At 37.4% G+C, this 41,499-nt stretch carries 37 protein-coding genes and 1 pseudogene; 20 read left to right on the forward strand and 18 right to left on the reverse strand.

What is annotated here, in order from left to right:
* The first annotated feature begins 178 nt into the window (after positions 1 to 178).
* Positions 179 to 313 carry an HAD family hydrolase gene (locus FFR48_RS29990; RefSeq protein ID WP_255427055.1) on the forward strand — a complete coding sequence of 45 codons (135 nt, stop codon included), beginning with the start codon at positions 179 to 181 and terminating at the stop codon, positions 311 to 313.
* Between the two features lie 58 nt (positions 314 to 371).
* On the opposite strand, the gene FFR48_RS04435 is transcribed toward FFR48_RS29990, so the two are convergent.
* The 10 genes from FFR48_RS04435 to FFR48_RS04480 form a co-directional block, all read right to left on the reverse strand.
* Positions 372 to 2,645 carry an FAD/NAD(P)-binding protein gene (locus FFR48_RS04435; protein ID WP_137666493.1) on the reverse strand — a complete coding sequence of 758 codons (2,274 nt, stop codon included), beginning with the start codon at positions 2,643 to 2,645 and terminating at the stop codon, positions 372 to 374.
* 94 nt (positions 2,646 to 2,739) lie between these two features.
* On the reverse strand, positions 2,740 to 3,306 hold the full coding sequence (gene ssuE, locus FFR48_RS04440) for an NADPH-dependent FMN reductase (protein WP_096572493.1): 567 nt from the start codon (positions 3,304 to 3,306) through the stop codon (positions 2,740 to 2,742).
* Between the two features lie 34 nt (positions 3,307 to 3,340).
* On the reverse strand, positions 3,341 to 4,510 hold the full coding sequence (gene ssuD / locus FFR48_RS04445) for an FMNH2-dependent alkanesulfonate monooxygenase (RefSeq protein WP_137666494.1): 1,170 nt from the start codon (positions 4,508 to 4,510) through the stop codon (positions 3,341 to 3,343).
* A gap of 165 nt (positions 4,511 to 4,675) precedes the next feature.
* Positions 4,676 to 5,515, reverse strand: a complete 840-nt coding sequence (ssuC, locus tag FFR48_RS04450; RefSeq protein WP_096572905.1) for an aliphatic sulfonate ABC transporter permease SsuC — start codon at positions 5,513 to 5,515, stop codon at positions 4,676 to 4,678.
* Positions 5,516 to 5,664: 149 nt separating this feature from the next.
* Positions 5,665 to 6,708 carry a sulfonate ABC transporter substrate-binding protein gene (locus tag FFR48_RS04455; RefSeq protein WP_137666495.1) on the reverse strand — a complete coding sequence of 348 codons (1,044 nt, stop codon included), beginning with the start codon at positions 6,706 to 6,708 and terminating at the stop codon, positions 5,665 to 5,667.
* A 61-nt stretch (positions 6,709 to 6,769) separates the two neighbouring features.
* On the reverse strand, positions 6,770 to 7,633 hold the full coding sequence (locus FFR48_RS04460) for a TauD/TfdA dioxygenase family protein (RefSeq protein WP_137666496.1): 864 nt from the start codon (positions 7,631 to 7,633) through the stop codon (positions 6,770 to 6,772).
* Between the two features lie 34 nt (positions 7,634 to 7,667).
* Complete coding sequence (locus FFR48_RS04465; RefSeq protein WP_096572489.1) at positions 7,668 to 8,789, reverse strand: aliphatic sulfonate ABC transporter substrate-binding protein; 1,122 nt, start codon at positions 8,787 to 8,789, stop codon at positions 7,668 to 7,670.
* A gap of 213 nt (positions 8,790 to 9,002) precedes the next feature.
* Positions 9,003 to 9,800, reverse strand: a complete 798-nt coding sequence (locus FFR48_RS04470) for an ATP-binding cassette domain-containing protein (protein WP_096572488.1) — start codon at positions 9,798 to 9,800, stop codon at positions 9,003 to 9,005.
* Positions 9,801 to 10,316: 516 nt separating this feature from the next.
* Entirely contained in the window at positions 10,317 to 11,138 is an 822-nt protein-coding gene (locus FFR48_RS04475; protein ID WP_137666497.1) for an NADPH-dependent oxidoreductase, read from the reverse strand.
* 178 nt (positions 11,139 to 11,316) lie between these two features.
* Positions 11,317 to 13,062 (reverse strand): iron uptake porin, encoded by a 1,746-nt coding sequence (locus FFR48_RS04480; RefSeq protein ID WP_137666498.1) that lies wholly within the window; start codon positions 13,060 to 13,062, stop codon positions 11,317 to 11,319.
* A gap of 457 nt (positions 13,063 to 13,519) precedes the next feature.
* On the opposite strand from FFR48_RS04480, the gene FFR48_RS04485 reads away from it, so the two are divergent.
* From FFR48_RS04485 to FFR48_RS04530, 10 genes are all read left to right on the forward strand, one after another.
* Positions 13,520 to 14,560, forward strand: coding sequence for an NADP(H)-dependent aldo-keto reductase (locus FFR48_RS04485; RefSeq protein WP_137666499.1), 1,041 nt, complete (start codon positions 13,520 to 13,522; stop codon positions 14,558 to 14,560).
* 82 nt (positions 14,561 to 14,642) lie between these two features.
* Positions 14,643 to 15,614, forward strand: coding sequence for a threo-3-hydroxy-L-aspartate ammonia-lyase (locus FFR48_RS04490; RefSeq protein WP_137666500.1), 972 nt, complete (start codon positions 14,643 to 14,645; stop codon positions 15,612 to 15,614).
* A gap of 183 nt (positions 15,615 to 15,797) precedes the next feature.
* Positions 15,798 to 16,454: a class I SAM-dependent methyltransferase family protein gene (locus tag FFR48_RS04495; RefSeq protein ID WP_096572483.1), complete on the forward strand. Its 657-nt coding sequence runs from the start codon at positions 15,798 to 15,800 to the stop codon at positions 16,452 to 16,454.
* Positions 16,455 to 16,457: 3 nt separating this feature from the next.
* The gene (locus tag FFR48_RS04500; RefSeq protein ID WP_137666501.1) at positions 16,458 to 17,669 is read left to right on the forward strand and encodes a glutathione S-transferase family protein; all 1,212 of its coding nucleotides are present in this window, start codon (positions 16,458 to 16,460) and stop codon (positions 17,667 to 17,669) included.
* A gap of 22 nt (positions 17,670 to 17,691) precedes the next feature.
* Entirely contained in the window at positions 17,692 to 18,132 is a 441-nt protein-coding gene (locus tag FFR48_RS04505) for a protein tyrosine phosphatase family protein (RefSeq protein ID WP_137666502.1), read from the forward strand.
* Positions 18,133 to 18,266: 134 nt separating this feature from the next.
* Positions 18,267 to 19,067: an SDR family oxidoreductase gene (locus tag FFR48_RS04510; protein ID WP_137666503.1), complete on the forward strand. Its 801-nt coding sequence runs from the start codon at positions 18,267 to 18,269 to the stop codon at positions 19,065 to 19,067.
* A 170-nt stretch (positions 19,068 to 19,237) separates the two neighbouring features.
* Positions 19,238 to 20,830, forward strand: coding sequence for an FAD-dependent oxidoreductase (locus tag FFR48_RS04515; RefSeq protein WP_137666504.1), 1,593 nt, complete (start codon positions 19,238 to 19,240; stop codon positions 20,828 to 20,830).
* Between the two features lie 254 nt (positions 20,831 to 21,084).
* Positions 21,085 to 21,414: a 4Fe-4S binding protein gene (locus tag FFR48_RS04520; protein ID WP_096572479.1), complete on the forward strand. Its 330-nt coding sequence runs from the start codon at positions 21,085 to 21,087 to the stop codon at positions 21,412 to 21,414.
* Positions 21,415 to 21,612: 198 nt separating this feature from the next.
* Positions 21,613 to 22,560 carry a D-2-hydroxyacid dehydrogenase gene (locus FFR48_RS04525; RefSeq protein ID WP_137666505.1) on the forward strand — a complete coding sequence of 316 codons (948 nt, stop codon included), beginning with the start codon at positions 21,613 to 21,615 and terminating at the stop codon, positions 22,558 to 22,560.
* Between the two features lie 345 nt (positions 22,561 to 22,905).
* Positions 22,906 to 23,682, forward strand: coding sequence for a phosphate/phosphite/phosphonate ABC transporter substrate-binding protein (locus tag FFR48_RS04530; protein WP_137666506.1), 777 nt, complete (start codon positions 22,906 to 22,908; stop codon positions 23,680 to 23,682).
* Between the two features lie 105 nt (positions 23,683 to 23,787).
* Here the strand turns inward: FFR48_RS04530 and FFR48_RS04535 are convergent, their stop codons facing one another.
* Entirely contained in the window at positions 23,788 to 25,038 is a 1,251-nt protein-coding gene (locus tag FFR48_RS04535) for a tetratricopeptide repeat protein (protein ID WP_096572475.1), read from the reverse strand.
* Positions 25,039 to 25,316: 278 nt separating this feature from the next.
* On the opposite strand from FFR48_RS04535, the pseudogene FFR48_RS04540 reads away from it, so the two are divergent.
* Positions 25,317 to 25,607 (forward strand): annotated as a pseudogene (locus FFR48_RS04540) (NAD(P)-dependent oxidoreductase); the annotation flags it as partial.
* A gap of 74 nt (positions 25,608 to 25,681) precedes the next feature.
* On the forward strand, positions 25,682 to 26,887 hold the full coding sequence (chrA, locus tag FFR48_RS04545; protein WP_096572474.1) for a chromate efflux transporter: 1,206 nt from the start codon (positions 25,682 to 25,684) through the stop codon (positions 26,885 to 26,887).
* A gap of 191 nt (positions 26,888 to 27,078) precedes the next feature.
* On the opposite strand, the gene FFR48_RS04550 is transcribed toward chrA, so the two are convergent.
* The 5 genes from FFR48_RS04550 to FFR48_RS04570 form a co-directional block, all read right to left on the reverse strand.
* Positions 27,079 to 27,609, reverse strand: coding sequence for an MgtC/SapB family protein (locus tag FFR48_RS04550; protein ID WP_096572473.1), 531 nt, complete (start codon positions 27,607 to 27,609; stop codon positions 27,079 to 27,081).
* A 416-nt stretch (positions 27,610 to 28,025) separates the two neighbouring features.
* The gene (locus FFR48_RS04555; protein ID WP_096572472.1) at positions 28,026 to 29,057 is read right to left on the reverse strand and encodes an aliphatic sulfonate ABC transporter substrate-binding protein; all 1,032 of its coding nucleotides are present in this window, start codon (positions 29,055 to 29,057) and stop codon (positions 28,026 to 28,028) included.
* 321 nt (positions 29,058 to 29,378) lie between these two features.
* A complete protein-coding gene (locus FFR48_RS04560; RefSeq protein ID WP_137666508.1) occupies positions 29,379 to 30,641 on the reverse strand; it encodes an MFS transporter in 1,263 nt (420 codons plus the stop codon).
* A gap of 223 nt (positions 30,642 to 30,864) precedes the next feature.
* A complete protein-coding gene (locus FFR48_RS04565) occupies positions 30,865 to 31,614 on the reverse strand; it encodes an SDR family NAD(P)-dependent oxidoreductase (protein WP_137666509.1) in 750 nt (249 codons plus the stop codon).
* 72 nt (positions 31,615 to 31,686) lie between these two features.
* On the reverse strand, positions 31,687 to 32,739 hold the full coding sequence (locus FFR48_RS04570; RefSeq protein WP_236103992.1) for an Mrp/NBP35 family ATP-binding protein: 1,053 nt from the start codon (positions 32,737 to 32,739) through the stop codon (positions 31,687 to 31,689).
* A gap of 214 nt (positions 32,740 to 32,953) precedes the next feature.
* On the opposite strand from FFR48_RS04570, the gene FFR48_RS04575 reads away from it, so the two are divergent.
* The 7 genes from FFR48_RS04575 (at position 32,954) to FFR48_RS04605 (ending at position 40,279) form a co-directional block, all read left to right on the forward strand.
* The gene (locus tag FFR48_RS04575; protein ID WP_096572468.1) at positions 32,954 to 34,027 is read left to right on the forward strand and encodes a sulfonate ABC transporter substrate-binding protein; all 1,074 of its coding nucleotides are present in this window, start codon (positions 32,954 to 32,956) and stop codon (positions 34,025 to 34,027) included.
* Positions 34,028 to 34,140: 113 nt separating this feature from the next.
* Positions 34,141 to 35,856 carry a fumarate reductase/succinate dehydrogenase flavoprotein subunit gene (locus FFR48_RS04580; protein ID WP_096572903.1) on the forward strand — a complete coding sequence of 572 codons (1,716 nt, stop codon included), beginning with the start codon at positions 34,141 to 34,143 and terminating at the stop codon, positions 35,854 to 35,856.
* Positions 35,857 to 35,938: 82 nt separating this feature from the next.
* A complete protein-coding gene (locus FFR48_RS04585) occupies positions 35,939 to 37,249 on the forward strand; it encodes an O-acetylhomoserine aminocarboxypropyltransferase/cysteine synthase family protein (RefSeq protein WP_137666510.1) in 1,311 nt (436 codons plus the stop codon).
* A gap of 127 nt (positions 37,250 to 37,376) precedes the next feature.
* Positions 37,377 to 38,438, forward strand: a complete 1,062-nt coding sequence (gene metX / locus FFR48_RS04590; protein WP_137666511.1) for a homoserine O-acetyltransferase MetX — start codon at positions 37,377 to 37,379, stop codon at positions 38,436 to 38,438.
* A gap of 39 nt (positions 38,439 to 38,477) precedes the next feature.
* Complete coding sequence (locus FFR48_RS04595; RefSeq protein ID WP_096671728.1) at positions 38,478 to 38,705, forward strand: 4Fe-4S dicluster domain-containing protein; 228 nt, start codon at positions 38,478 to 38,480, stop codon at positions 38,703 to 38,705.
* 10 nt (positions 38,706 to 38,715) lie between these two features.
* Positions 38,716 to 39,690 (forward strand): HEAT repeat domain-containing protein, encoded by a 975-nt coding sequence (locus FFR48_RS04600; RefSeq protein WP_137666514.1) that lies wholly within the window; start codon positions 38,716 to 38,718, stop codon positions 39,688 to 39,690.
* Between the two features lie 58 nt (positions 39,691 to 39,748).
* On the forward strand, positions 39,749 to 40,279 hold the full coding sequence (locus FFR48_RS04605; protein ID WP_137666515.1) for a protein-tyrosine phosphatase family protein: 531 nt from the start codon (positions 39,749 to 39,751) through the stop codon (positions 40,277 to 40,279).
* A 46-nt stretch (positions 40,280 to 40,325) separates the two neighbouring features.
* On the opposite strand, the gene FFR48_RS04610 is transcribed toward FFR48_RS04605, so the two are convergent.
* Both FFR48_RS04610 and FFR48_RS04615 read right to left on the reverse strand, forming a co-directional pair.
* A complete protein-coding gene (locus FFR48_RS04610; RefSeq protein ID WP_137666512.1) occupies positions 40,326 to 40,868 on the reverse strand; it encodes a DUF2808 domain-containing protein in 543 nt (180 codons plus the stop codon).
* 404 nt (positions 40,869 to 41,272) lie between these two features.
* On the reverse strand, positions 41,273 to 41,499 hold a 227-nt coding region (locus FFR48_RS04615; RefSeq protein ID WP_137666513.1), incomplete at its 5' end, for a tetratricopeptide repeat protein.

A 41,499-nucleotide genomic window follows, 5' to 3' on the forward strand; every position in this document is an offset into this window, starting at 1 on the left:
ATACCCGTCATTTATTTAATCTATTACTATTAACAATTCTCAATCAGTCTGATTCAATAACATCTTCATTATTGCAGTACACATATACTAATAATTAGCGATCGCTGTGCCAGTTGCGTAAGTCCTGTTATGAAAAGATATGTAGGGTGTGTTAGCGACAGCATAACGCACCAAATCCTTGATAGAAGAATCTGTACCGGGTGTACAAGCAGGATGTGCAGCAGGAATGACCGTTTTTGGTTATGCTCAACTTGGCGATCGCACTGCTTTTACTGCTGCTGGATCGAAGATAGTTTTTAATGATATGCGGTAGCTTTTTCAACTACTTTAGCTATTGGAAAGCATTTCACCAATTCCATTTTCACCTGCCACTATATATACATAGCAAAGTAATCATTGTATATTTCTGTATTTGCCATAACGGTTAGTTCTATTTGTTCTTGTTCTTCTTTTGCTAAAGTTGTGGACTGATTTAAGCTATCTTGGAGAATGAAATCACCACAGTATTCATTTGCCGGTACTGCTGCATTCATCTTTTGGGGATAACTCAATTTGAGATTATTCATAATGGTGATGAATTGACTACGGGTACGGCCACTAAATCTGGGGTTGAGACGTTTTTCTTCCCCAATGGTGGAAACTGTACGCCCTTTGTAGTCATGGGCAGGATATACTAAGGTATCATCTGGTAAGGTAAATAGGCGTTGTGTCACCACATCATAGAGAGTTCCCGCATCACCACCCTGAAAATCTGTACGTCCACAACCACGAATAAATAAAGCATCACCGGTTAACAAGTGAGTTTTATTCACCAAATAGGTTATGTGACTGGCAGTATGTCCAGGTGTAGAAATTGCTTCAATAGTTACTGAACCCAGTTCTATAATTTCCCCACCTACAAAAGAGCGATCTGCTTTTGTTACCGCAGGATTTTCAGGAACGATGATCTGACAGCCTGTTTGTTGTCTGAGTTTTCCTGCTCCTGTAATATGGTCAGCGTGGAGATGGGTTTCCAAGCAATAGCGTAGTTTTAATCCTAGTTCTTCTAATGATTGCAAATCCCGGTCAACTTGTTCTAATACAGGATCAACTAAAATCCCATCTCCTAACTGTTGATCCGCAATAAGGTAGGTATAGCTACTGGTTTCAGGGTCGAAAAATTGGCGAAATAGAAAGGTTGGCTGTGGTATTCCTGTACTGGTATTGCTCAAAGCTATGGCAGGAAGAGGACGCACACGCAATGGTAGAGACTGCAACAACTCCTGGGATAATGCCTGTGCTTGTCCTCGTAGCTCTGGAACAGCTATAGTTTCCCACAGATCGCCTTTGCGGGGTGTTCCCAAGGTATAAAGTAGGGAAGAAATTGTACCATCTGCTTGATATAAAGCACCCTGGGAGTTAGTATCTAGTCCTAAACCCAGGACATTCGGACGAATTAATCCTTGGCTTCGCAAATTAGTAACCAGAGGATGATTTGAATGCCGATAATCTGCTGCTACTCCGGTACAATTCACTATTCGACGCACTGGCAAAATCTGATTAGTCTGGGTTTTGCGTTCAGATATGGTGACAGCTACACCACCAGGAACAGCTTGATATTCTCTAATTCTGCCAGCAGAAATAGTTAGTTGACCAGAATTGAGCATTTCTGTGATTACATCTCCCACTTGTGGGGCAATGCGGTGACGATGGATGTCCCAATAAGGTGTTAAATGACGTAGAAATCGCCGTTGTTCCTCTTTTGGTAGTTTTTGCCAAATTTTCTGAGTGTGGGGACGTAGAGAGTCAATGAGCGATCGCCAACCATAACCTTGAGATGTGGCAACTTCTACCTCAGTCCGCAACCAATGTAACCAACCCCGTACTGTTGTGGGGAAAGTATCTGGAGTTAAAGAATTAGCATAAGGTTGAGCCGGTTGATGTTTTTGGGGAGACAGTCCCCGACGAGACACAGCATAAATTTTACCCCGGTGTTGGCGACTGTGCAGAGATAACACCATATCTACCATTGTTAATCCCGTACCAATCAGTAGTATAGGGGCATCAGGATCAAGATCATCTAGGGCATCGGCTGACCAAGCATTGCGGAGATAATTACTATCTGTATTCTCAATTTCTGAAGGTGTAGAAAGGGAATTTCCCAAAGCCAAGACAACTTTATCGGCATTAAAATAGCGGCCACTACGGAGAGCAATAGCTGCCCTTTTTGCTTCCGGTTGTATCCCCACCACCTCATCAGTCACCCTTTCCAGACGCACATCACTGGGTGCTGTGGCTTCTGCTTCTGCTAAAACTGACTGAATGTACAAACCATAAACTTTGCGGGGAATGAAGGTACTAGCATTGACTTCTTCGGAAAAAAATGATTCTAACTCGCTGCGGTTGTACTGAAGCCAACGTAACAGATGTCCCGGGTCATGAGGAAACGCGCTCATGTTACCTGCTGAGACATTGAGTAAATGACAGTTAGTCTCCGTACTATAAGCAATTCCCTTGCCAATTTGACGAATGCGCTCAATCAACTTAATGATCAGGGGTTGACTAGCAGTTTTTAATAGATGGGTAGCCACTAGAGTACCACTAAAGCCTCCGCCAACTATAGTGATCGTAGTTGGAGTGTGAGTAGTCAAAAAACTAGAAGTCATGGCATTGTCAGTTAAAATCACTAGTAACGCTGATTTAATCAACAGAACTTACCCATAGGCTAGGAAAATTCAGAGTTTTGATTCATAGATGCCTTTAGTTGCTATATGCTAATTCTTTAACATCAGGGTGAAATTTATTAACAGCTTGCACAAATTCTATTAAAACTTCTTGCAGACGTTGATCAATTTCTTCATCCAACTGCAAACTTCCATCAGCTTGAATTTGAATTTGCTTATCTACTGCGTAAACTGTACTTAAAATATGCCTTGCACCTAATTCACCTAAAACTGGTTTTAAGGCATATTCTATTGATAATAAATGGGCAATTGTACCACCGGTGGCTAAAGGTAATATAACCTTATCTTTTAAGGCTTTTTGTGGTAATAAATCTAAGAAAGATTTGAGTACCCCAGTATAAGCGGCTTTGTAAATTGGAGTGGCAATAATTACGCCACTTGCTTTTTCTAACAATGCTTTTGGTTTTTCTAAAGCAGGGCTATTATAACGTCCAAAAACTAAATCTTCCGCAGGTAAATCTCGCACAGAAATAATATCTGTTTCTAAGCCTTGTTGGGAAACAATTTGAGTCGCATATTCTAAAATTCCGTAGGTTCTGGAAGGATGAGAAGGACTACCAGCGATCGCTAAAATATTAGTCATGTGATCTAAACCTCTTGATTTAATTAATTTTTAACTAATCTACAGTTGCTACTGTTGTTTCTCTAAGTTGTTCTTGAAGCTGCTGGGGAAATTCCCGGTTAGCAACAATCTCACCAAAAGGACTCAATAACTGCGGTTCTACTGTTGGTAAATTATTCAAAGGTAAACGAGGAAAAAGTAATTCTGCTACCCGATAAGCTTCTTCTAAATGGGGATAACCAGAGAAGATAAAAGTATCAATTCCTAAATCTGCATACTCTTGCATTCTTCGAGCAACAGTATCAGGATCGCCTACTAATGCAGTTCCAGCACCACCACGCACTAAACCAATTCCTGCCCATAAATTGGGGCTAATTTCTAATGCTTCCCGACTACCATTATGTAATTCCTTCATCAACTGTTGTCCAACTGAATCCATGCGAGAGTAGGCTTGTTGGGCTTTGTTAATAGCCTCATCATCTACATAACGAATCAAATCATTAGCCGCATCCCAAGCCTGACTTTCAGTTTCTCTAACAATGACATGAAGACGAATCCCAAACCGTAAGGTTCTACCTTGTGCTTCTGCTAAACGTTTTACAGAAGTGATTTTTTCTGCTACTTTTTCAGGTGGTTCACCCCAAGTTAAATATACATCAACGTGCTTGGCAGCAATTTCTTGGGCAATCGCAGAAGAACCACCAAACCACAAAGGTGGATAAGGTTTCTGCACATTAGGAAATAGTATTTTCCCTTCTTTAATATTGAGATAATCACCTTCAAAGTTAGAAGTTTCACCACCTGCTATTTGTCGCCAAACTGTTAAAAATTCATCTGTCAGTTTATAGCGATCATCATGACTAAGATGCAAACCATCACCAGCTAATTCAACAGGATCACCACCAGTAACGACATTAATTAATAGTCGTCCGCCAGAAATTCTATCAAAAGTTGCTGCCATTCTTGCCGCTACCCCTGGTGACATCAATCCTGGACGGATTGCTACTAAAAATCGCATTTTTTTAGTGTGACTTACCAAAGTTGAAGCTAAAATCCAGGCATCTTCACAGGAACGACCTGTAGGTAATAAAGCTCCTGTAAATCCTAATTGATCAACCGCTTGGGCAATTTGTCGCCAATAATCAAAGTTGACTGAACGACCACCTATAGCAGTTCCTAGATAGCGTCCATCGCCATGTGTGGGAATAAACCAAAGAACTTGCATGATGTTTAAGTGTAAAACTTTGTAATCAAAAACTCAATCAATAACTACGGTAATTCTATCGATGAACCGTACTATTGAGGTAATGTTTAAGAGTATTGCACAAATGAATCAAGAAAAGCAATACTTTTACAAAAAAACACTGTAACTTTATCGAGTATTAGTAGATTAACCCTTTAAATAACTGGGATTCCACTGCAACCAGTAGTTTTCCAAAGCTTTAGCAACTATATCAGCCAGCTTGCCGAACAAGGCATAGATTAGAATGCTTAACACAACAACATCCGTTTGCATAAATTCTCTAGCATTTGTTGCCATATATCCAATTCCAGAATCAGCAGCAATTGTTTCTGCCACAATAAGTGTTAACCACATAATCCCCAAAGAAAACCGCACACCAACTAAAATTGAAGACATTGCTCCTGGGAGAATAATTCGCCAAAATAAACCCCAAGTATTTAAACCATAAATTTTACCCATTTCAATCAATCCATGATCAACACTACGAATCCCATGAAAAGTGTTTAAATAAATGGGAAACATTACACCCAAAGATACTAGAAATAATCTCGCTTCATCACCAATGCCAAACCATAAAATTACTAGAGGAATTAATGCTAAATTAGGAATATTCCGCAACATTTGCAGTGATGTATCTAGTAATTTTTCCGCAATCCGAGAAACACCATTAAGTAAACCTAAACTAAATCCAATACTTCCCCCAATTAAAAACCCGGATATCGCTCGTAAGGCACTAATACCAATATTTCTGAAAAGTTCACCTGTCTGAGCTAATTTAATAGCAGCAATAAGAACTGCCAAAGGTGCGGGTAATATTCTTGTAGGAATAACACCAATAGAGGATAACAACTGCCACACTACAATTATTGTAATTGGTACAACCCAGGGTATAAATGATTGAAAATAGCGGTTTTTCAGAAATTTAAAATAGAACTTATTTTTTCTTGTTGAATACTTTGATGAAAAATCAGTAGAAGAAAGTTTCATGACCATTTATTTATTAAGTGATGATGAGAATGATTACAAGCAGAGTTTATTTGTTCCTAGACACAAATATTCACACAAATATTCTGACTCCTGAATTCTTACCAACCAATTATGATTTGTTCTCAGAAATCAGGAATCTCAATTAGTAGTTATTTTCTACTAATTCTTCGCGGTGTAATAGCTGCATACTGCTGAGAAGTGAGAACTGAATCTTTGATAGCAATTCGCCTAGGAATCACTTTTTCGTTGTAGAATAGATCCGCAATGCGTTGTTGCTCGGCAATCAGAGATGAGTTAATTGGACGTAAACGAAATGTACGTCTACGAACTACCACAGATAAAAGCGCTGGATCAAGTTTCAATTCAGGAGCAAGAATTTTCACAACTTCATTAGGATTAGATTCTGCCCATTCCCCTAACTTATCCACTTCTTCTAAAACTATACGCACAACTTCTGGATTTTCAACGGCAAAACTACGTCTAGCCATATAAAAACCACCTTGGTTAGCAATTCCTGAAGCATTTCTCAAAACACGAGCATTAGCATTTTTCTGGACAAAAGCAATAAAAGGATCCCAAGCTACCCAAGCATCAATCTTCTTTTGAATAAAGGCATCACGGGCTTCAGCAGGAGTTAAACTCACTGCTTGAATATCACTAATTTTTAACCCGACTTCACCTAATGCTCTAAGCAGTAAATAATGTGAAGCAGATCCTCTTTGAAAAACAACTTTTTTACCTTTAAGATCCTTAACTGTTTTAATAGGAGAATCTTGTTGAACAACAATAGCACTACCTTCACCCTTACTGGGTTTACGTCCAGCAATATAGGCAAGTTGAGCGCCAGCAGCTTGAGCAAATATAGGTGGTGTTTCTCCCACAGAACCAATATCAACTCTGTTAGCATTCATCGCTTCCATAAGTTGGGGTCCAGCAGGAAATGGAGACCATTCTACTTTGATACCCAAAGGTTCAAGACGTTTATCTACTACTCCTTTGATCTTTACAATATCGCCAGAAGTTTGATAAGCCAGTCGGACTACTTTGGTGTTAATGCCTGTTTTATTAGTTGTATTTTGGGCTTCGACTATTTTACTGGAAATTGGTACAGAAAGAGTAACTAAAGCTAATGCTGATATTGAGTATTGAAGGAATTTCTGTAAAAATATGCGTCGTGGTAAGTTAAGCTTCATGCTTCTGTCTCCTCAATAAATTTCAATTCAAATTGTTTTATGACTGTTTTTATTACAAAACCTAAAATGGGCGACTACCCGCTAAACTAATCCGTTTCAAAACTCGACGTTCATTAGGATCAAAAGCTTGACGGTAATGTAATGTAGATTGATTATCCCAATAAACAATATCGCCCACAGACCATTTATGTTGATAATAAAATTGACGTTGATGCAGATGATATCGCAACTGTGCAATTAATTCTTGACCCTCTTGGGGATCTAAACCTACAATTTCCACTTCTGTGGCGTAATCTAAATATAAAATCTTCTTGCCACTTTCTGGATGTGTTCTGACTAATGGATGGGGAAATACAGGACTAATGAGAGGAATATTTTTATCCTCACGATATTTTCTTCTGGGTTCTCCTGGTTTATTTAAAAACGGATTATAAGTAATCAACTGTAAATTAGCAATTCGTTTTTTTGTTGATTCATCCAAAGTTGCATAAGCTAAATTTAGATTTAACCAGGAAGTATCTCCCCCTTGGGATGGAATTTCTAAAGCATAAAGTAAAGAACCACTGGAAGGAAAAGGAGTCCATTTATGATCAGAATGAAAAGGTATTTCACCTGTTCCTGTATAACCGTTATCAACATTGGAAACAGGAATTATCACTGGTGTGATTCCGGGCTGAGAAGCTAAAACTGGAACGTTATCTGGAGGAACAAAAAGAGAACCAAAGTAAAAACTAAAGTTTAAAAATTGCTCATCAGTCAAATTTTGATTTTTGAAGATGAGAATATGATAATCCCGCAATGCTTGTTTTAATTGTAAAATGACTTCAGGTGCAATGGTTTGACTAGCATCTAGTCCAGTAACTACTGCTCCCAAGGGTGCATCAAGAGGAGTAATTTGAAATTTGGTTAAAGTTAGAGTCGTCATAGTTGAGATTTCCAGATTAATAAATTACAAATTTTTATTTACTTGCTAACACTTCTTTGGGAGTAATTTCCGCATATTGTTCCGGTGTTAAAAACCCGTCTTTAACATTAACTTTCTTGGGTATTAGTCCCAGGCTGTACCATTTATCTGCAACTTCTTGTTGCTTGTTGATCACTGCATCGGTAATAGGCACTAATGCAAAATCATATTTACTGTGCATTTTTTCTAATGTTGGTGCATCAAGTTGAGTTACAGGAGCCAACAATTGAGCAATTTCTTTGGGATTGTTCTTAGACCAAACCTGTGCTTTTTGTAATTCTTCCAAAAATATTTTAATCACTTGAGGATTTTCTTGATAGAATTTACGGTTTGTAGAAATAAAATTATTAGTATCTCTTAAACCATTACCACCATCTATCAACACACGACCAACTTTGTTCTGCACATTTCTGGTAACGAATGGCTCCCAAATAAACCAAGCATCAACTTTACCTTGACTAAAGGCTGCATTAGCATCTGGAGGTGCTAGGAAAACAGACTCAACATCAGTTAGTTTTAAACCCTCTTTTTCTACGGCTCTAACTGTTAAATAATGCCCTATCGAGGCTTTTTGGAAAGCAATTTTTTTACTTTTTAAATCCTGGACACTTTTAACAGGTGAATTAGCTGGAACTAAAAGAGAAACTGCTTGACCATCTGAAGAATTAGCTGCTAAATAAACCAGGGGAGCGCCAGCCGCTTGGGAAAAAATAGGAGGTGATTCAGCAGTGGAAGCAATATCCAGTCCACCTGCATTTAAAGCTTCTAACTGTTGTGGACCTGCGGCAAATTCAGGCCATTCCACTTTATAACCTAGAGGTTCTAAGCGTTTTTCCAGAGTGCCTTGTTTCTCCAGAACTGCTAAGGCTGTAAGTTGTTTAGAACGGACTATCCTCACTACTTTTTGAGTAGAGGTAGAACTGTTCCCAGAGGTAGATGTATTAGTTGTATTAGATGCTGTATTGTTTATCTCTGAATTACTTTGTTTTTGTTGCGGACTGTTGCAACTAAATAGTGTAGTTGACAAAACTACACTATAACCAAAAGCAAATAAGGCATGACGACGAGTAATACGTAGGCCTTTCCATGATTCAATTTTATTTTTCCAATTTGGCATTATTAAATTACCTTTTATGATTGAGTAAGTAAAAAATTTTTCAGCTATTTAATTTAAGTTAATTTAAGAAAGTGAGGTGGGAAAGGAACACCCACCCCATTAAGGTGCGAGAAAAACTAACTGCCACTGACTGAGAAGAAAACTGAGTAATACTAGATGACAAGTCCTAAATTTATGGCTGTACAGAGTTGTGTAGAGTAAAGTTGTGGAAATTTAGGCGATCGCAGAACTAGAACTAAAAACGTATTCCACTTCTGACTTTTGATATTCTGGTTGACCCATGACTCGGTTTAAAATCTTCTCCACAGTCTTAGCAAACTTTGCATCTCCTCTAGCTCTTGGACGTGGGAGATCAATTTTCACATCCATACTAATTTGACCATCTTCAATCAAAACTATTCGGTCTGCTAAAACTACGGCTTCTTCTACATCATGAGTAATTAACAATGCTGTAAATCCTTGTTCTGTCCACAAACGTTCTAATAATTGTTGCATTTCAATTCTAGTTAGGGCATCCAACGCTCCCAAAGGCTCATCTAGCAACAGTAAAGACGGTTTACTTACCAATGCCCTGGCTAAAGCCACCCGTTGTCTTTGTCCACCGGAAAGAACGGAAGGCCATTCGTGGGCGCGGTCTTCTAACCCCACATCACGAAGCACTTGTAAAGCTGTTTGTCGAGCATAAACTTTAGAATTAGCACCTATTAAACCTAATTCTACGTTTGCCAATACTCGCTGCCAAGGTAACAGACGAGAATCCTGAAACATCATCCGAACGGCTGGATTAATAGGTTTATCAGAATATTTACCGTTTAACAAAACATTGCCATCACTGGGCGCATCTAGCCCAGCCACTAGACGCAACATTGTACTTTTACCACAGCCACTCCGACCAACAATAGCTACAAATTCTCCCGGCTGAATCTCTAAATCAATTCCTTGTAAAACAGTTTTGTTGCCAAAAGACTTTCTCAGTCCTTCAAGATTTAATTGCATTCCTTTATTAGTCATGTTCAAAACCTCTTACTTTTGGATTGTTTACTTGTCATGGGAGTAAAGCTGTCAAATAAAAATAGGCAATGCTTATGTAACAGTTTTCTGAGCCGAAATCCTTAGAAAATCAACATATTTATGCTCAGGCTTTAAGAGATATGTAAGATTGACAGCAATTCATCTCTTTTATTAGGTTGAGTATCACATTTCTGGACAACAAGCTTTAGTAAAGAAGCATCTGGTATTAATACCAGTATGCTTGTTTCCGTGCCATTGAGTAGAATCTCCGATAACTTTGTAGGAATACCGTAGTTTTATCTTAGTATTTCACAATTATCTAAAAATTGCAAGCATCTTTGAGAAAAAAATATTAAAAATAGACATAAAAAAATCCCCACTTACTTATGAGGATTTATTCCATACAAAAATTTTGCAATTAATCTATTAATTGCCTACATCAAACAATAACAAAAATTTATTTTTGAGTATTTTTTAACAAATTATTGTGATTTATACCCTGATTACAAAACTTAATTATCCTAATTCAAACCCCAAATTATTCAGAATTTCTTTTAACCTATGCCGACCAGATAAAGATTCAGCCGATGCTACCCTTTTACTAGAATGTTCCGACCAATCACCAGGAATATTCATATGTTGTGAATTGTAGAAATTTTCCATGATTTGGTTATATTCTAATATTCCTTGCTCTTGTTCTGCAAGGTTATATATTTCTCGATGTAAAACTACAGATTGCGGTAAACGTGGTTTAATTGCTATTTTAACAACGGGATCTGCATAGCCCACACACAAACCAAAAACAGCAACTACATGAGGAGGTAAATTCAAAATTTGGGCTACCTCTTGTGGTTTATTTCGCAATGCACCGATATACACAGTTCCTAATCCCAGAGATTCAGCTGCTACTACAGCATTTTGCGCTGCTAAAGCTGCATCTATAGCCGCCATCAAAAACATTTCTAAATAATCTAAACCTTCGTGAGGTAGTCCACGACTTTCAGCAATATTTGTTAGTCTAGCTAAATCTGCTAACCATACTAAAAAGAGAGGACTTTGGCGAATGTGCGCTTGATTATTAGCTAGTTTTGATAATTCTTCTTTACGATTTCCATCTTCAACTGCTACCACACTCCAAGTTTGAAGATTAGAGGAAGTAGAGGCAGATTGGGCAGCAGCGATTAAAACTTCTAAAGTTCCTGGGGGTAAAGCATCAGGTAAATAAGCACGAATTGAACGATGAGATAGCAAAGTTGCTAATGTGTCACTCCAGGGAATATCTGGATTAAATTTGTCATTACCATACCTATAATTTAGTAATTCAGTTAGGTTAGTCATAACTTTTAACTTTCGGAAAAATAATGATAGCAAAGAATGAAAATGTCTGAATCAGGATGTCCAGGATTAAAGGATTAACAGGATTAAAGAATTTTAATAAATACGAAACCCTGCAAATCCTCGAATCATGTAAATCTTGATATGGCTTGCGCTATATTATCAGAGGTACTTTACTAGGTTAAAACCTGAAAGTTGTACGCAGCCAACCGACTACACTAGCAGGATTACTAGCATCTGAGTCTGGTGCTGTTACCCAAATAAATCCAGGTGTAATCTCAATATTATCAGTGAGTTTATATTTATACCATCCCTCAATGTGCAGTGAAGTATCTTTGTCTGCTTGACCCCTACCTGCTCCTAAATCTACATTTGAACTTAAACGAGTCAGTGTTGGTGCTTGACCCACAAAGAGAGCGCCTAAGCTACCTTTTTTACCTAAATCGGGAAATGTTATTCCTGCTCCCCAATTCCAGACTTGACCATCTCCATGCCCTAAATAACGATGGGCTGAATACCCCACAAAACCATTGACTGTTAATTTTGGATTTAGTCTATATAATGCCCCAATTCCATAAAGGTTTCCCACGGTTCCCGCACCAGGTACGGTACTATTTGCTAAGTTACTACCAGCAGCAGGTCCAAAGTTTGTTCCTCCTTGACCAATTGCACCTGGTGGACTGTAGGTATTAGCGTAACTTAAACCAAGGCGAAAATTCTTTTTGGGGCTAAAGTAAGTTAATTGTCCAAAAGCCACATATCTGCCTGTAAACAAACCATTATTAGGCGAGGGGTCATTGCCATTAGGGGCGCTATAGGATGCTCCTAATTGCCACTGCTCACTTAGATTATGAAGAATAGCAATTCCCGGTCCGGTATCTCCATAGTTGTACACCATATTCCGTCGGGAAAATCGTGTTATCCCATTAGTGAAAGAACCTTCAAAGGGGTTAGTTGGTCCACTTAAACCTATTTCATTAGCTCCATCTGACTGAGCAAAAATATTAAATTGGGTCTTTTTACCAATAGGAAAACGATAACGAATACCACTAACAAAAACCTGATTGGGTTGAGCAGGATTAGGTCTACGATTATCGGCCGTTCTGCCATCAAATGTTCCCAAAAGTCCAGTCCTAGTTTGTCCCAAAGATTCAATATTTCCACCTGAAAGGACTAATCGCAGTTGATCTTTACCAGTAAAACTTGTGTTTAGTGCTAATTGAACTGCATTTTGAAATGTGATGATATTAGGTGCTGGTTTTTTGGTGATCACGTTATTGCCCGCTAAAACACCTCCCAGTACGAACTGAGCCTGACCGCTCAGTATAGTTGTTGTCGAAAACTGATTAGCCTCTATTTCTGCTGTTCTTGCTTCTAACTTATCTAGTCTCCCGCGTAATTGAGCAAGTTCGGTACTAAATTCTTCAGTTAGACGTTGTATGCCTTCCAAATCTTCTTTTACAGCTAAATCTGATGTGGATGATGCAATAAGTTTATTTACTTGATCTAAGCAAGCGTTTAATCCTGCGGCAAATTCATAGCGACTCAAGGCACGATTACCTTTAAATGTACTATCTGGATAACCAGCAATACAACCATAACGTTCTACTAAAGATTGCAAAGCTTGAAAAGCCCAATCTGTTGGTTGGACATCTGAAAGTTGGGATACAGATGTAAGTTGTGACTCACTATCTTGAAACTCATTAGATGAAAAGAAAAGTTCTGAGTTAGTTTCTTTTTGGGTAATTATTTGATTAACGTTGTCAGAGTCAGGGATATTTATACTGACGGTTGATAAGGTCTCTTTACCTGTCGTTTCCTTTTCTTGCCCTCTTTCACTAGCAGAAGATTTTGTACTAGCTGCTAAGACCAAGAGGAATATAGACATTGGTAAAGTAAGCAATAAATTCCAAGCAGTTTTTTTCATTTTGGTTGATAACCCCACACACACACAGAATTAGAGCCGACACGAAATTACATAGAATTTCACACTGAATCACAGGAGAAAATCGAACTTCTCAGATAGAACTTTCTTGTAGGTCTATCTGGGTTAGTTTTGTATTATTAATGACATAAAAGCCTAGAGTAATGACACAATTACCTTATGTATAAAAACAATATACGGTAATTCTATCAAGATACTGTAGTTAATGATTGATAAGTAGCACTATTTCATAAAAAAACTAAAATGTGAGTATTCATGGATACATTTTTTAGAATTTTAAATTAATTTTTACAAAGGCTTGTCCATCTAGTTTGGGTATGATAGTATAGTTGTCAAGCTATTAACTCCGATAAATCGGTAGACTTAGTGTATGTTTAAAAGATAGCGATATTATTAGTTTTTGTAACAAAATGGAATTAAGGAGCATTATTCAAACATTATGAAATACAACCAACTTCCTGGAAGCGACCTCAAGGTTTCAGAAATTTGCTTGGGAACGATGACCTATGGACATCAAAATACTATTGAGGAGGCGCATCAACAACTTGACTATGCTGTTGCCCAAGGGATAAATTTCTTGGATACTGCGGAAATGTATCCAGTTCCCCCTCGTGGTGAAACCCAAGGAAAAACTGAGGCTTATATTGGGGAATGGTTAAAGAAACAGCAACGAGATCAACTAATAGTTGCGACTAAAATTGCAGGTCCTGGTCGTCCTTTTTCCTGGTTGAGAGGTGGAAATAATAAAGTTGACCGTGAGAATATTACACAGGCTGTAAATGATAGTTTGCAGAGATTACAAACTGATTATATAGACTTGTATCAAATTCATTGGCCTGATCGTTATGTTCCTACATTTGGACAGACAAGTTATAATCCAGAATTAGAAAGGGAAACTGTGCCTATTGCGGAACAGTTACAGGCGTTTGCTGATGTGATTAAAGCTGGAAAGATTCGTTATTTGGGTTTAAGTAATGAAACACCTTGGGGAGTAAGTGAGTTTGTTCGCATTGCTAATGATTTGGGATTACCTAAAGTTCTGACAACTCAAAATGCTTACAATTTACTCAATCGTAATTTTGAATCAGGTTTAGCTGAAGTTTATCGTTATACAGATGTGGGTTTATTGGCTTATAGTCCTCTTGGGTTTGGGTTTTTAACTGGTAAATACATAGAAAATCAACAGTTAGAAAATACAAGAATATCTCTGTTTCCTGGTTTTGGGCAACGTTATTTGAAACCCAATGTACAAGAAGCGGTTAAGGCTTATGTGGAGATTGCTAAAAAGTATAATCTTTCAGCGACTCAGTTAGCGATCGCATTTGTCAAAAGTCGCTGGTTTGTGAAAAGTACAATTATTGGGGCAACAACTTTGGCACAATTGCAGGAAAATATAGATAGTGTCAATGTGGTTTTGGATAAAGAGATTTTCGCAGAAATAGATGCAATTCATACTCGTTATCCTAATCCAGCACCTTAACCGAGTTTTGTAAAAAAATACAAAGCGAAATTCTCACCTCACTTAATATTAGTGGTGGTGAGAGTTACTTTATGAAAAAATAATGTTATTATCTGATTTTGTTACTATTACTGATGTAGAAGCCGCACAAAAACGGCTTGTGGGTATTGCTCATCAAACACCAGTAATTACCTCTGGTACTGTCAATGAACTGACTCAAAGCCAAGTATTTTTTAAATGCGAAAATTTCCAACGGACGGGAGCATTTAAGTTTCGTGGTGCTTATAATGCCCTAGTCCAATTATCAGTAGAACAGAAAATAAAAGGCGTTATTACCTATTCTTCAGGAAATCATGCCCAAGCGATCACTTTAGCCGGGAAATTACTCAATATTCCCACCATTGTAGTTATGCCTGATGATGCACCAATAGTCAAACAAACTGCAACTCGCAGCTATGGTGCAGAAGTCATTTTGTACAACCGTGACACAACTAACCGGGAAGAATTAACCAAAAATCTCGCAGCAGAACGCCAATTAACTTTAATTCCACCTTATGATTATCCTCATGTCATTGCTGGACAAGGTACAACTGCATTAGAACTAATTCAAGAAGTGGGACAACTAGACTACTTATTGGTATGTTGCGGTGGTGGTGGATTAATTTCTGGTTGTGCGATCGCAACAAAAGCACTTTTACCTAATTGTAAAATAATTGGTGTAGAACCAGAATTAGCTGATGATGCTACTCGCTCTTTTTACAGCAAAACCCTGCAAACCGTCCATAATCCCCAGACCATTGCTGATGGTGTCAGGACTCCCAGTTTAGGTAAAATCACCTTTCCCCTAGTCTTAGAATACGTAGATGATATGGTGACTGTATCGGAAGCAGCCATCATTCGCACCATGTTCTTTATTTGGGAACGCTTAAAAATCGTTGTTGAACCCACTGGAGTCATAGCCGCAGCCGCATTATTAGAAGGTAGCGTTAAAGCACCAGCAGCGAGAATTGGCGTAATTATCAGTGGTGGAAATGTAGACTTAGCGCAAGTTAGTCAATTATTACAAACCACTTAATCATTTTTCGTATTACTAGCTAGATATCTAATTATTTAACTACTTGATTTTCTGTAAATTGATATGTTAATCTGTATTTATCCTTAAACTACTAATTCTCGATAGGTTTACCGTATATTAAAATTGGAGTGATAAAAAACACACTCCAAAATCTAAGTTTTTAGCAATCGGGGAATCTTTTTTATGCCAAAAGATTGGTTAGAATGGCACGATCTTTACAACACTGAACCCAAATTACAGCAGCGTTTAGAAATCGTGCAGGAATATATTTCCTATAGTTTAGATCACTCCCCAATAGGAGCTATTCGGGTAGTTAGTGTTTGCGCTGGTGATGGACGAGATTTATTAGGAACATTAGCAAATCATCCCCGTACTAAAGATGTATATGCAAGATTAGTAGAAATCAATCCTGGGTTAGTTGAACGGGGACGTGCGACTATAGAATCATTGGGTCTAACAAAACAAATTGAGTTTATCAATGGTGATGCAACTGCTGCTGATAACTATGTAGGAGCAGTACCAGCAGATATTGTCATTGTCTGTGGTATTTTTGGCAATTTAGCTGATGAAAATGAACTCAATCGTTTATTAGGAAATCTCAGTTTTCTGAGTAAAAAAGGCACATTTGTGCTTTGGACTCGTGGACATTCTAACGGTATTGCTTATTCAGAAACCGTGCGTAAATACTTCCGTGATTTTGGATTTGAGGAAGTTAACTTTAAACTCACAGCAACAGGAGATATGGGAGTAGGAATTCATCGTTATTTAGGTGAACATCTACCTACACCAAAAGAAGAAGAATTATTTGTATTTTCCGGCGTTCCAAATAAAGCGAGATAAGAAATGGCCATTGCAAGCACTACCATATCCAGTTGGGAACAATTATTAGAAAAAGCTCGACAAAATACCCCCGCCCGTCGAGTTAAAAGACCAGGACAAGCACCTTCTACTACTCCTATTCCTAGTAGTCTGTATAAACTTCCCCCTGAGAGAAAACCACCAGTATTGTTATATAGAGATAGTAACTCTTGGTGTCCTTTCTGCGAAAGAGTTTGGTTTGCGTTAGAAGAAAAACAAATTCCCTTTGAAACAGAATTTATTGATCTGAGTAATAAACCGAAATGGTACACAGATTTAGTGCCAACAACTCTTGTACCTGCTGCTAAAATTGAGGGTAAGTTAGTTTATGAATCTAAAGATATTCTTTTAGAATTGGAAGAGCATTTTGGGGAAACGTTATTACCAGAAGATCCAGAAGAAAATGCGATCGCCAGACAATGGGTTGAAGATGCAGAAACCAATGGTTTTCGGGATATTGCCTATAAATTCTTGAGACAACCTCCAGAAGATGCCAAAGAATTAGCAAATTTACAAGCAGAATTTGAAGCTAAATTAGATGAAATTGAAAAGACTTTAGGGAGATATCCAAAACCCTATTTTTTATCAACATTTAGCCTGGTAGATATTATGTATAGTCCCCATTTAGATAGATTGGCGGCTAATTTACCAGTATATAGAGGATATCACATCAAAGGAAATTCTCGTTTTCCTCTCATCAATGTTTGGTTTGCAGCACTTAAAAAACGTCCTGCTTACAACAGAGTTAAATCAGACAACATTACTAATAATTTACTTTTAAGGCGGAGATTTGGCATAGAACCTATTGGTAATCCCTTACCTTTAGATTTAGCTGAGGCTGAATTTATTGAATATCGTGCAGAAGCGGCTGAAAGATTAAGTGATAATCGAGAAGTTGCTATTAGCGATATTCTCAAAAATTCTGGAGTTCAATCTTTAGGTGATATCTCAATCATTAAAGACGCTGTGGATTTTCACCTACGATTATTAGCTGATTATCTCCTGAATGGTAATAACGAATTATTACCAGGCGGTAGAACTGGAGGTAAAGAAAGTATAGATCCAATTATCGCTGCTACAGGGACTATTACGCTGGCTTATATCAGAAATAGAATTTGTGCGCCACGAGATATGAGTGCTGGCGCTGCTACTGCATTACGAGCAGCAGCAGATAAAGTTTTTGCATCTATTTATTGATTTGATAACAAGAGGAATTAAAATGACTGATTTTAAAAAGGTGAGCAATGATTTGAGTATTGCCGGACAAATTTCATCCGATGAATTAAAACAATTGTCAATAGAAGGTTTCAAATCAGTTTTAAATTTACGTTCTCCTGATGAAAATGGTTTTGTTCACGATGAAAAGCAGGAAGCACAAATTGTAGGACTGGAATATACAAACATTCCCTTAAATTCTCAAGCGGCAAATCAAAAATTAACAGCAGAAGCAATTCAAGCTATTGAGAAATTGCCGAAACCAATTTTAATTCACTGTGCTGGTGGTGCAAGAGCCGGAGGAATAGCCTTAATAGCAGAAGCAATTCAAGCAGATTTAACCTATGAACAAGTTGCTCAAAAAGCTAATGAATTAGGAATTAATTTAGAACAGCCACATCTCAAGCAATTTTTATTAGAAAAATTTGCAGCCAGACAAAATTAAATTTTCATCTCAGGAGCAAATAAAAATTCAAAATCTAAAACTTAAAATCTAAAACTTTGTGTCTTTGCTCCTTTACCTCTTGGCGCGAAATACATTAACGAATCCACTGGGTAAATTTATCGGGTACAACTGTTATGAGTTTAGAACTAAATCTATCAGGTAGAACAGCAATTGTTACAGGTGGTAGTGCCGGAATTGGATTAGCTACCGCCAAAGGTTTATATAGTGAAGGTGTGAATGTCGTTATTGCTGCTCGCAACCAAAAAAGACTTGATCAAGCAGTAATTGATATTCAATCCTTAGATGATACAAATGCTAAAGTTATTGGTGTGAGTGCCGATTTAACTAAAGCAGAAGATATTGAAAAAGTTGTTTCTACAACATTAGAACAATTTGGAAAAATTGATATCTTGATTAATAATGCTGGTTCAGCCCGTGCAGGGTCATTTTTAGAATTAAGTGATGAAGCATTTTTAGATGCTTGGAATTTAAAACTTTTGGGTTATATTCGCTTTGTGAGAGCCGTTGTACCTCATCTAAAAAAACAGGGTGATGGACGTATTGTTAACATTATCGGTGGTGCTGGACGTACACCCCGTCCTAATTTCCTACCAGGAGGAACGACAAATGCAGCATTGCTCAACTTTACACGAGGCATTTCTAAAGAATTAGCCCTAGATAATATTAAAATTAATGCCATTTCTCCTGGTTTAACAGACACAGAAAGAGCGAAAACTTTAGCAGTGCAAAATGCAGAGAGTTTGAGTATTACTGTGGATGAATATCAAGCCCAAGCAGTAAAATCAATACCTTTAGGAAAAATAGTTCAACCTGAAGAAATTGCTGCACTAGCTTTATTTTTAGTTTCTGATTTAGCTGGTTCTATTACTGGTGCAGAAATTCAAGTTGATGGTGGAACTACACCGGGAGTCTAAGTTATTACGTAGGTTGGGTTAAGCGACAGCGCAACCCAACATTTTCAGAATTTTGTTGGATTTCCTTACGTCAAACGCCACTCGTTTCCAGCCGGGAAACCCGTCCACAACGGTGGCTTCCCAACCTACGGTTTTTCAATCAATTAATGTTACAAAAAAGAGGAAGTTCCATGACTCAAAAACAACTATTTTCGCAAGATAGCGATTTTGATCAAACCTTATTAGCTGATGTATTAGTAATTGGTGGTGGTCCTGCTGGTACTTGGTCGGCTTGGAGTGCTGCTAATACTGGTGCAAAAGTGGTTTTAGTAGATAAAGGCTATTGTGGTACAAGTGGCTGTGCAGCCGCATCAGGTAACGGTGTATGGTATGTGCCACCAGAACCCGACAGTCGAGAAGCAGCAATGGGTTCTAGAGAGGCTTTAGGAGGGTTTTTATCTAGCCGTGATTGGATGCAACGGGTACTAGATCAAACTTATGCGAACGTCAACCAACTAGCTGAATGGGGTTATCCTTTTCCTACAGATGAAGATGGTAGACTCTATCGGCGCAGTCTCCAAGGTCCAGAATATATGCGTTTGATGCGGCAACAAATAAAACGGGCAGGGGTGAAAATTTTAGATCACAGTCCGGCTTTGCAGTTGTTGGTAGATGCAGAAGGGGCTGTAGCTGGGGCGACAGGGGTTAACCGTCAGACTGGTGAAAAGTGGGTTGTGCGATCGCATTCAGTGATCATTGCTACCGGAGGCTGTGCTTTCTTGAGTAAAGCCTTGGGTTGCAATGTGCTAACAGGGGATGGATACCTGATGGCAGCCGAAGCGGGTGCAGATATGTCAGGAATGGAATTTTCCAACGCCTATGGCATCGCACCTGCTTTTTCTTCTGTAACTAAAACCCTATTCTATAATTGGGCAACTTTCACCTACGAGGATGGTACACCTATCCCCGGCGCTGGTTCGCAAAAAGGGCGTTCTGTCATTGCCGAAACTTTGCTAACTCAGCCTGTTTACGCCATCATTGACAAAGCATCAGAAGAAATGCGGGTGACAATGCGTTTATCTCAACCCAATTTCTTCCTACCTTTTGATCGTGCAGGTATTGATCCCTTTACTCAACGTTTCCCTGTCACCTTGCGTTTAGAGGGGACTGTTCGAGGCACAGGTGGCATTAGAATTACTGATTATACTTGTGCTAGTTCTGTACGTGGACTCTATGCCGCCGGTGATGCCGCAACCAGAGAATTAATTTGTGGTGGCTTTACCGGTGGTGGTAGTCATAACGCAGCTTGGGCGCTATCTTCAGGATATTGGGCAGGACAGTCTGCGGCTACATACTCCCATAATTTAGGTATGCAAGCCAACCAAAGACCAGTTCAAGCTGTAGGTGGTGTAGGATTTATCTCTGGTAGTGAGAAGCAAATTCACAGTGAAGACATCATTAAAGCTACTCAAGCGGAAGTTTTCCCATACAATCACAATTATTTCCGTAATGAAAAAACTTTAACGGAATCATTGCAAAGATTACATTTCCTTTGGCATAAAATTCGTCATAGTGAAGTTGCAGATAATAGTAATATTGTCCGCACAAGGGAAGCTGCGGGAATGGTAGCCACAGCTAGATGGATGTATAGCAGTGCCTTGGAACGGAAAGAAACTCGCGGAATGCACAAACATTTAGATTATCCACAACAGGATGCTAACCAACATCATTATTTAATTAGTGGTGGTTTGGATCAAGTATGGGTAAAAGCTGCACCTATCTAGGAAACAAAAGCGAAAGAACTCGTAACTGTTTAATTGTAGGTTGGAGAGCCATCGCCTTGGACGGGTTTCCCGTCTTGTGGCGAATGGCGTTTGACGCAAGGAAACCCAACATGATTACAACTTAAATTGAACGCAGATGGACGCAGATGAACGCAGATAAAGATGGATTAATTAAGGGATTTCAGGATTATGTGCAGCCTCACATAAAATTGGCTTAACCCAACCTACATCAATATTAATTTTGGTTTTTTATTATGATTGAATTAGTTAGTGAATCCCGGTGCATTCAATGTAATCTCTGTGTGAAAGTTTGCCCAACAAATGTTTTCGATAAAGTACCAGATGCACCTCCAAAAATTGCCAGACAAAGCGATTGTCAAACCTGCTTTATGTGTGAATTATATTGTCCAGTTGATGCGCTGTATGTTGCCCCAGACGTAGAACCATTAACAGGGATCAACGAAGAATCATTAGCAGAATCTCAACTTTTAGGCAGTTATCGTAAAAATATCGGTTGGGGAAAATCTGTTACAACCACGGCTAAAGAAGACTCAACATATAAATTGTTGGAGAAGATGAAATAGAATATCAAAAATAATCGAAGTTATCAATTATGAAACGGGAGCATCCCAATTTTGAAAAAATAATTGCAGCAACACTAAAAAATCTCTTAAACTCTCTTAGCTTTGAGTCCTTTGTGTCCTTTGCGGTTCAATCATATCAAGTCTTTAGAACATTTTGACCTTAGATAAAAATAAATTTACACATTTGGGAGACTCCCTATGAAACTGATTTTACCAGTAGAAATTGCCCATGAGATTGAGCCGCATTTACCTAAAAATACTATTGTATTGCGTGTAGATAGTGAGGGTAATATAGATGGTGATGCCACAGATGCAGAAGTTTATTTTAGTTGGTTTTATCTCAAACCAACTACTTTACATCGAGTATTATATGCAGCGCCTTCATTACGTTGGCATCATGCCCCAAATGCGGGTGTCAATCATATTTTGACACCAAAATATTTAGAAAGAGATTTAATTTTAACTAATGGTGCAGGGGTTCATGGTATCCCTATTGCTGAATTTGTGATTACTTATCTACTGGCTTATTCTAAACGATTACCAAGTTTATATAAACTACAAAATGAGCATGATTGGCAAAGAGGTTTACCAATTCAAGAATTATTCGAGAAAACTTTATTAATTATCGGCGCAGGTGGAATTGGTCAAGAAATTGCGGTTCGTGCTAAAGCTTTTGGAATGCGTATTTTTGGCAGTTCTCGTCATCCAAAACCATTACCAAACTTTGATAAAGTAGTTGGTGCTAATGATTGGAAAGAACTACTTCCAGAAGCAGAATTTGTGGTGATTGCTACACCTTTAACGCCGGAAACAAAGGGAATGATTGATGTGGAAACCCTGCGTTTATTCCGCCCAGATTCCTATTTAATTAATATTGCACGAGGGGCAATTGTTGATGAATCAGCACTTATACAGGCTTTACAGGAAGGTTGGATTGCTGGGGCGGCTTTAGATACAGTATTTATAGAACCATTACCAGCAGAAAGTCCTTTGTGGACATTGCCAAATGTGTTTATTACACCCCATTGTTCTGGAAATTCTCCTAGAGTCAAAGAGAGAACACTTGCTTTATTTCTTGATAATTTCACTCGCTATCGTCAAGGTAAGCCTTTACGCAATGTGGTAGATAAAACTGCTGGTTATTAGGAATTTTTATTCGTCAAAATAGGAAAACCAGATTTTTTTTGATATAATCTACGGTAAACCTATCGAGTTGCTGTGCTTTAGTTTTTTATTGACAAGAGAATTTATCATGACATTAGGCCAAGACATTAATATTCAGATCCATCAAAAAGCATATCCTCATTTTTTAGGGAAGGTATCAGAACTAGGAGTATCCTTATTTAAGGGGACATGGTGGTATATTTATCCTTATATAATAGTTTTCAAAATCATGCTGCTTGCTTTTGCTAGTCTCAGTTTTTTATATATTCATTACTCTAGGCAAAAGCTAATTAAAATTTTCCAAAATAGCAGTGTTTAAAAAAAAGAATGACTAAGATTACAAAATTACAGGCTGTATCTTATTTAGCTCCTAATTATTTTGGATTATATCAGGAGATTACAGCTTATTTAGGTCGTGTTTTACAAGTAGAAATTGCACTACATCAAAGTAAATACGACCCCTTAAAAGACACTCTATTATTTAAAGACCAAATAGACTTGGCTTTTATTTGTGGATTACCACTAATTCGTTATAGTCAAATAGCACCAAATCAATTACAGACATTAGTTGCGCCTGTGATGCAATCATCTCGATATGGTGATTGTCCTATATACTATGCAGATGTGATTGTTAAGACTGATAGCAATATTCAGAAGTTTGCTGATTTATCAGGGAAAACTTTTTGCTATAACGACTCTGGTTCTAATAGTGGTTATCATTTACTTTGGCGGTGGTTGATTCAAGAAAAATATTCACCCAATTTCTGGGGAAAATCTTTAGAATCAGGTTCTCATCAACGTTCTATTCGTTGGGTAATTGAAGGACTGGCTGATTGTGCAGCCATTGATAGTGTTGTATTAGAACAAGAATTACGGGATTTTCCTGAATTATCACACCATTTACGTGTGGTGCAAATAATCGGACCCTCTCCTATGCCACCATTGGTAACAGCGCGGCGTTTAGGTATCTCTTTGATTCAGCAAATGCAATTGGCTCTACTCCAACCAGATGCTCAGTTGCAAGAAATTATGAAACAATTTAGTGTTAAGCGTTTTGATGCAGTGAAGTTAGAGAATTATCGGGTACTTAATCAGTGCCAATAATATAGGGACGGGCAAGACTTGTACTGAGCAGTTCGACAAGCTCACTGTAACACTTGCCGTTAGCGTGGCGTGGCGTTAGCCATAGTATGCCCATCCCATAAGATTTTAAGCACTAATAGGATAAATTCGATGCTGCTTTTGTTCGCGCAAGAGAGCATCTTGATAAATTTCTGCAAATAATACTCGCTGTGCATGACTTCCCCCAATCTCATGCAACCGCGATAATACAAATTTGAGTTCGTTAACAGTTGTCTGGAAATCACCTTGAGCATGAGCTACCATGCCCTTAGCTGCGGGAATTGCTATCTTTACCCAACTCCTGCGGAGAAAGGGATTAATACTCAAGGCGTGATGTTCCATACTTTGAAGCATTTCTTTTACCCAGTTATTGTGTCCAGCTTTGGTAAGGGCATAGACATAATGCAAATCCTGGAATGGTAATGCGTGTTCATCAATGCGACTGTAAAGATAAGGACTGATATCTTGCCAACGGTTGCCTACATCTACCCCACGTAATTCTAGCCGTAATAACATGGAAATTGCCCCTACTTGGTCTTTGGGAGATTGTTTGTTAGCACGTTGCCAAATATGCTCATCGTAGATTTTCAGAACCTTTTCGTAGTTTTCTAATTGCCAATAATACAGTGCTATATGCCACCAGTTGTGGGTATAAAGCATAGAGTTACAGTTGTCCCAGGTGTATGCAAAATTCTCCATCCAAATTATTCCCTCCTGGGTTCTTCCTTGGGTTTCCATTACATGAGCAATAGCATGATGCGCCCAAGGATCATATATATTTAACGCTATCGCCTCAAGTGCCATTTTTTCTGCTGCTGGTAATTGGTGACATTGTTCTAAGCCAAAAGCCACCATCCCATATAGATAATCTTGTTGGGGATTGTTAGGTAAAACTTTTTGGGCAATTTCTAGTAATTTTTCTTTATTACCTGTATAAAAATAGTGATATTGCCCCTGCTGCACGGAAATTAAATCAGTGGGAAATTGATTGGTAATCTCTTCATGAAGAGCTATTGCTACATCAATCTCTTGATTTGCCCAAGCTAAAATTGCTTCTACGTATAACTGTTCTCTGGCAGTAATTTTGCCTAAATTTCTTTGTGCGACTTGCAAATATGGTTGTGCCTGTTGCCAATCTTTTGTACTTTCTTGACTCAGATGATAAGCGGCTGCATAAGCATTAGCTAAAGCACAATTTGGATCAGCGTCAACTGCTTCTAAAATCGCTGTTTTTGCATCTTTACCATAAGCAAGGGATTGATCAATAAAACGGTTAATAGCAGCGATCGCTTCGGCTGAATCTGTTGTCACTAACAGCCCTTGTCCATCTTTAAGCATCATAAATTCCTTGCAGCAAGATTTATAAAGTAAATTTTTAACTACGGTAACTCGGGCGGAATACTGTACTTAACAGCTAGATTATGCCACAACCTCTCCCAAACCGCAAGCAAAAACTACGGTAAGTTGATAAAGTTACCGGAGAATATATCTTTGCAAAGCTTTATTTCCGAGAACTACCTCGATGAATGAATGCTGTCGATTGGGTTTAATCTAAATAAATACAAAATTACGGTATAATAGTTAAGTCACTTGAATTGGGTGTTATTAATGCAGCCACTACATTTTTAATTAATATTGCGCGAGGGGCAATTGTTGATGAATCAGCACTTACTCAAGCTTTACAAGCAGGGTGGATTTCTGGGGCAGCTTTAGACACTGTATTTACAGAACCATTACCAGCAGAAGGTCCTTTGTGGACATTGCCAAATGTGTTTATTACACCCCATTGTTCTGGAAATTCTCCTAGAGTCAAAGAGAGAACACTTGCCCTATTTCTTGACAATTTCAACCGCTATTGTCAAGGTAAGTCTTTACGCAATGTGGTAGATAAAACTGCTGGTTATTAAATAATAATAAATATAAAATAAGTAGGGATAAACGTAAGTTTGCTTTTACATTTTTAACGTAGATTACGCAGGCTATGCAGTATAACTTATTTAGTCGGTTGGGTGAAATAGCTACACTATTTTTTAAATTGGGTGTTATTGGCTTTGGTGGACCAGTTGCCCATATTGCCATGATTGAAGATGAAGTAGTGAAGCGTCGTCGGTGGTTGACACAAGACCATTTTCTGGATTTACTAGGTGCAACTAATTTGATTCCTGGTCCCAATTCCACTGAAATGGCAATTCATGTCGGATATATTTATGCAGGATGGCCAGGGTTAATTGTCTCAGGTGTTTGTTTTATATTACCTGCGGTTTTAATAACAGGGATATTTGCCTGGATTTATGTTAATTATGGTAGTTTACCTCAAATTTCACCTTTACTTTATGGTATCAAACCTGCTGTTTTAGCGGTTATTGTAAATTCCCTTTGGGGTTTAGCAAAAAAAGCGGTTAAAAACCGTCAATTACTGATTATTGCTATAGCTGTAGGATTATTGGTATTAATTCGGCAAGTGAATGAAGTAATTGCCTTATTGTTTGGAGGATTACTAGGTATGATTTGGTTACATCCTAGAAATCAAGACAAACCACCAGGAAATAAACCTAACTTATTGATTGCTGTCTTAACTACAGGGGCAACTTTACAGACAACATCTACAATTAGCACTGTGGCAGGTACATCTATTCCTTTATGGCAATTAGGTTGGTTTTTTCTGAAAGTTGGTAGTGTTTTGTTTGGTGGTGGCTATGTGCTAATTGCATTTTTGCAGGGGGGATTAGTTCAAGAATATGGCTGGTTAACACAACAGCAGCTACTAGATGCGATCGCTATTGGTCAATTTACCCCTGGTCCAGTGCTGTCTACTGCCACTTTTATCGGCTATGTCTTAGCTGGTATACCTGGTGCGATAGTAGCTACCATTGGTATTTTTCTACCATCTTTTCTCTTTGTTGCTGCCTTAAATCCGATTATTCCCCGTTTACGCAGTTCTGCTTGGATAAGATCATTTTTAGATGCTGTGAATGCCAGTGCTGTAGCACTGATGGTAGTAGCTACCTTGCAACTGGGAATAGCTACTTTAAAAATAGCAAAACCACCCTATGTAGATATTTTGGGGATAGCGATCGCACTCATCTCCACAGTTTTGATTACTCGTTACCGCATCAATGCTGCTTGGCTAGTTTTAGGTAGTAGTTTAATTGGTTATGGTGCTATGGCTTTAGGCTATATCAAATAAAAAATTGTTGAATATTTTAGCAGAGAAAATTCACGGAAAGGATTTTTCAGCAACCCCTAATTAGAGAAATATTTTTTTTACAGCAGATTGGAGATTATGAAGTACATTAGCCTATTGAACTTCAAGTTTTAAAACTATCTTCTAAAATTGACGTACCTCATTTACTCCAAAAGTGCTGTCATTATTTACTGTTAATCATCATCATCAGCAGGAGCATTTAGCTGTGAAGCAATTGGTTGATTATTTTGACCAATTAAAAATCTAAAAAAACGATTAAGTCGCTTCATACCACTCAAAGTAATTAAAGTCAAAAATCCTCCCAACAATCCCATTTGCCACAAACCACAACCAATAGCTGCTCCTAATCCTGCCGCTGTCCAAACACAGGCCGCTGTAGTCAAACCCCGTACTTTTGGCACTTCAGATTTTCTGGGAGATTCTTGCAAAATTAATCCTGCACCAAGAAAGCCTATACCAGTAGTTACACCTTGAATAGTACGACTCAGAGCATTAGTCGCAGCAAACGAACTTTCACCTTCAGCTTGCAAAGGAATCATCACAAATAATGCTGCTCCCATAGTCACCAGCATAAATGTCCTCATCCCTGCTGCTCTACCACCTTTCTGGCGATTCAATCCAATTATGCAACCGACTAAAAGTGCCAGTATTAGTCTAAAACCTATATGTATCCAATCATCGGCAGCCAAAAACATTACACTCATGGATTGATTCCTCTGAAAGATGGAACGGAGTTTTGCACCTATTACCCACAGGAGAAAAGATTACTTATTGATGATTGCAGCAAATATAACTCCAGTAAGTTGATAGGTTTAAAGTAGTTGGTTTTTACTTTAACAGAAAATTAACAATAAGTAAAATAACTTAGGTACTGCCCAATAGCTACAGCAGTTGAGAAAGCTGCCGCATATCATTAAAAACTATCTTTGTATAATTGGTGCGCTATCTACTAACACTCCATCCCAATCAAAAATTACAAGTTTGAACTGAGTTTTGTCCATATTGTTATCTATATCATTAGATATATCCAGCAGAAATTAAATATACGTTTCCCCTGACCTTTGTAAGGACAATTTATGAATTGTCCCTACGATAATTGTAACTACTAAGTCTAATGAGTCTACTTCAGTCGTTTAGGTGTAATAGCTTCAGCTAATTGAGCAGGTAAAGTTGCATCCTTAACATTTATCTTGCGGGGAATAACTTTTTCTTCAAAATAGAAATCTGCCACTCGCTGTTGTTCAGAAATAATAGCAGGTGTGAGTTTTCTTAACCGATATGTACGTCGCCGTGCTACAACTTCTAAAACTGATACATCTATTTTCAATTCCGGTGCAAAAGCTTTGGCGACTTCCTTAGGGTTTTTATCAGCCCATTCTCCTACCTTGTCTGCTTCTTCTAAAAATACTTTTGTTAATTCGGGATTTTTAGTAACAAATTCCCGTCTACCGATATAAAATCCGCCGAGAGTATTAATCCCTGATGCATTTCTCAAATTACGAATAGGAATAGTTTTCTCTACAAGAGCTAAAAAGGGATCACCACCTACCCAAACTTCAACTTTATTTTGAATGAAAGCATCACGGGCTTCAGATGGAGTTAATCCCACAACTTGAACATCACTAATCTTTAAACCCACTTCTTTTAAAGCTTTAGCTAATAAATAATGGGCGTTTGATCCACGTTGAAAGGCAACTTTCTTACCCTTAATATCCGCTAATTTCTTAATCGGAGAATCGGCTCTGACTATAATACCTTGTCCTAGTCCTCTACTGGGTACACGCCCAGCAATATAAATGACTTCTGTGACACCTGCCGCTTGGGAAAATATTGGGGGTGTTTCTCCCACAGTACCGATATCAACTTTACCTGCATTCATTGCTTCTATTAATTGTGGACCGGCTGGAAATGGTCCCACCCAATTCACCTTTACACCTAAGGCTTGAAAACGTGGTTCAACAACTTTTCTGATTTTGACAATATCACCAGAAGTTTGATAAGCTAAGTTGATTACTTTAGAAGTAAATCCAGGTTTTGTCTGAGCTTGGCTTGTTTCCAATAAACTACTTGTTATGGGTATAGATAGAAAAAACAATCCCAATAACAACCGTGTTAAAACTATAGGACGTTGTGCTAAAAATTGTGTTTTCATAGATGAAATATTCAGAGTGTATTTGAAGTTGAATAAAATTTTAGAAAAACTACTGTATGTCTACCGTAATTAAGTAGTTGCAGATATTAATATTGCATAAATAAATCCTAAAATCAAGTATTTTCTAATACATTTTTCTCTAAAAATTTGAATTTGGTTTAAGCATTCGACTAATCGCTGAGGTTTAAATAATTGCAAGTATTTATTTATAACATTAATTTATACCCAGATCCTGAATCATTTGATTTATTGTGTTAACCAATCATCAATTGATGTCAGAAGTCGGGGATCTTATTTTATCTATATGTTTATAAATAATCTTTAAGAAAGTAATCCCATTTCCTCATATATTGGGTTTACCACTTTTCTGATAGTCGATATTTTTGTGGCAAAACAATAAGTTACAAAAATACAACAAACACCGCTAAATAATAAAGCATTAGCAACACCAATATAATTTGCTAATCCTCCGAAAAATAAATTACCAAGAGGCAATATTCCCAAAAAAGTAGTCATAAATATACTAGTTACTCGTCCTCTTTTATCTTCTTCCACTAAAATTACTTGCATAAAATTACTAATTGAAGCTAAAGTTAGTGTGTTAGTTAATCCCACAATAAAGATCAATACTAAACAAACTTCTAGCTGTGTTGAGCGAGAAAATAATATTAAGGATACTCCCAGCACTAAAGTAGAAATTGCCATAACTTTTTCTAGTCCTATGACTTGCTTGCGCTGCATTAGATAAATACCAGAAAAAATAGAACCAAAAGCTGTAGAAGTCATCAAAAAACCCATTGTTCCTGCATTTCCTTTCAGCACTTCTTTAGCAAATATCGGTATAAGATTTACATGAGTCATTGCCATAAAGCAAACTATCATTTGCAATATTAAAATAGCTTTAATAGGCACAAAATTATAAACAAAAATAAATCCTTCTTTCAAGTTATACCAGATTTTTGGAGGTTTTGATATGGATGAAATATTGATATTTGTTTTTATCTGCATAGTGAAGATAACTAATATAAAAGGCAAATAACTAATAGCATCTACTAAAAAACATAAACCTGCTGCATTTCTAACAAGTATCAAACCCCCAATCATCGGACTAACAAATTTAGCTGTATTCATTAAAAATGAATGCACAGCCATCACACTATAAGTATCACTTCTATTTTCTAGTAATCTAGGAAGAGTTACTTGACGTGCTGGTAAATCAAAAGCTTTTACTGTGCCTTGAAGAATACCAATAATAATAATATATGTAAAATTAATCTGATTACTAAAAGTTAAAAAGGTTAATAGTGAAGATAGGAAAATAGATACTATCTGGGTAGTTAATAGAACATACCTTAAATTCCATCTATCTAATAATACTCCTACCAATGGTGTAATCACTAAACCCATAGCTTGATTGCTAAAGCCCGCTATACCAACTAACATGGCTGAATCTGTCAATTGATAAACCAGCCATACCAAGGTAATTTGTGTCATCCAAGAGCCGAAAAAAGACACGCTTTCCCCAATCAAAAAAGCAGATACTTTGTTATTTTTATTTAATGATTTTACATTTTCTTCTAACATTAATATTACCTATTTTTTCGGTATAATTGTGAATAACTGTCAGTATCATCTGAGAGGATGTTTTAAAAGTGGTATACCGTAATTTTAATCACATTGCTACCCCCCTTCTTGTAAAAGGGGGAAACAATAAAAATACAGTTCCCTCCCCTTTATAAGGGGAGGGTTAGGGAGGGGTAAAAATATGTGATACACCATGACAGAATTTTCAAACAACCTCTGAGTATCATCGATCTTGCAAAGTTGGGCGAATTAAGATTTCATTCACATTTACGTGCTGTGGTTGGGTAATAGCATAAACTATTGCTGCTGCTATATCTTCACTTTGTAATGGTGTAATTGCTTTGCGTCTGGCTTCAATTTCCTGTTTAGCTACCATATCAGTAATATGCTGATCAATTTCTGTTTCAACTAAACCAGGCTCAATAATAGTAACACGGATATTATCTTGATAAACTTCCTGTCTTAATGCTTCCGAAAAGGCATTTACACCCCATTTAGTGACATTATAACCAGCCATTCCTGCACGAGCGATGCGGCCTGCTACGGATGAAATATTAACGATATGTCCTGATTTTTGCGTTTTGAATATAGGTAAGACTGTACGAGTTGCATACATTAACCCCAAGACATTAATATCAATCATTTTTCGCCAATTTGCGGGATCTGCATTTTCAATCCTGCCAGGAAATGATATACCTGCATTGTTTACTAAAATATCTACGCGACCAAATTTTGCATTAGCTTTTTGGATCAAATTTTGAACCTGTGCTTCATCGGTAATATCTGCAACAACAGATAATCCTTGTCCACCATTTTCAGTAATATACTTTATTATCGCTTCTAAACGGTCTCTCCTTCTAGCTGCAATTACTACTTTTGCTCCTTCTGCTGCTAATGAAATAGCCGTAGCTTTACCAATTCCCGAAGATGCTCCCGTAATAATAGCCACCTTACCATCTAATTTACCTGCCATAGTAAACACCCATTGATTAATTTTAAAGTACGGTATCTTGATAAAGTTACTGTAGATTTAAAATTAACGATATCACAGATCATTAGAAAAAGCAAAAAAAGTAGCTTCTAATGCCGTAGCAATGTGTATAAATATTTGACTTGTAATTGTGCTAGAGTCAGCAAGAGTAAGAGGTTGTCCAGTATCACCACCATTACAAATACGCGGATCGAGGGGAATTTTACCTAAAAGCGGTGCTTGGAGTTCATTAGACAGTTTTTCACCGCCACCACTACCAAAAATCGGAGTTTCTTCGCCATTTACGCCCATAAAATAGCTCATATTTTCGATAATACCGAGAACAGGAACACCCACTTGACGAAACATATAGATACTGCGACGCACATCAGAAATCGCCACTTCTTGAGGTGTTGTTACTAATATGACTCCACAAATCGGGCTTTCTTGCACAATCGTGATTTGAGCATCACCAGTACCGGGAGGTAAATCTATTAACAAATAGTCCAATTCTCCCCATTCAACATCATGTATAAATTGAGTAATGATTTTATGTAATACTGGTCCACGCCATGCTAGAGGATGATCTGGTTCTGCCAACAATCCTACAGACATGACTTTGATACCATGAGCTTGTAACGGTAAAAATTTCTGACCATTAACAGTATCAATAACTGTAACTTCCGATTGTCCTAACCCTAACATCTGAGGAACATTAGGACCATAAACATCAGCATCTAATAACCCAACTTTTGCTCCTTTTAACCTCAAAGCTGCTGCTAAATTAACTGCGGTTGTGGATTTACCTACACCTCCTTTACCGCTAGATATGGCTAATGTCGTTTTCACTCCTGGAATTGTACAAATTTGAATATAGATTTTTTTACACCAAGATAATGATGATAATACCGCTTTAATCTCTGCCTCTAAATGCTGTTGACGAGAACCTATATACAAGCGCAAATAAATATATTGATCAACTATCCGTAGATTTCGCACCATTCCCAAACTAACGATATCGTTTTTCAGACTGGGTTCAATTACTTGTTTGAGGAGTTGGATAACTTCTTCTTGTGGGAGATGGGAAGAATCTCTTTGTAGTTCTTCTTGCAAAAGGCCATTGTTCAAATCTGATTTTTTCAACATTTTACGGTTATCTGGTATAGAAAATCACAAAATCAATAACTAAGTAACAGGATAATTACTTTTTTTAAAGAAAAGCTTGCATTTCAATTACCTTTATGTGATATTTTAAAAAATACGGTAACTTGATTGGTATACTGTACTTTATCATAAATTGACCTAAAGTCTGAATAATATATTGACCTTTAGCACTAGAGTTATGTTGAGTAAATTCTCTCTATTCCGATTATTTGAAGTTGGAATCACTTTTCTGAAAAAATCTAATATTCGCAATTTTTCCTTATTGTTTGCAGTTGGACTAAGCCTAACTTTAGCTATTTCTGCTTGTTCTCCCAACGCCAGCGAAAACACGGGAACAACTCAGACACCTAATTCAAGTCCAACTTCTCAAGCAACAAATAGCAGTGTCGTAGTTCGCATTGGCTACCAAAAAGCTGCAACCGTTCTTTACGCATTAAAGGCAAAACGGGAATTAGAAGAAGCGTTAAAAGGCTCTGGTAATTCTGTGACATGGACTGAATTTCCCGCAGGTCCTCCAATGTTAGAAGCTTTAAATGCTGGTAGTATTGATTTTGGTTATACGGGAGAAGCGCCACCAATTTTTGCCCAAGCGGCAGGTACACCTTTTGTTTATGTTGCCTATGATCCTTGGACTCCCAAAGCAGAAGCGATTATTGTTCATAAGGATTCACCTATTAAAAACGTAGCTGATCTTAAAGGTAAAAAAGTTGCTTTTGTAAAAGGATCAAATACCAATTATTTAGTAATCAAAGCCCTAGAAAAAGCCGGATTAAAATACACCGACATCAAGCCAATTTTCCTGAATCCTTCTGATGGACGTGCTGCTTTTGAAGGAAAAAATGTTGATGCTTGGGCAATTTGGGATCCATTTTTAGCTGCGGCAGAAAAAGCTACTGGCGCACGCACTCTCACAGATGCAACTGGACTAGCACCCAATTTAGGTTATTATTTAGCTGCTCAATCTTTTGTAGAGAAAAATCCAGAAGTGTTAAAAACTGTTTTAGATGGAGTGAATAAAGTCAGCGATTGGGCAAAAAATAATCCTACTGAAGTTGCTAAATTACTCTCACCTGTTTTGGGTATAGATGCGGCCGTTCTAGAAACAGCAGAAAAGCGGCGTGATTATGGTGTATTACCTCTGACAGAGGAAGTAATTACCAAACAGCAAGAAATTGCAGATGCTTTCTACAAAATTCAATTGATTCCTAAAGAGATCAAGGTTAAAGAAGTAGTTTGGCAAGGCAATAAATAGGTTAGTAATTGGTGATTGGTGATAAGAAAATTGCTAATCATCAATTATTTCTAAAAATCTTCCTTGACTTTCTCTGGGTGAGAAAAAATTTTAAATTATTGCAAGAGTTGTATATGGTAACAAACATTAATACACAGTGGCTAAAAACCGATGTTTTAGTAATTGGTGGCGGTACAGCAGGGACAATGGCAGGGATTAAAGCCAAACAGGCAAATCCTAATGCGGAGGTATTGATTTTAGAGAAAGCGAATATTCGCCGCAGTGGGGCGATCGCTATGGGTATGGATGGAGTAAATACAGCCGTTATTCCTGGCAATTCTACCCCAGAACAATACACCCGTGAAGTCACCATTGCTAACGATGGTATTCTACACCAAAAAGCCGTTTATCAAACAGGTAAATTAGGTTTTGAAACCATTCAAGAATTAGAAAATTGGGGTGTTAAATTCCAAAAAGATCCTCAAGGAAATTACGACGTTAAACAAGTGCATCGAGTAGGAAAATATGTCTTACCCATGCCAGAAGGCAAAGATTTAAAAACCATTCTTACTCGTCAAGTTAAACGCCATAAAGTGAAAGTTACAAATCGCGTTATGGCAACTAGAATACTAGTAAAAAATAGTAGAGCGATTGGTGCAGTTGGATTTGATGTGCGTGGTGGTGATTTTGTAGTTATTCAAGCTAAAGCCGTGATACTTTGTACAGGTGCTTGTGGCAGATTAGGACTACCTGCATCTGGTTATCTTTATGGAACTTATGAAAACCCCACAAATGCCGGAGATGGTTATTCAATGGCTTATCATGCAGGAGCAGAATTAAGCAATATTGAATGTTTCCAAATCAACCCATTAATTAAAGATTATAATGGTCCAGCCTGTGCGTATGTTGCTGGTCCCTATGGAGCATATACCGCCAACGCTGAAGGAAACCGCTTCATTAATTGTGATTATTGGAGTGGGCAAATGATGCTAGAGATTTGGAAAGAATTAAACTCTGGTAAAGGACCAATTCAAATGAAAATGACTCATTTGGATGAGGATACAATTTCGGAAATTGAGTCTGTTTTATGGGCAAATGAACGACCGAGTAGAGAACGTTTTCATGAAGGTAGAGGCGAAAACTACCGGACTCATGGGGTTGAGATGAATATCTCAGAAATAGGATTATGTAGTGGACATAGTGCGTCTGGTGTGTGGGTGAATGAAAAAGCAGAAACTACAGTACCAGGATTATATGCAGCCGGAGATATGGCCAGTGTTCCTCATAATTATATGATTGGTGCATTTGTATTTGGTCGGTTAGCAGGAGAAAATGCGATAAATTATATTCAAAATTTAGAATATTTAGAACCAGATGTTGATTTTTTAGAAGCTGAAAAAGCGAGAATTTACGCACCATTAAATCAACCTAATGCTATTCCCCATACTCAAGTTGAATATAAATTACGCCGACTGGTGAATGATTATTTACAACCACCAAAATCCGGGAATAAAATGGAAATTGGACTAAATAATTTTCTTCGCTATCATGAAGTATTAGACCAAATGGGAGCGCGTGATCCCCATGAATTGATGCGATGTATGGAAGTACATTTTATTCGTGATTGTGCAGAAATGGCAGCACGATCATCTTTATATCGTCGGGAAAGTCGTTGGGGTTTATATCATTATCGCTTGGATTTTCCAGATAAGAATAATGAAGAGTGGTTTTGTCATGTGAATTTGAAAAAAGACGAATCAGAAGAAATGATTTTGTTTAAACGTCCCGTTGAGCCTTATGTTGTAGAGGTGGATTTACAGCAAGAAGTTTATAATGTTGCAGTTAGATAACTAGATAATTAGTAAATCAGAAACTAATTAAAAACCTCCTTATTTTTTGATAGTCAGTCTACTTGAATAACTACAACTACCTATGTCAGAAAATTATCGTTTTGAAACCCTACAAGTCCATGCTGGACAAGAACCTGCACCTGGTACTAACGCCCGCGCTGTACCAATTTATCAAACTACTTCCTACGTTTTTGATGATGCTGAACATGGAGCGCGGTTATTTGCTCTCCAGGAATTTGGCAATATTTATACTCGCATCATGAATCCGACAACGGATGTATTTGAAAAAAGGATTGCCGCATTAGAAGGTGGTGTAGCAGCTTTAGCTACTGCAAGCGGTCAAGCAGCACAATTTTTAGCAATAAGTACGATCGCTCAAGCAGGAGATAATATTGTTTCCACCAGTTTCCTCTATGGAGGAACTTATAACCAATTCAAAGTTACTCTTCCACGATTAGGGATCAATGTCAAATTTGTGGAAGGAGATGATCCAGAAAACTTCCGTCAAGCAATTGATCAAAATACCAAAGCTTTGTATGTTGAAACAATTGGTAATCCCCAATTTAACATTCCTGATTTTGCAGCTTTAGCCCACATTGCCCATGAAAATGGTATTCCTTTAATTGTAGATAATACCTTCGGTGCAGGTGGATATTTAGCACGACCAATAGAACATGGTGCTGATATTGTTGTCGAGTCTGCAACTAAATGGATTGGAGGACATGGTACATCCATTGGCGGCGTAGTAGTTGATTCTGGTAAATTTGATTGGGGTAACGGCAAATTTCCCCTCTTTACCGAACCTTCCCCCGCTTATCATGGATTGAATTTTCAAGAAGTATTTGGCAAAGGTAGTCAATTTGGTAATATTGCTTTTATTATTCGCGCCAGAGTGGAAGGATTACGAGATTTAGGAGCAGCATTAAGTCCATTTAATGCTTTTCTATTACTACAAGGATTAGAAACTCTTTCCCTGCGTGTAGATCGTCATGTAAATAATGCTTTAGAATTGGCTAAATGGTTAGAACAACAAGAGCAGGTAGCATGGGTTAATTATCCAGGACTTCCCAATCATCCCTATCATGAACGAGCTAAAAAATATCTTCGACATGGCTTTGGAGGAGTTCTTAATTTTGGTATTAAAGGGGGATTAGAAGCTGGTAAAGCCTTTATTAGTAATGTTAAATTAGCCAGTCATTTAGCAAATGTTGGTGATGCAAAAACCCTTGTTATTCATCCCGCTTCTACAACCCATCAACAGCTAAGTGAGAGTGAACAAATTTCGGCTGGTGTAACACCAGATTTAGTACGGGTATCTGTGGGAATTGAACATATTGACGATATTAAGGAGGATTTTGAACAGGCATTTAGGAAGGTGACAGGTGACAGGTGACAGAAAGAAGAATACAGGAGTTGCAGGAGTTACAGGAGTTACAGAATAATCTATCTACACCTAATACTCCTCAATTACTAAACACCTGTGTTCTATTCCCTATTCCCTATTCCCTATTCCCTACTATATGAAATACCTAGACTTCATTTCACCAAAAACTCAGTTTTATCAACTTTCAAAACCATTTTCATTAGAATCTGGTGAAGTATTAATTGGTGTTCAGGTTGCTTATCGTACCTGGGGAAAATTAAACGCCAACGGTGATAATGGAGTCTTAATTTGTCATGCTTTAACTGGCTCTGCTGACGCTGACGACTGGTGGAAACCTTTATTTGGTGCTGGGAAATCCTTTGATCCTGATCAGGATTTTCTTGTATGCAGCAACATTTTAGGAAGTTGTTACGGTACAACTGGAGCAACTTCTATTAACCCAAATACAGTAAGAATTTATGGTGCATCTTTTCCTAGAATTACAATTAGGGATATGGTGAATTTGCAAGCCGCACTATTAGAATATCTGGATGTTAAATTTCTGCGATTGGTAATAGGTGGTTCACTGGGTGGGATGCAAGTTTTAGAATGGGCATTATTATATCCAGAAAAGGTGAGAGCGATCGCACCAATAGCCGCACCTGGAAGACATTCAGCATGGTCTATTGGTTTAAGTGAAGCACAAAGACAGGCAATTTATACAGATCCAAATTGGCAAGATGGGAACTACACAAGTGATGCACCTCCGAACCAAGGATTAGCAGTAGCGCGGATGATGGCAATGATTACTTATCGTTATTGGGAGAGTTTTACAAATCGTTTTGGCAGGGAGAAGGATGAATTTAATCAATTTGCCATATCTAGTTATTTACAATATCAAGGTCAAAAACTCATAGAACGTTTTGATGCTAATACTTATATTACATTAACTCATGCAATGGATAGTCATGATGTTAGTTGGCATAGGAAAAATTATCAATCTGTTTTGCAAAGTATCAAACAACCAACTTTAGTTGTAGCGATTGATTCTGATGTTCTTTATCCCCCAGTAGAACAACAAGAATTAGTAGATTTAATTCCTAATGCTCAATTAGGATTAATCAAATCACCTCATGGACATGATGCTTTTTTAATTGATATGGAGGAATTGAATGAAATAGTAGTTTCTTTTAGGAAAGGATTAAAATTTTGTGTTTAATTTGTTTAATTTTCAATCAAATTAGGGAGTTAAAAAATTATGGCTTTAATTAATCAAAGAGTAGATATTCCTGTAATTGTGGATGAATCTAAATGTTTAGAAAAATGTGTTGCTTGTATTGAAGTTTGTCCTCTGGATGTATTAGCAAAAAATCCAGAGACGGGAAAAGCCTATATGAAATATGATGAATGTTGGTTCTGTTTACCCTGTGAAAAAGAATGTCCAACAAATGCGATTACAGTCCAAATTCCTTTCTTGTTGCGGTAGAGGTGCAGAAATGTTTACAAATACAGATTCAGAATTAAATCAATGGTTGGAAATGTTGCGATCGCCTGATGTGAGCGATCGCCTAGTTGCGGTAAAATCTCTACAGCATCTCGGAGAAGATGCAGCACTTGATGCTTTAATTATCGCACTGGAAGACGAAAGCACCCCAGTCCAAAAAATAGCTGTATCCGCACTTTGGGAAATTGCCAATCCTCAAGCAGTTCCAGCTTTATTAAAAACCCTCGCTTCCCCAGATGAAGACGTTCGCACCGAAGCATTATCAGCTTTAGGTGAATTAATAAATGCAGATGATTTACTGTTATTGTTAGATGCACTAAATCAAGAAAATATCAACCTGCAAATTAATATTTTAATCTTATTGCGGAAGATACATGATGTTCAATCTTTACCTGCGGTGTTATCTTTCTTTGATTCCAAATATCCAGAACTACGAGAAGCTGCTATTAGAACTTTGCGCTATTTAAACCAAGTCCAAATCTGTCCACCAGCTTTATCATTAATCAATGATCCTGATGATAATGTCCGTCGTGCAACAGCATTAACTTTAGGACATTTAGCAGATCAAGAAATTGTAGATTTATTAACTAAAGCACTAATTTCTGATTTTGATTGGCAAGTACGACGCAATGCAGCTAAATCTCTAGCAATTCATGCTAATTCAGCAGCAATTCCCGCTTTAAAAATTGCGCTAAAAGATGAACATTGGCAGGTGCGAAAATTCACGCTTCAAGTATTACAAAAAACGCCAGATCAAAATTTATTACCTGATTTGATTAAAGCATTAATAGACGAATATTCTGATGTCAGAAAAGAAGCAGCCATAGCACTTGGTAATTTAGAAAATGCTGATGCTTTAAATGCACTACAACAAGCACTAGATGATCCTGATCGAGATGTTTGTATTTACGCAGAAAGAGCAATTAAAACAATAATAGGGGCGAAGCATTCGGAAAATAAATTTTGACAAGAACCGATAATTAACAGACCGAATGCTTCGCCCTTACAACACAACTTCGCTAAATATGTACAAATTTGCTCCTGCTTGGGAACAAGAAACAATAGTATTTGGTGCTTCTCAACCTGGATATACTGATAATCAGGTATATGATTGGATTGAGTTTATGAAATCACAAAATATCAAGCGAGTTTGCTGTTTACTTAGTGAAAAACAACTAGCTAATTATGCTCATCTTTTAGATACATATCGGCAAGAATTTGGTAATCAACAAATTTGTTGGACACCAATTGAAGATTTTTATTTATCTGATTTAGAAACACTCATAGAGAAAATCCTACCTTTTTTGATCACAGCAAATCAACAAAATGAAAAAGTAGTTGTGCATTGTGCTGGTGGAATTGGCCGGACTGGGCATATATTAGCAGCTTGGTTAGTGAGTGTGCGGGGATTTTCTAACAAAGATGCAATTTCTGCTGTTATAAGAACAGGGAGAAATCCTCATGAAGCTGTAATGTTAAGTGAAAATCCGTTACAAGTTGCACAAGAATTGAATTTGTTACTTAATAATTGTCGCCTAGCATTCTTAACTAATTGAATACTATTGCTGATTTTTCAGACAAATTCAGCAATTTATAAACACTTTACCATTGATAAAATAGGTGATCATCAAAACTATTATAAAATTGGAATCTAGCAGTTCCTACAATTAAATTATTTGCCTTTTCATCGGAGGAAATAACATGAACTCGAAATAGATAAATACCTTCGCTGGTAGGATTATAAAAAGGTTTTAAAGCGATAATAATTGTTTGATTTGCAGAAACTGGTTTATCAAAAGTAGCAATGATAGTTTGTGGTTGAGTTGAACTTTTGGTTAGGGTAATACCTACCTTTTCTTTTTGTCCACTTGCTTCTACAAAAGCAAAACTGTTTTTCTGATCAAATTCAATATTTTCTACACCTTCTATTTGTGTTAAAACAACCTGTTGCAGTTGCCAATTAGCTAGAGATTCTGGTAATTTGATTGTAAAATAATAAGTTGCGTCCCAAGAACCTGTTTGATTATAGGTTGTTTTGGCAGTTAACAACGGTTTTGATGGTATCCCGTAGGTAGTATGTACAGATAATAAAAAGATTCCTGTACTAATAGCTAGGGTTTTACAAAGAGTTTTAAAGCTGTTCATATTTTTAGGATTTGATATTTTAAATAGGTTTTTTTTATTGAATTATACCCTTTTAGTTTAGCAAGTGGAAGTCACTAATAATTACACATATTAGTTAATTTTAATCGTCCTAATTCCTATCTGATTAGGTGGATTAAATGAGAGGTTATATTGCAATACTGCTAAGTTAACTAAATTAGATCAGATTCTCTCATTGTTGTTTGGGTAATTTTATTAATAAATGTTAAGTAATTTTATGTTTTTTATCTCACGCAAAGACGCAGAGGCGCAAAGAAAGAGAGAAGAACAGAAGGAAATGAAAGCATCAAATTTAGATCCCTGACTTCTTTGAATGATCTTCATTATTTACAAAAAATCTAATTAAGAAGTCGGGTATCTTTCTTACCTGGCTTAACTTATCTTCATTATTTGTTAATTTTTCTGATTAGCTCCATAGTATCTTGATAGTCTGTTTCTTTACCTTCTTTTTTATAGATATTTGCGGCTGTTTGAAAATCTTTAATTGCACCTTGCTTATCTCCTAAATCATCACGGACATTTCCCCGGCCGATGTAGGCATTGGCATAGTTAGGATTAATCTTGATAGCTTGGTTGTAATCATCTATAGCACCTTGCTTATCTCCTAATTCAT

The organism is Sphaerospermopsis reniformis (assembly GCF_005402885.1).
GTDB classification, from domain to species: domain Bacteria; phylum Cyanobacteriota; class Cyanobacteriia; order Cyanobacteriales; family Nostocaceae; genus Sphaerospermopsis; species Sphaerospermopsis kisseleviana.

Bases quoted from the DNA above. Each gene is read 5' to 3' on its own strand.
- FFR48_RS04580 (WP_096572903.1), top strand. From the start codon at position 34,141: ATGGTAACAAACATTAATACACAGTGGCTAAAAACCGATGTTTTAGTA.
- FFR48_RS04575 (WP_096572468.1), top strand. From the start codon at position 32,954: ATGTTGAGTAAATTCTCTCTATTCCGATTATTTGAAGTTGGAATCACT.
- FFR48_RS04490 (WP_137666500.1), top strand. From the start codon at position 14,643: ATGTTATTATCTGATTTTGTTACTATTACTGATGTAGAAGCCGCACAA.
- FFR48_RS04455 (WP_137666495.1), bottom strand. From the start codon at position 6,708: ATGAAGCTTAACTTACCACGACGCATATTTTTACAGAAATTCCTTCAA.
- chrA (WP_096572474.1), top strand. From the start codon at position 25,682: ATGCAGTATAACTTATTTAGTCGGTTGGGTGAAATAGCTACACTATTT.
- FFR48_RS04535 (WP_096572475.1), bottom strand. From the start codon at position 25,038: ATGCTTAAAGATGGACAAGGGCTGTTAGTGACAACAGATTCAGCCGAA.
- FFR48_RS04530 (WP_137666506.1), top strand. From the start codon at position 22,906: ATGACTAAGATTACAAAATTACAGGCTGTATCTTATTTAGCTCCTAAT.
- FFR48_RS04510 (WP_137666503.1), top strand. From the start codon at position 18,267: ATGAGTTTAGAACTAAATCTATCAGGTAGAACAGCAATTGTTACAGGT.
- FFR48_RS04560 (WP_137666508.1), bottom strand. From the start codon at position 30,641: ATGTTAGAAGAAAATGTAAAATCATTAAATAAAAATAACAAAGTATCT.
- FFR48_RS04555 (WP_096572472.1), bottom strand. From the start codon at position 29,057: ATGAAAACACAATTTTTAGCACAACGTCCTATAGTTTTAACACGGTTG.
- FFR48_RS04480 (WP_137666498.1), bottom strand. From the start codon at position 13,062: ATGAAAAAAACTGCTTGGAATTTATTGCTTACTTTACCAATGTCTATA.
- ssuD (WP_137666494.1), bottom strand. From the start codon at position 4,510: ATGCAAGTTCTTTGGTTTATTCCCACACATGGCGATGGACGCTATCTA.
- FFR48_RS04475 (WP_137666497.1), bottom strand. From the start codon at position 11,138: ATGACTAACCTAACTGAATTACTAAATTATAGGTATGGTAATGACAAA.
- FFR48_RS04610 (WP_137666512.1), bottom strand. From the start codon at position 40,868: ATGAACAGCTTTAAAACTCTTTGTAAAACCCTAGCTATTAGTACAGGA.
- FFR48_RS04595 (WP_096671728.1), top strand. From the start codon at position 38,478: ATGGCTTTAATTAATCAAAGAGTAGATATTCCTGTAATTGTGGATGAA.
- FFR48_RS04605 (WP_137666515.1), top strand. From the start codon at position 39,749: ATGTACAAATTTGCTCCTGCTTGGGAACAAGAAACAATAGTATTTGGT.
- metX (WP_137666511.1), top strand. From the start codon at position 37,377: ATGAAATACCTAGACTTCATTTCACCAAAAACTCAGTTTTATCAACTT.
- FFR48_RS04600 (WP_137666514.1), top strand. From the start codon at position 38,716: ATGTTTACAAATACAGATTCAGAATTAAATCAATGGTTGGAAATGTTG.
- FFR48_RS04520 (WP_096572479.1), top strand. From the start codon at position 21,085: ATGATTGAATTAGTTAGTGAATCCCGGTGCATTCAATGTAATCTCTGT.
- FFR48_RS04550 (WP_096572473.1), bottom strand. From the start codon at position 27,609: ATGAGTGTAATGTTTTTGGCTGCCGATGATTGGATACATATAGGTTTT.
- ssuC (WP_096572905.1), bottom strand. From the start codon at position 5,515: ATGAAACTTTCTTCTACTGATTTTTCATCAAAGTATTCAACAAGAAAA.
- FFR48_RS04585 (WP_137666510.1), top strand. From the start codon at position 35,939: ATGTCAGAAAATTATCGTTTTGAAACCCTACAAGTCCATGCTGGACAA.
- FFR48_RS04470 (WP_096572488.1), bottom strand. From the start codon at position 9,800: ATGACTAATAAAGGAATGCAATTAAATCTTGAAGGACTGAGAAAGTCT.
- FFR48_RS04515 (WP_137666504.1), top strand. From the start codon at position 19,238: ATGACTCAAAAACAACTATTTTCGCAAGATAGCGATTTTGATCAAACC.
- FFR48_RS04465 (WP_096572489.1), bottom strand. From the start codon at position 8,789: ATGCCAAATTGGAAAAATAAAATTGAATCATGGAAAGGCCTACGTATT.
- FFR48_RS04565 (WP_137666509.1), bottom strand. From the start codon at position 31,614: ATGGCAGGTAAATTAGATGGTAAGGTGGCTATTATTACGGGAGCATCT.
- FFR48_RS04505 (WP_137666502.1), top strand. From the start codon at position 17,692: ATGACTGATTTTAAAAAGGTGAGCAATGATTTGAGTATTGCCGGACAA.
- FFR48_RS04435 (WP_137666493.1), bottom strand. From the start codon at position 2,645: ATGACTTCTAGTTTTTTGACTACTCACACTCCAACTACGATCACTATA.
- FFR48_RS04500 (WP_137666501.1), top strand. From the start codon at position 16,458: ATGGCCATTGCAAGCACTACCATATCCAGTTGGGAACAATTATTAGAA.
- FFR48_RS04495 (WP_096572483.1), top strand. From the start codon at position 15,798: ATGCCAAAAGATTGGTTAGAATGGCACGATCTTTACAACACTGAACCC.
- FFR48_RS04460 (WP_137666496.1), bottom strand. From the start codon at position 7,633: ATGACGACTCTAACTTTAACCAAATTTCAAATTACTCCTCTTGATGCA.
- FFR48_RS04485 (WP_137666499.1), top strand. From the start codon at position 13,520: ATGAAATACAACCAACTTCCTGGAAGCGACCTCAAGGTTTCAGAAATT.
- ssuE (WP_096572493.1), bottom strand. From the start codon at position 3,306: ATGACTAATATTTTAGCGATCGCTGGTAGTCCTTCTCATCCTTCCAGA.
- FFR48_RS04525 (WP_137666505.1), top strand. From the start codon at position 21,613: ATGAAACTGATTTTACCAGTAGAAATTGCCCATGAGATTGAGCCGCAT.